The organism is Rhodococcus sp. FG69, from assembly GCF_057808915.1.
Genome location: NZ_JBMDIX010000037.1, coordinates 1 through 57,030 on the forward strand (window position 1 = coordinate 1; position 57,030 = coordinate 57,030).

56 protein-coding genes, 1 tRNA gene and 2 pseudogenes (1 of these 59 only partly in view) are annotated in these 57,030 nt (G+C 63.2%); 37 read left to right on the forward strand and 22 right to left on the reverse strand.

All coding sequences use genetic code 11. The features are described 5' to 3' along the window. Positions 1-190 precede the first annotated feature (190 nt). The 18 genes from ACODSO_RS23225 (at position 191) to ACODSO_RS23310 (ending at position 17,941) form a co-directional block, all read left to right on the forward strand. Positions 191-1,093 carry a hypothetical protein gene (locus tag ACODSO_RS23225; RefSeq protein ID WP_489039026.1) on the forward strand — a complete coding sequence of 301 codons (903 nt, stop codon included), beginning with the start codon at positions 191-193 and terminating at the stop codon, positions 1,091-1,093. Next, entirely contained in the window at positions 1,090-2,097 is a 1,008-nt protein-coding gene (locus ACODSO_RS23230) for an HAD-IIA family hydrolase (RefSeq protein WP_489039027.1), read from the forward strand. The genes ACODSO_RS23225 and ACODSO_RS23230 overlap by 4 nt, the downstream gene beginning before the upstream one ends. Positions 2,098-2,169: 72 nt before the next feature. Continuing rightward, positions 2,170-2,385 (forward strand): hypothetical protein, encoded by a 216-nt coding sequence (locus ACODSO_RS23235; protein ID WP_489039028.1) that lies wholly within the window; start codon positions 2,170-2,172, stop codon positions 2,383-2,385. Between the two features lie 17 nt (positions 2,386-2,402). Further along, on the forward strand, positions 2,403-3,260 hold the full coding sequence (locus ACODSO_RS23240) for a TlyA family RNA methyltransferase (protein ID WP_489039029.1): 858 nt from the start codon (positions 2,403-2,405) through the stop codon (positions 3,258-3,260). Between the two features lie 5 nt (positions 3,261-3,265). Continuing rightward, entirely contained in the window at positions 3,266-4,231 is a 966-nt protein-coding gene (locus ACODSO_RS23245; RefSeq protein WP_489039030.1) for an NAD kinase, read from the forward strand. A 2-nt stretch (positions 4,232-4,233) separates the two neighbouring features. Continuing rightward, a complete protein-coding gene (gene recN, locus ACODSO_RS23250) occupies positions 4,234-6,000 on the forward strand; it encodes a DNA repair protein RecN (protein ID WP_489039031.1) in 1,767 nt (588 codons plus the stop codon). A gap of 101 nt (positions 6,001-6,101) precedes the next feature. After that, positions 6,102-7,286 carry a putative cytokinetic ring protein SteA gene (gene steA / locus ACODSO_RS23255; RefSeq protein ID WP_489039032.1) on the forward strand — a complete coding sequence of 395 codons (1,185 nt, stop codon included), beginning with the start codon at positions 6,102-6,104 and terminating at the stop codon, positions 7,284-7,286. Next, a complete protein-coding gene (locus ACODSO_RS23260) occupies positions 7,283-8,227 on the forward strand; it encodes a copper transporter (protein WP_489039033.1) in 945 nt (314 codons plus the stop codon). The genes steA and ACODSO_RS23260 overlap by 4 nt, the downstream gene beginning before the upstream one ends. A gap of 152 nt (positions 8,228-8,379) precedes the next feature. After that, on the forward strand, positions 8,380-10,125 hold the full coding sequence (gene pyrG, locus ACODSO_RS23265) for a CTP synthase (protein ID WP_338891892.1): 1,746 nt from the start codon (positions 8,380-8,382) through the stop codon (positions 10,123-10,125). Next, entirely contained in the window at positions 10,122-10,760 is a 639-nt protein-coding gene (locus ACODSO_RS23270; RefSeq protein ID WP_489039034.1) for an NUDIX domain-containing protein, read from the forward strand. Before pyrG ends, ACODSO_RS23270 begins: the two co-directional genes overlap by 4 nt. A 6-nt stretch (positions 10,761-10,766) precedes the next feature. Next, on the forward strand, positions 10,767-11,681 hold the full coding sequence (gene xerD, locus ACODSO_RS23275; protein ID WP_489039035.1) for a site-specific tyrosine recombinase XerD: 915 nt from the start codon (positions 10,767-10,769) through the stop codon (positions 11,679-11,681). A gap of 265 nt (positions 11,682-11,946) precedes the next feature. Continuing rightward, positions 11,947-12,939, forward strand: a complete 993-nt coding sequence (locus ACODSO_RS23280; RefSeq protein ID WP_489039036.1) for a ParA family protein — start codon at positions 11,947-11,949, stop codon at positions 12,937-12,939. A 3-nt stretch (positions 12,940-12,942) separates the two neighbouring features. After that, entirely contained in the window at positions 12,943-13,782 is an 840-nt protein-coding gene (locus tag ACODSO_RS23285) for a segregation and condensation protein A (protein ID WP_489039037.1), read from the forward strand. A gap of 13 nt (positions 13,783-13,795) precedes the next feature. Continuing rightward, on the forward strand, positions 13,796-14,473 hold the full coding sequence (gene scpB / locus ACODSO_RS23290) for an SMC-Scp complex subunit ScpB (RefSeq protein WP_489039038.1): 678 nt from the start codon (positions 13,796-13,798) through the stop codon (positions 14,471-14,473). Positions 14,474-14,484: 11 nt separating this feature from the next. Next, positions 14,485-15,657, forward strand: a complete 1,173-nt coding sequence (locus ACODSO_RS23295) for a pseudouridine synthase (RefSeq protein ID WP_489039039.1) — start codon at positions 14,485-14,487, stop codon at positions 15,655-15,657. Then, positions 15,657-16,340: a (d)CMP kinase gene (cmk, locus tag ACODSO_RS23300; protein ID WP_489039040.1), complete on the forward strand. Its 684-nt coding sequence runs from the start codon at positions 15,657-15,659 to the stop codon at positions 16,338-16,340. The genes ACODSO_RS23295 and cmk overlap by 1 nt, the downstream gene beginning before the upstream one ends. Next, positions 16,337-17,782 (forward strand): ribosome biogenesis GTPase Der, encoded by a 1,446-nt coding sequence (gene der, locus ACODSO_RS23305; protein ID WP_068369695.1) that lies wholly within the window; start codon positions 16,337-16,339, stop codon positions 17,780-17,782. Before cmk ends, der begins: the two co-directional genes overlap by 4 nt. Positions 17,783-17,867: 85 nt before the next feature. Then, positions 17,868-17,941 (forward strand) — tRNA-Pro (locus ACODSO_RS23310). A 213-nt stretch (positions 17,942-18,154) separates the two neighbouring features. On the opposite strand, the gene ACODSO_RS23315 is transcribed toward ACODSO_RS23310, so the two are convergent. Next, positions 18,155-18,565 (reverse strand): RidA family protein, encoded by a 411-nt coding sequence (locus ACODSO_RS23315; protein ID WP_489039041.1) that lies wholly within the window; start codon positions 18,563-18,565, stop codon positions 18,155-18,157. 79 nt (positions 18,566-18,644) lie between these two features. Here ACODSO_RS23315 and ACODSO_RS23320 point away from each other — a divergent pair, with 79 nt between their 5' ends. Continuing rightward, positions 18,645-19,013 (forward strand): winged helix-turn-helix transcriptional regulator, encoded by a 369-nt coding sequence (locus ACODSO_RS23320; protein WP_489039042.1) that lies wholly within the window; start codon positions 18,645-18,647, stop codon positions 19,011-19,013. 338 nt (positions 19,014-19,351) lie between these two features. Here the strand turns inward: ACODSO_RS23320 and ACODSO_RS23325 are convergent, their stop codons facing one another. Beyond that, positions 19,352-20,431, reverse strand: coding sequence for a VOC family protein (locus ACODSO_RS23325; RefSeq protein ID WP_489039043.1), 1,080 nt, complete (start codon positions 20,429-20,431; stop codon positions 19,352-19,354). A gap of 232 nt (positions 20,432-20,663) precedes the next feature. On the opposite strand from ACODSO_RS23325, the gene ACODSO_RS23330 reads away from it, so the two are divergent. From ACODSO_RS23330 to ACODSO_RS23350, 5 genes and pseudogenes are all read left to right on the forward strand, one after another. Then, positions 20,664-21,569 carry an acetaldehyde dehydrogenase (acetylating) gene (locus ACODSO_RS23330; protein ID WP_489039044.1) on the forward strand — a complete coding sequence of 302 codons (906 nt, stop codon included), beginning with the start codon at positions 20,664-20,666 and terminating at the stop codon, positions 21,567-21,569. Next, entirely contained in the window at positions 21,566-22,591 is a 1,026-nt protein-coding gene (gene dmpG / locus ACODSO_RS23335; protein ID WP_489039046.1) for a 4-hydroxy-2-oxovalerate aldolase, read from the forward strand. The genes ACODSO_RS23330 and dmpG overlap by 4 nt, the downstream gene beginning before the upstream one ends. A gap of 3 nt (positions 22,592-22,594) precedes the next feature. Continuing rightward, positions 22,595-24,049 (forward strand): aldehyde dehydrogenase, encoded by a 1,455-nt coding sequence (locus ACODSO_RS23340; protein ID WP_489039047.1) that lies wholly within the window; start codon positions 22,595-22,597, stop codon positions 24,047-24,049. Continuing rightward, positions 24,050-24,796, forward strand: coding sequence for an SDR family NAD(P)-dependent oxidoreductase (locus ACODSO_RS23345; RefSeq protein ID WP_489039048.1), 747 nt, complete (start codon positions 24,050-24,052; stop codon positions 24,794-24,796). Between the two features lie 17 nt (positions 24,797-24,813). Beyond that, positions 24,814-25,209: pseudogene (locus tag ACODSO_RS23350) on the forward strand (tautomerase family protein); the annotation flags it as partial. Here the strand turns inward: ACODSO_RS23350 and ACODSO_RS23355 are convergent. From ACODSO_RS23355 to ACODSO_RS23370, 4 genes are read right to left on the reverse strand one after another with little or no spacing between them, the layout of a single operon-like run. Beyond that, a complete protein-coding gene (locus ACODSO_RS23355; protein ID WP_489039049.1) occupies positions 25,207-25,392 on the reverse strand; it encodes a tautomerase family protein in 186 nt (61 codons plus the stop codon). The pseudogene ACODSO_RS23350 and the gene ACODSO_RS23355 overlap by 3 nt on opposite strands. Before the next feature lie 2 nt (positions 25,393-25,394). After that, positions 25,395-26,177, reverse strand: coding sequence for a 2-keto-4-pentenoate hydratase (locus ACODSO_RS23360; RefSeq protein WP_489039050.1), 783 nt, complete (start codon positions 26,175-26,177; stop codon positions 25,395-25,397). Next, complete coding sequence (locus ACODSO_RS23365; protein WP_489039051.1) at positions 26,174-26,986, reverse strand: 2-keto-4-pentenoate hydratase; 813 nt, start codon at positions 26,984-26,986, stop codon at positions 26,174-26,176. Before ACODSO_RS23365 ends, ACODSO_RS23360 begins: the two co-directional genes overlap by 4 nt. Further along, entirely contained in the window at positions 26,983-27,801 is an 819-nt protein-coding gene (locus ACODSO_RS23370) for an IclR family transcriptional regulator (RefSeq protein ID WP_489039093.1), read from the reverse strand. The genes ACODSO_RS23365 and ACODSO_RS23370 overlap by 4 nt, the downstream gene beginning before the upstream one ends. A 62-nt stretch (positions 27,802-27,863) precedes the next feature. On the opposite strand from ACODSO_RS23370, the gene ACODSO_RS23375 reads away from it, so the two are divergent. From ACODSO_RS23375 to ACODSO_RS23390, 4 genes are all read left to right on the forward strand, one after another. Then, positions 27,864-28,865, forward strand: a complete 1,002-nt coding sequence (locus ACODSO_RS23375; RefSeq protein ID WP_489039052.1) for an AraC family transcriptional regulator — start codon at positions 27,864-27,866, stop codon at positions 28,863-28,865. Between the two features lie 154 nt (positions 28,866-29,019). Further along, complete coding sequence (locus ACODSO_RS23380; RefSeq protein ID WP_489039053.1) at positions 29,020-30,234, forward strand: cytochrome P450; 1,215 nt, start codon at positions 29,020-29,022, stop codon at positions 30,232-30,234. A gap of 2 nt (positions 30,235-30,236) precedes the next feature. Then, positions 30,237-31,262, forward strand: coding sequence for a 2Fe-2S iron-sulfur cluster-binding protein (locus ACODSO_RS23385; RefSeq protein WP_489039054.1), 1,026 nt, complete (start codon positions 30,237-30,239; stop codon positions 31,260-31,262). A gap of 27 nt (positions 31,263-31,289) precedes the next feature. Continuing rightward, positions 31,290-31,601 (forward strand): EthD family reductase, encoded by a 312-nt coding sequence (locus ACODSO_RS23390; RefSeq protein WP_489039055.1) that lies wholly within the window; start codon positions 31,290-31,292, stop codon positions 31,599-31,601. 102 nt (positions 31,602-31,703) lie between these two features. Here the strand turns inward: ACODSO_RS23390 and ACODSO_RS23395 are convergent, their stop codons facing one another. From ACODSO_RS23395 to ACODSO_RS23410, 4 genes are all read right to left on the reverse strand, one after another. Further along, positions 31,704-32,087, reverse strand: a complete 384-nt coding sequence (locus ACODSO_RS23395; RefSeq protein WP_489039056.1) for a hypothetical protein — start codon at positions 32,085-32,087, stop codon at positions 31,704-31,706. After that, positions 32,084-32,269, reverse strand: coding sequence for a PadR family transcriptional regulator (locus ACODSO_RS23400; protein ID WP_489039057.1), 186 nt, complete (start codon positions 32,267-32,269; stop codon positions 32,084-32,086). Before ACODSO_RS23400 ends, ACODSO_RS23395 begins: the two co-directional genes overlap by 4 nt. Before the next feature lie 77 nt (positions 32,270-32,346). Continuing rightward, positions 32,347-34,218, reverse strand: coding sequence for a pyruvate kinase (locus ACODSO_RS23405; RefSeq protein WP_489039058.1), 1,872 nt, complete (start codon positions 34,216-34,218; stop codon positions 32,347-32,349). 639 nt (positions 34,219-34,857) lie between these two features. After that, entirely contained in the window at positions 34,858-35,091 is a 234-nt protein-coding gene (locus ACODSO_RS23410; RefSeq protein ID WP_489039059.1) for a hypothetical protein, read from the reverse strand. A 453-nt stretch (positions 35,092-35,544) separates the two neighbouring features. Between ACODSO_RS23410 and ACODSO_RS23415 the strand changes: the two genes are divergently transcribed. After that, positions 35,545-37,542, forward strand: a complete 1,998-nt coding sequence (locus tag ACODSO_RS23415) for a TerD family protein (protein ID WP_489039060.1) — start codon at positions 35,545-35,547, stop codon at positions 37,540-37,542. 32 nt (positions 37,543-37,574) lie between these two features. Here ACODSO_RS23415 and ACODSO_RS23420 read toward each other — a convergent pair whose 3' ends face one another. Further along, complete coding sequence (locus ACODSO_RS23420) at positions 37,575-38,141, reverse strand: dihydrofolate reductase family protein (RefSeq protein ID WP_489039061.1); 567 nt, start codon at positions 38,139-38,141, stop codon at positions 37,575-37,577. 107 nt (positions 38,142-38,248) lie between these two features. Here ACODSO_RS23420 and ACODSO_RS23425 point away from each other — a divergent pair, with 107 nt between their 5' ends. From ACODSO_RS23425 to purU, 5 genes and pseudogenes are all read left to right on the forward strand, one after another. Then, the gene (locus tag ACODSO_RS23425) at positions 38,249-38,935 is read left to right on the forward strand and encodes a HEAT repeat domain-containing protein (protein WP_489039062.1); all 687 of its coding nucleotides are present in this window, start codon (positions 38,249-38,251) and stop codon (positions 38,933-38,935) included. 96 nt (positions 38,936-39,031) lie between these two features. Further along, the gene (locus ACODSO_RS23430; protein ID WP_489039063.1) at positions 39,032-39,532 is read left to right on the forward strand and encodes a hypothetical protein; all 501 of its coding nucleotides are present in this window, start codon (positions 39,032-39,034) and stop codon (positions 39,530-39,532) included. A gap of 265 nt (positions 39,533-39,797) precedes the next feature. Continuing rightward, the gene (locus ACODSO_RS23435; protein WP_489039064.1) at positions 39,798-40,754 is read left to right on the forward strand and encodes a dioxygenase family protein; all 957 of its coding nucleotides are present in this window, start codon (positions 39,798-39,800) and stop codon (positions 40,752-40,754) included. A gap of 159 nt (positions 40,755-40,913) precedes the next feature. Then, positions 40,914-41,216 (forward strand): annotated as a pseudogene (locus tag ACODSO_RS23440) (IS3 family transposase); the annotation flags it as partial. A gap of 193 nt (positions 41,217-41,409) precedes the next feature. After that, a complete protein-coding gene (gene purU / locus ACODSO_RS23445) occupies positions 41,410-42,255 on the forward strand; it encodes a formyltetrahydrofolate deformylase (protein WP_489039065.1) in 846 nt (281 codons plus the stop codon). Between the two features lie 22 nt (positions 42,256-42,277). Here the strand turns inward: purU and ACODSO_RS23450 are convergent, their stop codons facing one another. The 4 genes from ACODSO_RS23450 to ACODSO_RS23465 are packed head-to-tail and all read right to left on the reverse strand — an operon-like array spanning position 42,278 to position 47,244. Next, complete coding sequence (locus ACODSO_RS23450) at positions 42,278-42,856, reverse strand: sarcosine oxidase subunit gamma (RefSeq protein ID WP_489039066.1); 579 nt, start codon at positions 42,854-42,856, stop codon at positions 42,278-42,280. Continuing rightward, positions 42,849-45,713 (reverse strand): 2Fe-2S iron-sulfur cluster-binding protein, encoded by a 2,865-nt coding sequence (locus ACODSO_RS23455; protein WP_489039067.1) that lies wholly within the window; start codon positions 45,711-45,713, stop codon positions 42,849-42,851. Before ACODSO_RS23455 ends, ACODSO_RS23450 begins: the two co-directional genes overlap by 8 nt. Further along, positions 45,710-45,988, reverse strand: coding sequence for a sarcosine oxidase subunit delta (locus tag ACODSO_RS23460; protein WP_489039068.1), 279 nt, complete (start codon positions 45,986-45,988; stop codon positions 45,710-45,712). The genes ACODSO_RS23455 and ACODSO_RS23460 overlap by 4 nt, the downstream gene beginning before the upstream one ends. Positions 45,989-46,002: 14 nt before the next feature. Next, complete coding sequence (locus ACODSO_RS23465) at positions 46,003-47,244, reverse strand: sarcosine oxidase subunit beta family protein (RefSeq protein WP_489039069.1); 1,242 nt, start codon at positions 47,242-47,244, stop codon at positions 46,003-46,005. A 115-nt stretch (positions 47,245-47,359) separates the two neighbouring features. Here ACODSO_RS23465 and ACODSO_RS23470 point away from each other — a divergent pair, with 115 nt between their 5' ends. Further along, positions 47,360-48,025 carry a GntR family transcriptional regulator gene (locus ACODSO_RS23470; RefSeq protein ID WP_489039070.1) on the forward strand — a complete coding sequence of 222 codons (666 nt, stop codon included), beginning with the start codon at positions 47,360-47,362 and terminating at the stop codon, positions 48,023-48,025. 29 nt (positions 48,026-48,054) lie between these two features. On the opposite strand, the gene ACODSO_RS23475 is transcribed toward ACODSO_RS23470, so the two are convergent. The 3 genes from ACODSO_RS23475 to ACODSO_RS23485 are packed head-to-tail and all read right to left on the reverse strand — an operon-like array spanning position 48,055 to position 51,439. Beyond that, a complete protein-coding gene (locus ACODSO_RS23475) occupies positions 48,055-49,839 on the reverse strand; it encodes an FAD-dependent monooxygenase (protein ID WP_489039071.1) in 1,785 nt (594 codons plus the stop codon). Next, positions 49,836-50,762 carry a fumarylacetoacetate hydrolase family protein gene (locus ACODSO_RS23480; protein ID WP_489039072.1) on the reverse strand — a complete coding sequence of 309 codons (927 nt, stop codon included), beginning with the start codon at positions 50,760-50,762 and terminating at the stop codon, positions 49,836-49,838. Before ACODSO_RS23480 ends, ACODSO_RS23475 begins: the two co-directional genes overlap by 4 nt. Before the next feature lie 41 nt (positions 50,763-50,803). Beyond that, the gene (locus ACODSO_RS23485) at positions 50,804-51,439 is read right to left on the reverse strand and encodes a VOC family protein (RefSeq protein WP_489039074.1); all 636 of its coding nucleotides are present in this window, start codon (positions 51,437-51,439) and stop codon (positions 50,804-50,806) included. 118 nt (positions 51,440-51,557) lie between these two features. On the opposite strand from ACODSO_RS23485, the gene ACODSO_RS23490 reads away from it, so the two are divergent. Both ACODSO_RS23490 and dacB read left to right on the forward strand, forming a co-directional pair. After that, positions 51,558-52,181 carry a TetR/AcrR family transcriptional regulator gene (locus ACODSO_RS23490; protein WP_489039075.1) on the forward strand — a complete coding sequence of 208 codons (624 nt, stop codon included), beginning with the start codon at positions 51,558-51,560 and terminating at the stop codon, positions 52,179-52,181. A 137-nt stretch (positions 52,182-52,318) separates the two neighbouring features. After that, positions 52,319-53,800 carry a D-alanyl-D-alanine carboxypeptidase/D-alanyl-D-alanine endopeptidase gene (gene dacB, locus ACODSO_RS23495; RefSeq protein WP_489039076.1) on the forward strand — a complete coding sequence of 494 codons (1,482 nt, stop codon included), beginning with the start codon at positions 52,319-52,321 and terminating at the stop codon, positions 53,798-53,800. Here the strand turns inward: dacB and ACODSO_RS23500 are convergent. The 4 genes in view from ACODSO_RS23500 to ACODSO_RS23515 are tightly spaced (at most 54 nt apart) and all read right to left on the reverse strand, a layout consistent with a single transcriptional unit that may run on beyond the window. After that, positions 53,775-54,557 carry an enoyl-CoA hydratase/isomerase family protein gene (locus ACODSO_RS23500; protein WP_489039077.1) on the reverse strand — a complete coding sequence of 261 codons (783 nt, stop codon included), beginning with the start codon at positions 54,555-54,557 and terminating at the stop codon, positions 53,775-53,777. The genes dacB and ACODSO_RS23500 overlap by 26 nt on opposite strands. Continuing rightward, positions 54,554-55,315, reverse strand: a complete 762-nt coding sequence (locus ACODSO_RS23505; RefSeq protein WP_489039079.1) for an SDR family NAD(P)-dependent oxidoreductase — start codon at positions 55,313-55,315, stop codon at positions 54,554-54,556. The genes ACODSO_RS23500 and ACODSO_RS23505 overlap by 4 nt, the downstream gene beginning before the upstream one ends. A 54-nt stretch (positions 55,316-55,369) precedes the next feature. Further along, positions 55,370-56,200, reverse strand: a complete 831-nt coding sequence (locus ACODSO_RS23510; protein WP_489039080.1) for an SDR family oxidoreductase — start codon at positions 56,198-56,200, stop codon at positions 55,370-55,372. Positions 56,201-56,213: 13 nt separating this feature from the next. Continuing rightward, positions 56,214-57,030: the 3' portion of a thiolase family protein gene (locus ACODSO_RS23515; protein WP_489039081.1), read on the reverse strand. Its footprint extends 359 nt past the window's final position; only the last 817 of its 1,176 coding nucleotides appear in the window; the start codon falls outside the window, past its right edge — the gene reads right to left on this strand; it ends in the stop codon at positions 56,214-56,216.

Genomic DNA, 57,030 nt, shown 5'->3' on the forward strand with positions numbered 1-57,030 from the left:
GCCGATGGTACTGCACTCGACAGGGTGTGGGAGAGTAGGACACCGCCGAACACAATTTTCAGAAAGAAGGGGACCCACACTGTGGGTCCCCTTCTTTCGTTTCACCACTTCCACACCGGATGCAACGTCAGCTCGTACGACATGTCTGCTTGGATGAAGACGCTTCAACTTACGATCGAAAGGAACCGTTGTGCCGGAAGACAGCAACGACCGCCGCTCTTTCCGTGGTGACGGGACCCCTCGCTCCAACGATCCGCGGGGCCGAACCGGTGGCCGTCCCGACGGCGCAGGCCGCTCCGGCAACGCGCGTCGCCCCGAAGGTGGCGCTGGTCGCGCAGGAGGCCCTCCGCGACGGCGCGGAGGCGAAGGCGGATTCTCCGGCGACCGCGGTCCGAGCGGGTCCGCGGACCGCCGTCCACCGCGTCCGGACGAGCCCGATCTCCCTGACGAGTTGGAGGCAAGCGAACTCGATCCGGCCGTTCGTCGCGACCTGCTCAGCTTGGACAAGAACAACGCAACCGCCGTTGCTCGCCATCTGGTGATGGCGGGCCGACTCGTCGATGACGATCCGCAACTGGCGTTGCAGCACGCGCGGGCCGCTCGGCAGCGTGCAGGACGCATCGCCGTCGTACGTGAAACTGCGGGTATCACCGCGTACCACGCCGGCGAATGGGCTGAAGCTCTGTCTGAGCTCCGCGCCGCACGCCGGATGGCGGGTGGCCCCGGGCACCTCGCGGTGATGGCGGACTGCGAACGCGGACTCGGTCGTCCCGAACGCGCCATCGAACTCGGTCGAAGCGACGAAGCCAGAGCCCTGACCGGTGAGGAGGCGTCGGAACTTCGCATCGTCGTTGCGGGCGCCCGGATGGACCTGAGTGAATTCGATCAAGCCGTCGTAACCTTGCAGACACCCGACCTCGATTCCTCACGCTCTGGCACCGCCGCAGCTCGCCTGTTCTACGTGTACGCGGACGCGCTGGTCGCTGCCGGTCGCGTCGAAGAGGGCGTCAAGTGGTTCCTCAACGCGGCAGCTGCTGACGTCGACAACGAAACCGACGCCGAGGAACGCGTCGAGGAGCTGTCCGGGCAGTGAGCACACAGGCCTCGGCGACACTTCGTGGACATCACGACGTACTTCTTCTCGACCTCGACGGGACTGTCTACCAGGGCAAAGATCCGATAATCGGAGCCGTCGACGCCCTGAGCCGGGGCGTCGAAAAGCAGTATTTCGTCACCAACAATGCGAGCCGATCGCCATCCGATGTAGCTGAACACCTTCAAGAACTCGGCTTCGAGACATCCGAGGAGTTCGTGGTCACGAGTGCCCAGGTCGCGGCCCGAATGCTTGCCGAACGGGTACCAGCGGGGTCTGCCGTCGTCGTGGTGGGCACCGACGCTCTGGCGAACGAGATTTCCCTCGTTGGACTGCAGCCGGTACGAAGCGCGGACGGCGAGCCTGCGGCGGTCGTTCAGGGACACAACCCCGCCACCGACTGGGGCATCCTTGCCGAAGCTACGTTCGCGATCAGAAGTGGCGCCGTCTGGGTCGCGACCAACACCGACGCCACACTGCCTACCGAACGCGGCTTGGCCCCAGGCAACGGATCCATGGTTGCATCGGTTCGAACCGCGACCGGTGTCGTACCTCTGGTGGCGGGCAAGCCGGCGGCGCCGATCATGCAGGACGCGATCCGACTCAGCGCAGCCGAACGCCCCTTGGTCGTCGGGGACCGCCTCGACACCGACATTGCCGGCGCAACGGCGACCGAAGTCCCGTCGTTACTGGTCCTCACCGGAGTCAGCAGTGCACTCGATGCCGTGCGGGCGATCAGTTCCGAGCGGCCCACACATATCGGGTTCGACCTCGAAGTACTGAACCTCCCTGCAGCCAGATCTGTCGTCGGTCAGAAGGACGGTTGGACCGGGTCCGTGAAGGACGGTGTACTCACGCTGCACTACGCCGGCGACGACACCGCAGACACACTCGACGGACTACTCGTGGCAGCGGCGACGGCGTGGCAGGACTCCGCTGAATGGACGACCGTTCAGGTACTGGGCGCCGGCACCGACGCCCTGAGAGAACTGCTTACTCGCTGAGCCCTGCGCTTCGTCACTGGCCGGGTCGGGCACTGGGGCGCGCGCCGGACCGATCCGATAGCGTTAGCGGCGATGAGCACGTCGATTCCACTTCCCGGGCAGCATCGTCCGCCTGATTCAACGACCCCCGCGGTCGAGCCGAACTCCGTCGAGGCCGAGGTCGATTCTCTGTTGAATCGTCTCCCCGGCGACCGTGATGCGCCGATGGACCTCGACCTTCAGGCGCAGATTCTCGAACGTGCACATGACGTTCTGGTCAATGCGCTGTCCTCGGTGGACAAAACCTGACATGGATATCAGCTGACATGGCCCGGCGAGCACGCGTCGACGCCGAACTCGTACGTCGAGGATTGGCCCGTTCACGCGAACATGCTGTCGAGTTGATCGAAGCCGGCCGCGTCAAGATCGCAGGCACGGTCGCATCGAAGCCTGCCACGGCGGTCGAAGCCGGAACTCCACTGGTGGTGTCCGAGGAGGACAACGAGGTCCACTGGGCTTCGCGTGGGGCGCACAAGCTGCTGGGTGCACTCGACGTCTTCGAGCGCGGCGGTTTCACGGTGGAAGGCAAGCGGTGTCTCGACGCAGGTGCGTCCACCGGCGGCTTCACGGACGTTCTGCTCAGCAAGGGTGCACGGGAAGTCGTGGCCGTCGACGTCGGCTACGGACAGTTGGTCTGGCGGTTGCAGTCAGACGAGCGAGTTCACGTCATCGATCGCACCAACGTCCGTTCGATCGATGCGGAGACGATCGGCGGAAGTGTGGAGGTCGTCGTTGCGGACCTGTCGTTCATTTCGCTCAAGTTGGTACTGCCGGCGTTCGTGGCGTGCTCTGCACCCGGAACCGATCTGGCACTGATGGTGAAGCCTCAGTTCGAAGTCGGCAAGGACCGCGTGGGTTCGGGCGGAGTCGTCCGGGATCCGGCGCTCCGCGTGCAATCGGTGGTCGAGGTGGCCGAATCCGCTGCTGAGCTGGGGTTGTCGCTGCAGAATGTGACCGCAAGTCCGCTACCAGGTCCCTCGGGCAACGTCGAGTACTTTTTGTGGCTACGATCTCTCCGGGAGTCGGGCCTACGGACCGACCCCGATAGCGCTGTGCCGAACGACTCCGCCGAGCGCGATGTGGTGGCGTTGGTGCAGCACGCAGTCGAGGAAGGTCCACAGTGACGGAGATGCCGGTGACGACAGGGGCGCCGGTGACATCTCCGGTACGTGAGGTCCTGCTGGTCTCTCATCCCGGACGGCGCGACATCGCCGAGACCGCACGACGAGTGGCGAAGGTATTCGGCGAAGCCGGAATCCGGCTCCGGGTGCTGCTGGACGAGGTCGACTCCACTCGGATCGAAGCTCTCGGCGCCGACAGGACCGATACGGAGCTTGCTTCCGACCTGACTTTGAACGTCATCGAATTCGGTCCGGAAGCCGGTGTCGGGTGTGAACTCGTGCTGGTCCTCGGGGGTGACGGGACGTTCTTGCGTGCGGCCGAGCTCGCCCAGGCTGCCGGAATTCCTGTGCTGGGCATCAACCTTGGCCGCATCGGCTTTCTCGCCGAGGCCGAAGTCGACAACTTGGAGGACGCGCTGGCGCGCGTCATCAGTCGCGACTACCGAATCGAAGAGCGGATGACGCTCGACATTGCGATCCGCGTCGGCGATCAGGTGGTCGAGCGGGGCTGGGCGCTCAACGAAGCGAGCATCGAGAACGGTTCGCGTCTCGGGGTTCTCGAGGTCGTCCTCGAGGTGGACGGCCGGCCGGTGTCCGCGTTCGGGTGCGACGGTGTACTCGTCGCAACGCCTACCGGGTCCACCGCGTATGCATTCTCCGCCGGCGGCCCTGTCGTCTGGCCCGAGCTCGAAGCAATCCTGGTCATACCCAGCAACGCCCATGCTCTGTTCGCGCGCCCGCTGGTGACCAGCCCGGAATCTTTCATCGCCGTGGAGACCGACGCGGGTGGTCACGATGCCCTCGTGTTCTGTGATGGCAGAAGAACCATGAAGCTGCCGGCCGGGGGACGCGTCGAAGTCATCCGTGGCGCAGCGCCGATCAAATGGGTCCGTCTGGATTCGGCACCGTTCGCCGATCGAATGGTGACCAAATTTGCGTTGCCGACTTCCGGTTGGCGGGGGAGAGCGAGGTAATCATGCTCGAAGAAATTCGGATCGACAGCCTCGGTGTCATTTCATCTGCAAGTGCCCAGTTCCATGAAGGGCTTACGGTTCTGACCGGCGAGACCGGCGCGGGCAAGACGATGGTCGTCACGAGCCTGCATCTGCTGTCGGGTGCGCGAGCCGACGCAGGTCGCGTCCGACTAGGGGCGGATCGCGCAGTCGTCGAAGGCAGATTCAGTACCGACACAGCGTCGGCCCAGGTCGTAGACGAGGTCGAAAGGGTGCTCGAGTCGGCCGGTGCGCAGCGCGACGAGGACGATTCGATCATCGCCTTGCGCACTGTGAATGCGGACGGTCGGTCGCGCGCACATCTGGGCGGTCGAAGCGTTCCCGCGGCGATCCTGTCAGGCTTCACCGATTCGTTGCTGACTGTCCACGGCCAGAACGACCAGCTTCGATTGCTCCGAGCCGACCGCCAACTCGACGCGCTCGATCGGTTCGCCGGCGACTCGGTGTCGACACCGCTGAAGAAGTACCGCGCCGCGCGGGCGGAATGGCTTTCGGCGAGAACCGAACTCATCGATCGGACCGAACGCAGCCGTGAGCTTGCGCAGGAGGCCGACCGCCTACAGTTCGGGCTGCAGGAAATCGACGCAGTCGCACCGCAACCCGGCGAGGACGTCGCGATCGTGTCGGATGTGCGACGCCTGGGCGACCTCGATTCTCTTCGTGAATCCGCCGAGGGCGCCGGGGCGGCATTGGTCGGCGGGGTGGACGACACAGGGGAGGGTTTGTCTGCCCTCTATTTCCTCGGCGAAGCGCGAACCAGGCTCGAGGGTGCGGACGACGCGATTCTGCGAGATCTACTGCCGCGATTGAACGAGGCACTGGCCGTCGTCACCGACGTCGGCGCCGACATCACGTCCTACCTCGCCGATCTGCCCTCGGATCCGTCCGCGCTCGAGACGATCTTGAACCGACAGGCGGAGCTCAAGAGCCTCACCCGCAAGTACGCAGCCGACGTCGACGGTGTCATTGCATGGGCGGACGACGCCCGAGAGCGTTTGTCGAAGATCGACGTGTCGGCCGATGCGTTGGCCGACTTGTCCGCCCGAGTGGAGGAGACGGCCACCGAGGTCGCTGCCGCGGCCGTGAAACTGACGAGCGCGCGCAGCAAGGCTGCGGCGAAGCTCGCGAAGGCAGTCAGCACCGAGTTGGCGGGGCTCGCCATGGGCAAGGCGAAACTTCAACTCGACCTGCGCACTGTCCCGGCGGGCCCGCAGGACTCTGCACCGCTGTCCATCGACGGGGTCGAGCTTCACGCCGGACAGAGTGGCGTCGACGAGGTCGAATTCAAGCTGTCGGCACATGATGGAGCCCAGGCACTCCCGATCAGCAAGAGTGCGTCCGGCGGTGAGCTGTCACGGGTGATGCTGGCACTCGAAGTGGTGCTGGCAGGTTCGGACAAGGGCGCAACGATGGTCTTCGACGAGGTCGACGCCGGTGTCGGTGGCCGGGCCGCCGTCGAGGTCGGGCGACGGCTGGCGCGATTGGCCAGAACGCACCAGGTCATCGTCGTCACTCACCTTCCGCAGGTTGCCGCATTTGCGGACACTCACCTGGTCGTCGACAAGGCGGACACCAAGAAGGGCGCGGCCAACAGTGGCGTGAAGTCGCTGTCGTCGTCGGAGAGAGTCGTCGAACTGGCCCGGATGCTCGCCGGACTGGACGACACCGAAACAGGCCGTGCACACGCCGAAGAGCTGCTGGCGACGGCCCGAGCCGATCGCGAGAACTGAGTCGGAACTGCTCGAGACTGTTGGGACTTGTGTGAACAGTGTGGTAGTTGTTTCGGCGCGCCTCCACCGTCGGGCGTGTCGTCGGCGTCATCATAGTTTCCATGAAGATGCCGGCTCTGTTATCACGTAGTCAAGATTCGCTACCCGGAATCAGTGGTATCGCCCGGGTCGATCGCAACACCGCCAAGCTCCTCAAACGCGTCGGTCCGGGTGACATCGTCGTACTCGACGAATTGGACCTCGACCGTCTGACCGCAGATGCCCTCGTCGAGGCGGGCGTACTGGCGGTCGTCAACGCGTCCCCGTCGATATCGGGTAGATATCCCAACCTCGGGCCGGAGGCGATCGTCGCAAACGGCATCATCCTGATCGACTCTGCTGGCACCGAAATCTTCAAGAAGATCAAGGACGGCACCAAGATTCGCCTCAACGAGGGCGGCGTCTACACCGGCGATCGGCGCCTCGCGAAGGGCGAGGAGCAGAGCGAAGCCGAGATCTCCGATCGCATGATCGAGGCCAAGACCGGTCTCGTCGATCATCTCGAGGCGTTCTCCGGCAACACCATCGAGTTCATTCGGACCGAGAGCCCTCTGCTCATCGATGGCGTCGGCGTCCCGGACATCGACATCGTCCTGAAGGACCGGCATGTCGTCATCGTTGCCGACGGGCCCGGTCACGCCGAGGACCTGAAGAATCTCAAGCCGTTCATCAAGGAGTACCAACCGATCATCATCGGTGTCGGAGCGGGCGCGGACACGGCTATGAAGGCTGGTCACCGTCCGGATCTGATCGTCGGTGACCCCGAGGACATCACCGCGCAGACCCTCAAGTGCGGTGCCGAGGTCGTCCTCCCCGCAGATTCCGACGGGCACGCCAATGGCCTCGAGCGCATCCAGGATCTGGGCATCGGAGCCATGACATTCCCGGCGACAGGTGCCCCGGCCGACCTCGCGTTGCTGCTTGCCGACCACCACGGCGCTTCGCTCATCGTCGCTGTCGGTAGCCCGGCCAGCCTCGACGAGTTCTTCGATCGTGGCCGACGCAACACCAACCCGGCGGCGTTCATGACTCGGTTGAAGGTCGGCGCCAAGCTTGTCGACGCGAAAGCCGTTGCCACGCTGTACCGTAGCCGCGTATCCGGTGGCGCGATCGCGCTGTTGATTCTTGCCGCGCTGGTTGCTGTCATCGTGGCATTGGTCGTCTCGAACATGGGAGGCGAGGTCATGGACTGGGCCGTCACCATGTGGAACTCCTTCGTCACGTGGGTCCAGGGGTTGCTCGCGTGATTTCGATGCGCCAACATGCCATTTCGATCGCGGCGATTTTCGTCGCTCTGGCGATCGGAGTGGTGCTCGGTTCCGGACTGCTGTCCAGTGGGCTGGTGTCCGGGCTGCGTGATGACAAGACCGATCTCGAGAATCAAGTCGGAGCGCTGCAGAACACCAACAATCAGCTTGGCGAACAGCTCAATGCGGCCGATGGTTTCGATGCTGCGGTGTCCGGTCGCGTAGTGCGCGATGCGCTGCTCGACCGCAGCGTGGTCGTGATCACCACCCCCGACGCCGATCCAGGTGACGTCGACGGCATCACCAGGTCGATCGAGGCGTCGGGCGCTGCGGTGACCGGTCGGGTGTCACTCACCGACTCGTTCGTCTCGGCAGCAAGCGGCGACGATCTACGAACGCGCCTGACCAATGTGGTGCCTGCAGGCATCCAATTGCGCACCGGTGCCATCGACCAGGGCAGTATGGCCGGCGACCTGCTCGGCTCTGTGCTGCTGCTCAATGCGCAGACTGCGGAGCCGCAGTCCTCGCCCGAGGAACTGGCGCTTGCCCTCGAGACACTTCGGAGCGGTGGGTTCATCGCATACGACAACGGCGCTGTCGCACCGGCTCAGCTGGCCGTCGTCGTCACCGGGGGGAACTCTGTCGACGGTGACGGCAATCGTGGTGCCATCGTCGCTCGATTCGCGGGCGGACTCGACGCCAGGGGAGCGGGAACGGTTCTTGCCGGCCGGACCGGTTCCGCGGACGGCAACGGTCCTGTCGCAGTCGTTCGTGCAGACGCGGCGCTCTCGTCGGGCGTGAGCACTGTCGACAACATCGATCGAGAAGCAGGGCGCATCACGACGCCGCTGGCGCTGCAGGAGCAACTGGACGGCGGCGCGGGGCGGTACGGAACGGGTCCGAACTCGACCGCGGTCACCGTCGGCGCGCCCGCGCGGTGATTCGTCCGGCCGAGCGGGCGCGTCGTTCGCGGTAGAGGGACCATTGGTGTTACCGTGAAGACCCGTGGGCAGCAGGCCCATTTTCGATGGAGTACCTCTCTTGCCAGCTTTCTGGTAGGAGCAAGCCCTGCAGATTGGTCACGGGAGCATCATTGTCACGCCTTCAGTCGCGATCTGACACCAAGCACATCTTCGTCAGCGGAGGCGTCGCGTCTTCGCTCGGCAAGGGCCTTACGGCGTCCAGCCTCGGCCAGCTACTGACAGCACGTGGCCTTCGCGTCACCATGCAGAAGCTCGATCCCTACCTGAATGTGGATCCGGGCACCATGAATCCGTTCCAGCACGGCGAGGTCTTCGTGACCGAGGACGGCGCCGAGACGGATCTGGACGTCGGTCACTACGAGCGCTTCCTGGATCGTGATCTGTCCGGCTTCGCGAACGTCACGACCGGCCAGGTGTACTCGGCGGTCATCGCCAAGGAGCGCCGCGGCGAATACCTCGGTGACACCGTGCAGGTCATCCCGCACATCACCGACGAGATCAAGAGCCGGATCCTGGCGATGAACGGTCCCGACCTTCAGGGCCACCAGCCCGACGTCGTGATCACCGAGATCGGTGGAACTGTCGGGGATATCGAATCGCAGCCCTTCCTCGAAGCGGCCCGCCAGGTGCGCCACGACGTCGGCCGCGAGAACGTCTTCTTCCTGCACGTCTCGCTCGTCCCGTTCCTCGCACCGTCCGGTGAGCTCAAGACCAAGCCGACCCAGCACTCCGTCGCGGCGCTGCGCAGCATCGGTATCCAGCCCGATGCGCTCATCCTCCGCTGTGACCGCGACGTCCCCCCGGGCCTGAAGAACAAGATCGCGCTGATGTGCGACGTCGACGTCGACGGCTGCATCTCCACTCCCGACGCGCCGTCGATCTACGACATCCCCAAGGTCCTCCACCGCGAGGGCCTCGACGCCTATGTGGTCCGCAAGCTCGGCTTGCCGTTCCGCGACGTCGACTGGACGGTGTGGGGCGGTCTGCTCGAGCGCGTCCACGAGCCACGGGAGACCGTGCGCGTCGGCCTCGTCGGCAAGTACGTCGACCTTCCCGACGCCTACCTGTCGGTCACCGAGGCTCTTCGCGCCGGCGGGTTCGCGCATCGCTCCAAGGTCGAGATCAAGTGGGTGCCCTCCGACGAGTGTGCGACGCCGGCTGGTGCACAGGCTGCTCTCGGTGACGTCGACGCAGTCCTGATTCCCGGAGGATTCGGAATTCGCGGAATCGAAGGCAAGCTCGGCGCCATCGAATTCGCACGCACTCGCAAGGTTCCGTTGCTCGGACTGTGCCTCGGTCTGCAGTGCATGGTCATCGAAGCGGCACGTTCGGTCGGTCTGACCGACGCGAACTCGGCCGAATTCGAACCCGACACCAAGTACGCAGTCATCTCGACGATGGCCGATCAAGAGGACGCCGTCGCCGGTGACGCCGATCTCGGCGGCACGATGCGTCTTGGGGCCTACCCCGCAAAGCTGGACAAAGGATCGGTCGTCGCCGGTGCCTATGGGACGACCGAGGTGTCCGAGCGCCACCGTCACCGCTACGAGGTCAACAACACCTACCGCGACCGAATCTCCAAGAGCGGCCTCGTCTTCAGTGGAACCTCGCCGGACGGGCACCTCGTCGAGTTCGTCGAGTTGCCGGCGTCGGTCCACCCGTTCTTCGTCGGCACTCAGGCGCATCCGGAGCTGAAGAGTCGCCCGACTCGTCCGCATCCGCTGTTCGCCGCGCTGATCAATGCAGCACTCGTGTACAAGGCAGCGGAACGGCTTCCGGTCGACATCCACGGCGAGGATGCTGCCAAGGATTCGGAGTTCCCGGTGTCCGGTGCCACCGCCGAAAGCGTCGGATGACCGTTCCCCCGTCGCGCCACGAGTTCGCCACCGTCGGGTCGAAGACCGTCTACGAGGGTGCCATTCTCGCGCTTCGATTGGATCAGGTCGCGATGCCCGGCGGTCGGGTGGCCGAGCGTGAGGTCGTCGAGCATCACGGCGCTGTTGCGGTCGTGGCGCTCGACGATCAGGACCGGGTGGCGATGATCGAGCAGTATCGGCACCCGATCGGCCGTCGCCTCTGGGAACTGCCCGCAGGTTTGCTCGACGAGATCGACGAACCGCCGGTGGATGCAGCCAAGCGCGAACTGGCCGAGGAGACCGGGCTCGCAGCCGAACATTGGTCGATTCTCGTCGATGTGATGGCGTCGCCTGGATTCACCGACGAATGCGTTCGAGTCTTTCTCGCCGAGAACCTGTCCGCAGTCGATCGACCCGAAGCACGGGACGAGGAAGCCGACATCGTACTCGAGTTCGTACCGCTCGACGACGCGGTTGCGCATGCATTGTCCGGCGAGTTCGTCAATGCCTCTGCAGTGTCCGGAATTCTTGCTCTGGCAGCTGCCAGAGCGGGTTCGACGCCCCTGCGCCCCGCCGATGCTCCGTGGCCGGACTTGCCGACTACCTTCGAGCGTCGGAAGAAGTCGCACGGATAGTCCGCCGTGCTTGCCGAGCAGATCTCGACGTACCTCGACCACCTCGAGGTCGAGCGGGGTGCTGCGAAGAACACCTTGTCCTCGTACCGTCGTGATCTTCGGCGGTACGAGGCGTTTCTTGCCGGACACCGCATCGGTGATCTCGGTGCTGTGTCCGAGGGCGACGTCAGCGAATTCGTCCTGGACCTGCGTCGCGGCAGCGAAGAATTTCCGCCGCTTGCGGCAAGTTCGGCCGCTCGGACCCTCATCGCGGTGCGCGGACTCCACAAGTTCGCTGCGCTGGAAGGAATGACACAGGTCGACGTCGCTAGTGCTGTCAAACCTCCGACTCCGGGTCGCCGGCTCCCGAAGTCTCTGCCGCTCGATCAGGTCATCGCGATCCTCGACTCGGCAACCACCGAGGGAGACGGTGCACCCCGAGGTCTGCGGGACAAAGCTCTACTCGAACTGCTCTACTCGACCGGCGCCCGGATCTCCGAGGCCGTCGGACTCGACGTGGACGACATCGACACAGAATCTCGATCGGTGCTGCTGCGCGGTAAGGGTGACAAGCAGCGGCTCGTGCCGGTCGGTCGACCCGCAATCGAGGCTGTCGATGCCTATCTGATTCGGGGCAGGCCTGCTTTGGCGACGAAGGCGACCCCCGCTCTGTTCCTCAACGCACGTAGCGGCCGACTGTCCAGGCAGACTGCATGGCAAGTGCTTCGAACGGCGGCGGAACGGGCGGGCGTCGCGACCGCGGTGTCACCGCACACCCTCCGGCACTCCTTCGCCACACACCTGCTCGACGGAGGCGCGGACGTTCGCGTCGTGCAGGAGTTGCTCGGGCATGCGTCGGTGACGACGACGCAGATCTATACCCTCGTCACCGTCAATACGCTGCGCGAAGTGTGGGCGGAGGCGCATCCGCGCGCACGGTGACCGCTCGGCTGCGGTTTTGCGCGTGTCCGGCGAAGCTGCCGTCACGGCACGCGGTAGCGTTGATCAACGATCGTCGGCAGCTATTGCAGCCTTCGATTCGAACGGGTCGAGAACGAATGGGCCGAGAACGAACGGACAGGGGAGCGTAGGAGAAGTGTCGACACCGCAGCCGCCAGCGGCGGAGTCAGGCCCCGGGCAGACCTGGGGTGAACCGTCTCCGATGACCTCTACTCCAGTGACCTCTACTCCAGTGACCTCTACTCCAGTGACCTCAGCTCCGAAGCACGACGCGTCGTATCGGACCTACGAGGCCACGCCCGACGGTCTGTCGCCGCAGCATCCGCACAGCGAAGGCGCGTTGTTCCACACCCGCCAACCCGAGAGCAGCCGTGAAACGAAAGACGTCATTCCTCCAGCCGATCAGCTAGGTCCAACCGGTCGCAAGACCAGGGAAGTGCCCGAGCCGAAGCCTCTTCCGAGCCACGGCCCGGCCAAGATCATCGCGATGTGCAACCAGAAGGGTGGCGTCGGCAAGACGACGTCGACCATCAACCTGGGCGCCTCGTTGGCTGCGTACGGACGTCGTGTGCTGCTGGTCGACCTCGATCCTCAGGGCGCACTGTCCGCGGGACTGGGCGTCGCGCATCACGAGCTGGACTTGACGGTCTACAACCTTCTCGTCGAGTCCAAGGTCTCCGCCGACGACGTCTTGATGCGCACACGCGTCGAGAATCTCGATCTGCTTCCGAGCAACATCGACCTGTCGGCCGCGGAGATTCAGTTGGTCACCGAGGTCGGCCGTGAACAGACACTCGGGCGCGTACTGCATCCGGTGCTCGACCGGTACGACTACGTGTTGATCGACTGCCAGCCCTCTCTCGGGTTGTTGACCGTCAATGCACTCACCTGTGCCGACGAAGTCCTCATCCCGATGGAGTGTGAGTACTTCAGCCTGCGTGGTCTGGCGTTGCTCAACGACACCGTCGAAAAGGTGCGCGACCGACTCAATCCTCGGCTCAAGTTGGCAGGCATCGTCGTGACGATGTTCGACGCACGAACGCTGCATTCGCGTGAGGTCATGACTCGCGTCGTCGAGGTGTTCGGCGACGTCGTCTACGACACCGTGATCACGAGGACGGTCCGGTTCCCCGAGACATCCGTCGCGGGGGAGCCGATCACCACCTGGGCTCCCAAATCCTCCGGTGCACAGGCCTATCGGGCTTTGGCCCGAGAGGTGATCTACCGGTCCGGCCCGTAAACCATGACGGAGACCGGTACCGATTCGGCCACCATCGAAGTTCCCGAAGATGTCGATCCGTCACGGTTTCGGGTGCGATTGCTCAACTTCGAGGGCCCGTTCGATTTGCTGTTGACGCTGATCAGTCAGCATCGCCTCGACGTCACCGAAGTTGCGTTGCACACCGTCACCGACGACTTCATCTCGTTCACCAAGACCCTCGGCAAAGAGATGGGTCTGGATCAGACGACCGAATTCCTCGTCGTCGCAGCGACATTGCTCGATCTCAAAGCTGCGCGGTTGCTCCCGTCCGGTGATGTCGAGGATGCGGAGGACCTGGCGCTGCTGGAAGTACGCGACCTACTGTTCGCGCGATTGCTGCAGTACCGCGCGTACAAGCAGGTCGCCCAGTTGTTCGGCGAGCTGGAAGCTGCTGCGCTGCGGCGTTATCCGCGGTCGGTGTCGGTCGAGGACCGGTACGCCGATCTGATACCCGAGGTGCTGCTCGGCGTCGATCCGGCGCGGTTCGCCGATATCGCTGCGGCAGCATTTGCACCCAAACCCATCCCGAAGGTCGGCCTCGATCACATCCATCAGCATTCGGTGTCCATTCCCGAGCAGGCAAAATGGGTCATGGACCGGCTCGAGAGCAAGGGCGAGGGTGCGTGGACTCCGTTCTCCGAGCTGACCGAAGGGTGCGAACACACCGTCGAGATCATCGCCAGGTTCCTCGCATTGCTCGAACTGTTCCGTGAGCAGGTGCTTGCGTTCGACCAGCCCGAGGCGCTGGGGGAGCTGCTGGTGAGTTGGACGGGCAAGGCCAAGGCAGACGAGATCATCGTCGCGGCGGTGGACTATGGATGATCAGGAACAACAGATGACAGATTCGCCCGAACTCGACGAAGTCGCCGAGGAGTCGGAGCTCGACGACGCCACCCTCGAATCCGCTCTGGAAGCGGTGTTGCTCGTCGTCGACTCGCCGGCATCGGACGAGCAGTTGGCGTCGGCTGTCGGTTGTGACGTCGCGCGGGTGAAGCCGATGCTGGCTCGGATGTCCGCTGCGTTCACCGAACGCGGTAGCGGAATCGACCTTCGATACGCGGGTGACGGGTGGCGTTTTTACACACGCACGGCCTTCGCGCCCTACGTCGAAAGGCTGCTTCTCGACGGGGCTCGGTCGAAACTCACACGCGCGGCATTGGAGACTCTGGCCGTTATCGCATATCGTCAACCGTTGACCCGCGCGCGAGTCAGCGCCGTGCGAGGAGTGAACGTAGACGGAGTGATGCGCACCTTGCTCGCTCGCGGTCTGATTTCGGAAGCTGGAGTCGACCCGGAATCGAACGGCACCATGTACTCCACGACAGAGCTGTTCCTCGAACGGCTCGGCCTGGCTTCACTGACGGACTTGCCTGCATTGGCGCCGTTGCTGCCCGGTGTGGACCTGATCGACGAGATCAGTGACAGCATGGATACCGACCCGAGAGTTACCCGCTCCACCAAGAACCGCGGATCGAAACCCGATCCGGTAGCCGAGCTCGACTCGGACGACTGATAGGTAAAGAAGTGAACAAGCCCGCTCGCCGTGATGGCACACCGGACAGGAACAAACGACAGGCTCCGCACAGGAAGCCGACCACAGCTAGGTCGGAGGATCCGCGCGACGGTCGCCGCAGTGGCGACGCGCCTCGGACAGGCGGACGCCCCGCCGCTCCTCGATCGGGAGCACCACGATCGGGAGCATCCCGATCAGCTGCGCCGCGATCAGGAGCGCCACGCTCGGCCCCTCGTAAGGGTGCCGACCAGCAGAAATCGTTCGACGACAAGCCGGTGGACACTGGCATCAACGATCGCAGCAACGATGCCGTGCCGCGCAAGAAGCCGTCACGGCCCAAGCCGCCGAAGCCGCAGAAGAAGCAGACTCCGACGACCACGATCAGCAACGCCAAGCCGGCGAAGCATCAGTACATCGAGCCCGACACCAAGCGTCGCCATGTGCCGCGCGGTGAAGGTGTTCGGTTGCAGAAGGTGCTCGCGCAGGCCGGCGTCGCATCGCGTCGTGCAGCCGAGGAACTGATCGCCGACGGCCGTGTCGAGGTCGACGGACGCATCGTCACCGAGCAAGGAATTCGGATCGATCCGGATGTCGCCGTCGTGCGCGTCGATGGCACCCGCGTGGTCGTCAAGGAAGAACTCGTCCACCTCGCGATGAACAAGCCGCGCGGATGGCAGTGCACGATGTCCGACGATCTGGGCCGCCCGTGCGTCGGCGACATCGTCTCCGAGCGCGTGCAGTCCGGGCAGCGTCTGTTCCACGTCGGACGTCTCGATGCCGACACCGAAGGGCTGTTGCTCTTCACCAACGACGGTGATCTTGCTCACCGTCTGATGCATCCGTCGTACGAGGTGTCGAAGACGTACCTTGCCACTCTGTTCGGTGCGATTCCGCGCGATCTCGGCAAGAAGCTCAAGAGCGGCGTCACCCTCGACGACGGTCCGGTCAAGGTCGACGGCTTCGCGCTGCTCGACATCAGCAACGGGCTCTCGTTGGTCAAGGTCACTTTGCACGAAGGTCGCAAGCACATCGTGCGACGGTTGTTCGAGCAGGTCGGTTACCCGGTCGGTCGCCTCGTGCGCACCGATGTGGGCAACGTGGCGCTCGGCGATCAGCGTCCCGGAACGCTCCGCGTGCTCGGACGCGGCGAGATCGGCAAGCTGTACGAGTCGGTCGGTCTGTGATGAGTGGCCTCGTTATCGCCATGGATGGGCCGTCGGGAACCGGGAAGTCGACGGTCTCTCGCAAGCTGGCCACCGCACTCGACGCCTCGTACCTCGATACCGGTGCTATGTACCGGGTGGCGACGGTGTGGGTGCTTCGTGCGGGGATCGACCCGAACGATGCGGACAAGGTCGCCGACGTCGTCGCGACGCTTCCGCTCGACATCGGCACCGATCCACGGGCCGAAGCGGTCACCATGGGCGGTGAGGACGTCTCCGCGGAGATCCGCGGCGACGCCGTCACAAAAGCCGTCTCGGCGGTGTCCGCTGTGCCGCGCGTGCGTGAGTTGCTCGTGCAGATGCAGCGTGACCTCGTGGCTCTGTCGCCGCGAATCGTGGTGGAGGGCCGTGACATCGGAACGGTCGTACTGACCGACGCCGACGTCAAGATCTTCCTGACCGCATCTCCCGAGGCCCGTGCCGGGCGACGAAACAAGCAGAACATCGACGAAGGACGCGGCGACGATTACGACGCAGTTCTCGCCGACGTCCAACGCCGCGATCACGCGGACTCCACTCGCGCCGTGTCTCCACTGCGGCCTGCCGAGGATTCCGTGATCGTGGACACGAGCGATCTGGGCATGGACGGCGTCATCGCCGCGTTGCTCCAGGTTGTTCACGATAGAACTGGAGTGAAGCAGTGACCGAGGAATTTTACAGCGGCGTATCCGAAACCGCAGGTGACGGCACATGGAGCGAAGAGGGGGAGTGGGACCTTCTCGACTATGTCGACGGCGAAGACGCCGAGGCTGCTGTTGCCGTCCCGACCCTCGCTGTCGTCGGTCGTCCGAACGTGGGCAAGTCGACTCTCGTGAACCGCATCATCGGCCGTCGTGAAGCGGTCGTCGAGGATGTGCCCGGCGTTACCCGTGACCGTGTCTCGTACGAGGCGAACTGGGCCGGACGCCGATTCCTGGTGCAGGACACCGGTGGTTGGGAGCCCGACGCGAAGGGCCTGCAGCAATCCGTTGCACGTCAGGCAGAGCTGGCGATGAATACCGCCGACGCGATTCTTCTCGTCGTCGACGCACGAGTCGGGTCCACCACCACCGATGAGGCTGTGGCCCGGGTGCTTCGGCGATCCAAGACTCCGGTCTTGTTGGTGGCCAACAAGGTAGACGACGGCCGTACCGAGTCCGAGGTTGCGACGCTGTGGTCGCTGGGTCTCGGTGAGCCGCATGCGGTGTCCGCGACACACGGTCGTGGCACCGGCGATCTGCTCGACCGTGTTCTCGAAGCTCTGCCGGAAACACCCCGCGAAGGCATCCCCGGCGGTGGACCACGACGAGTTGCGTTGGTGGGCAAACCGAATGTCGGCAAGTCTTCGCTGCTCAACAAGCTGTCCGGCGACGAGCGCTCCGTCGTGCACGACGTCGCGGGAACCACCGTCGACCCGGTCGACTCGCTCGTCGAATTGGGCGGCAAGACATGGCGATTCGTCGACACGGCTGGTTTGCGCAAGCGCGTCAGTCATGCCAGTGGCGCCGAGTTCTACGCGTCGCTGCGCACCAAGTCGGCGATCGAGGCAGCTGAGGTCGCTATTCTGCTGCTCGACTCGTCCGAGGTCATCTCGGAGCAGGACCTGCGTGTACTCAGCATGGTCGCCGACGCAGGTCGCGCACTCGTGCTGGCGTTCAACAAATGGGACCTGGTCGACGAGGACCGTCGTCTGCAGCTCGAGAAGGAGATCGACCGCGATCTGGCTCGGGTTCCGTGGGCGCAGCGTGTCAACATCTCGGCGCACACCGGTCGGGCTGTACAAAGGCTCGTTCCGGCGCTCGAGACTGCGCTGGAGTCATGGGACAAGCGCGTTCCGACGGGCAGGCTGAACACCTGGTTGAAGGAGGTCGTTGCTGCGACGCCACCTCCGATGCGTGGTGGCCGGCTGCCGCGGATCATGTTCGCGACTCAGGCGTCGACGCGTCCGCCGACGTTCGTCCTCTTCACCACGGGCTTCCTCGAGGCCGGCTACCGCCGCTTCATCGAGCGGCGCCTGCGTGAGGAGTTCAATTTCGACGGCAGCCCGATCCGCGTGTCCGTCCGCATCCGCGAGAAGCGGGAACGGGCAGGCAAGGGTCACCGCTGACGATTGCTCGCCCTGCCCCTGACCAGGCGATTTCGCCCCAGGGGTAGGGCTGGGGTAATCTCATCGAGCGCCTTCACGGGCGCGGCGGGCTGTGGCGCAGCTTGGTAGCGCACTTGACTGGGGGTCAAGTGGTCGCAGGTTCAAATCCTGTCAGCCCGACAATAGAGAAACCCGCTCCAACATTTGTTGGAGCGGGTTTCTCAGTTGGCGGGGCCATTGGTTGCATGAACTCGCCGGGACGAAAACCGTTGCACACCCCAACTTATCGGTACCTACATGGACTCCCCGCCATCGGAGGTACGCCGCCCGGCCCTGCCCTGGCGATCACCTGAGCGGTGCCGAGACTGGGCGACGTCTGCGTCACCGCAAGATTCAGTCGAGGATTGCAGTTGCTTCGACCTCCACGAGTACGTCTGGTTCGAAGAGATAGTCGACTCCTATGAGCGAGGCGGGCGGCATCGGAACCGGCAGCCCGATCTCGACGGCGACCTGTTCGACACCTGCCATGAACTCGGCGATCTTCTCGGGTGCCCACTGGGTGACGTAGAACGTCAATCTCAGTACGTCGTCGAACGTTGCGCCCGCTCCCGCCAATCCGATCGCTGTGTTACGCAGTGCTTGTGCAACCTGACCCACAAGGTCGCCCGGGGCCACGGGGGTTCCGTCGGTCCGGCGTGCGATCTGGCCGCTGACATGTACGTGGCGCGTTCCGGTGCCAACAGCGACGTGGTGGTACGGCACGTGCTGGGTCATGCCTTCTGGACTGGAATAGATGACGGACATGGAGTTCCCTTCGGTGTGTGCGGCTAGGTATAACATTGATACCTGGTACACGAAAGGCACTTCAAGGAGACGTGGTTTCATGACGGATACCTCGGCCGCGCGGGACGAACTCACTGTCAGCGCACCCCACCGCGAGCTGCTCGATCAGATTCTCGACAAATGGTCGCTCGCGGTCCTCAATGAACTCTGCGAACAACCCTGCCGTTTCAACGAACTGCGTCGCGCGATCCCGACCGTGACACAGAAGTCGCTCACCGCGACACTGCGCAAACTCGAACGAAACGGGATTATCGAAAGGGTTCTACTCAGTTCGCGCCCCGTCGCCGTCGAGTACCGAATCACGCCTCTGGGTAAGACGCTCCGGCCGCCGATCGACGTCATCCTGCAATGGGCAACCGACCATATGCCGGAGATCGAACGAGCTCGCGAGGGCTTCGACCTCGCTTGACCATGGACTGGCTCAGCGGGTCCTTACACAGTGGGACCATTCCCGGTGTCGAACGTTCGCCCCTGAACATCGGTCGCTCGCAGGTTCCGGAAGTGCGCCCACGCCGAGAACGCGAGACTGCGACTCCAACGAAAGGCTCGATAGCGCCTGGAAGAACGACTGAGTGGCATCGAAGGTGCTTGGAAAGGGTCGGGTTTCAGTTGGCGCGGTCAGTCGGCACGGCGCGACTACGAGGGTCTTGAACGTGTGGCATGTTCCATCGACGGGGAAGCAGAAACCGCACTTGTGCAGGCACGGCAAGGAGCGGTGCCTGCACAAGTGCGCACAGGGGTCGTCGATCAGGAAGGGACTCCAACGGCTGCGCGGGAACCGATCTTGTCGGGAACCGCCGCAACTGCGGCGTCCACCTCCGGTTCCGGCGGGCCGAAGTGCGCGTACTTCTCGACGTGTTGGTCGAGCGACAGCGGGCTCGGGGTGCCGTAGGTGAAGTAGGTTTCCCACGGCAGTGCCGCGCCGCCGACGGCGAGGCCGGTGTCGATGTCGGACATCTGCCAAGTTTTCGTTTCGGCGTCCGGTTCGAGGTGCAGGTAGCCGGCTTCACCGAACAGCTCGATGCGGTTGCCGCCCGGTTCGAACACGTATAGGAACTGGCCCTGGGTGATGCCGTGCTTGTCGGGGCCGGCTTCGATTCGAATATCGTAGTCGCGAAACATCTCCACGGCGTCGGCGTTGTGTTGGCCGGTTCCGTAGTAGAACGCGACATGGTGCATCTTGCCGCGCCCGCCGCTCATGTCGCGCATGCAGGCGACCTCGTGGCCGAGGATGTTGGAACTCATCCAAGCGCCGATCTCGACGTCGCCGTCGACGACGCGCTCCGTCGTACGGAATCCGAGGTGGCGTTCGAACGAGTTCTTCACGGCCGTCACGTCGGAGGCCATCAGGTTGAGATGGTCGATTCGCTTGACGGGAACGCCCTGCAGCGGCTTCTTCGATTTGCGGGTGAGGATCTTGCTTTGTAGCTCCGGGGGAGCGACGTACTTCTCTGCTTCCCAAAGCAATTGGAGATTGTGTCCGTCGGGTGACTTGTACTCGAATGTCTTTCCGTAGCCGAATTCGTCTTCGCTCCAGACGCCTTCGATGTTCCCCTGCTTCAGCGACTCCGCTCGGCGATCCAACGACTCGGGTGAGCTTGTCCGCAGCGCCGCGTGGCCCATCCCTGCCTGCGGCGATTCGGTGATTTTCAGGCTCCACTGATACGGATCCTCGTAGCCACGGAGATACGCCGACTGGCCTTCTTTGCGGGTGATGTACATGCCGAGGAACTTCGTGAAGAAGTCCACAGTCTCCTGTGGTTTCGGGGTGAACAGTTCCACCCGAGCGAGGTGGGCGATTTCGTGGCGTGGACTGGTGTCGCTCATCGTTTCTCCTGCGTTTGCGTCGGTGGCCGGATCCCGGATGGGATCGACCCGCGTGGTGATGAAGCGAGCATGGCTACGAAGTATGACGCAGGTCACGTTCGTTCGGGATGTCCGAACACACGGCACGACCCCGCGTCCGTTGTCCGAGCCTGCCGATTTCTTTGGTCTATCGGCCCAGCTGGTTCCTAACGTCGGGGATGTTCACCGCGCCCTGCAGACGGGAAAAGCTCTTATGACACGAAAGACCGCCGCGATCGTCGGATCCGGCAATATCGGAACCGACCTGATGTACAAGCTTCTTCGCTCCCCACACATCGAGCCTCGCTTCATGGTCGGTATCGATCCAGCCAGTGAAGGACTGGCACGTGCTCGGGAAGAGGGTCTCGAGGCGTCGGCCGGTGGCATCGACTGGCTTCTCGCGCAGTCCGAGCTCCCCGACATCGTCTTCGAGGCGACTTCGGCGTCGATTCACACGGCAGCGGCACCGCGTTATGCCGAAGCTGGAGTTCGCGCAATCGACCTGACGCCGGCATCCGTCGGACCCTACGTCGTTCCAGCCGTGAATCTCGAACAGCACCTCGACGCTCCCAACCTGAACATGATCAGTTGTGCAGGTCAGGCGACCATTCCGATTCTGTACGCCATCAACGAGGTCGCCGACGTCTCTTACGGGGAGATCGTGGCGGCAATCGCGTCGAAGTCCGCCGGACCCGGCACCCGGCAGAACCTGAGCGAGTTCTCAGAGAAGACCGGACGTGCGCTGGCCGCGGTTGCTGGAGCCGACACGGCAAAAGCCATCTCCGTCATCAATCCGGCCGAGCCGCCGATGAACATGCGAGACACCGTGTATGCCACGGTGCGAAATCCCGACGCGACGGCGATCGAACGTGCCGTCGAGGACATGGTCGCGCGGGTACAGCAGTACGTGCCGGGATACTCGCTCCGCCTGGTCGACATCGACGGGGACCTCGTAACGGTCATGCTCGAAGTCGGGGGAGCGGGCGACTATCTGCCCAAGTACGCAGGCAATCTCGACATCATCACCGCTGCCGCGGTTCAGGTCGCCGACGTCCTCGCCCAAAGGGCAGCGATGTCCGCCCAGCAATCCTCGGCATTCGTCCAGGGGGTTTCACAGTGAGCAAGAAAGTCACTCTCGTCGACACCACACTCCGCGACGGAATGTCCAGTGTGTCGCACAGGTTCACCACCCAGAACGTCGCAGATATCGCGCGTGGACTGGACCGGGCAGGTGTGCCGACAATCGAGGTGGCGCACGGTATTGGTATCGGCGCGTCGTCGATCCAGTACGGGTTCGCCGCGGCAACCGACCCCGAATACGTCCGTGCTGCAGTCGATGCCGTGGAGAATGCGCACATCGCGGTGCTCTATGTACCGGGCATCGCCACGCTCGCCGGGCTGCAGGGTGCCGTCGACGCTGGCATCGACACCGTTCGTGTTGCCTTGCACTGCACCGAAGCCGACTGTGGGCAGCAGCCGATCGAGTGGGCCAAGAACAAGGGTCTGACCGTCATGACGTTCCTGATGATGAGCCACAAGCTCGGGCCCGATTCGCTTGCCGAGCAGGCGGTCAAGCTGGAGTCGTACGGCGCCGACGTCGTCTACGTCGTCGATTCTGCGGGCGCCATGGTTCCGCAGCACGCGGCCGAGCGCGTGGCCGCACTGAGGTCGGCCATTGCCGTCGATATCGGATTCCATGCGCACAATAATCTGGGCGTCGGAATTGCAAATGCCCTCAGCGCCGCCGAGAACGGCGCGACCTTCATCGACGGGTCGCTGCGTGGCCTTGGCGCGAGTGCAGGAAACGCACAGACGGAGGTCCTCGCCGCCGCGTTCGAGCGCGCCGGGTGGGACACGGGCGTCGATCTGTTCCCGCTGATCGACACCGCGGAGAACGTCGTCGCGCCGCTGATGACCGAACCCCAGATCGTAGACGAGACCGCACTGCTCCTTGGTTACGCGGGTGTCTACTCGACGTTCTTCCACCCAACCAAGCGTGCAGCCCGGAAGTTCGGCGTACCGGCACGGGACATCCTGCTCGAGCTCGGTCGTCGCGGAGTCATCGGTGGCCAGGAAGACATGATCGTCGACGTCGCGTCCGAACTTGCAGGGCGAACCGCCAAAGCTACGGCAGGAGTCTGAATCATGACAATAGAGATCCAGCACCTCATCGGAAGCGACTGGCGGGCATCGGCCGACGGCGCAACCTTCGAGAGCCACGATCCCCACGACGGTGCCCACCTGGCGACGGTTGCGCAGGGTACGGCCGCGGACGGAACTGCCGCGATCGACGCTGCCCGTGCTGCGTTCGACGATGGACCGTGGCCGCACATGGTGCCGAAGGAGCGAGCGAAAATCCTGCACGCTGTCGCCGACTCAGTCGATGCGCACCGAGAAGAGTTGGCCGAACTCGAAACTCGCGACGGTGGCAAGACCGTCACACAGTCGTTGCACGCCGAGATTCCCCGTGTGGCGCACAACCTGCGATTCTTCGCGGACTATGCAGCGATGACAGAAAACGAAGCCTATCCCGACGGTGATCTGCTGTCGTACACGCTGTATCCGCCCGCAGGTGTGGTGTCGGCCATCAGCCCGTGGAACGCGCCGCTGATGCTGGCGACGTGGAAGATCGCGCCGGCTCTGGCGTTCGGTAACACCGTCGTACTCAAGCCTGCACCGCAGACGCCCTTGACTGCCAACCGGTTTGCGCAGATCGCGCTCGACGCAGGTCTGCCGCCTGGTGTACTCAACGTCGTGCACGGATTCGGCGGTGAGGGTGTGGCAGGACCACTGACGTCCGATCCCCGCGTCGACCGCATCACTTTCACGGGATCGAGCGCGACGGGCGTGAAGATCCTGCATGCGGCGGCACCGAACCACACGCCCGTCTCAGCAGAAATGGGCGGCAAATCGGCGAACATAGTGTTCGACGACGCCGATCTCGACATTGCCGTCCCCATGTCGATCAGGGCGATCTTCGGAGGCAACGGTCAGGTCTGCCTGTCGGGGTCGAGGTTGCTGGTGCAGAACGGCATCATGGACGAGTTTCTCGACCGTTTCGTCGCCGCAGCAGAGAAGCTGACCGTCGGGGACCCGAAGGAAGGAGGCACCTTCGTCGGTCCTCTCATCGAGGAGAAGCACCTGCAGAAGGTGCACAGTTACGTCGAACTCGCTCAGGAAGAGGGCGGCAAGGTTGTGACCGGCGGTGCCAGGATTACCGATGGTGCTCGTGCACAGGGGTTCTACTACCCGCCGACCGTGATCACCGGGCTGACGAATTCCTCGCGTACGGTGCGCGAGGAGATCTTCGGACCGGTCGTGACGGTCCTCGGTTTCGAGACCGAGACCGAAGCGTTGTCGATTGCCAACGACTCACCGTACGGTCTCGCGGGAATCCTGTTCACCGAGAACCTCTCGCGCGCACATCGCATGGCAGCGCGCTGGCGAGCGGGCACGGTGTGGATCAACACCTTCTTCGAGCGCGATCTCCGATTGCCGTTCGGCGGTGAAGGGATCAGTGGCCTCGGTCGCGAAGGCGGCCGGTACTCGCGTGAGTTCTTCACAGAGCCGAGGGCCGTGACGATTCGATTGGGTAGTTGAATGGCGCTCTGCGTCGTGGTCGGGGCCACCGGGGCACTCGGCGCCGCCGTCACGAGAAGGTTCGTGACGGCGGGGCACCGAGTGCTGGCGGTGGCACGGAGCGAGTCGGCACTGAATGCGCTCGCATCCGAGCACGACGGGGTCGTCGTTCCGTGCGTCGCCGACATTGGTTCCGACGACGCGATAGAGACCATCTCGTCGGCGATCGACGCCCCCGTGCGGCTTGCTCTCTTCGCGGCGGGGCTACCTGTGAAAGGGTCAGCCGACACGATCGACCCGTCCGGATTCGCAGTCGCGGCGAACATCAAGTCGGGCGGTGTGGTCCGGCTGCTGCACAGCGTGCGGGAACATCTGCGCCCGGGATCGAGGTTTGTGGCAGTGGCAGGATCGCTAGGCGTCGAACCGGGGTCTTTCGACGCCGGCCCGGGAACCGCGAATGCCGCTCTGTTCAATCTGATGCGGCAGATCGGCGTGCTGTACGGGCCGAAGGGTGTCACGACGCACACCATTGCGCCGGGACCGATCGATACGCCTCGTCTTGATGCGTTCATAGGTCGTGAGGCCGCCGACACGGGTTTCGATGCTGCTGCGATCCGTGAGCGTTATCGGGCCAAGACGTCGTTGGGCAGGCTTCCGACGCTGGATGAGGTGGCGTGGTCGATCGACATTTTGCTCGCCCCTGAGGCTTCGGTACTGCACGGCAGTGTTCTGACCGTCGACGGCGGAACCCGTCACGGCATCTTCTGAATGCGAAAGGTCCCGCAATGCCTGTTGCACATTTTCACCTCGTCGGCGGCACGTTCACCGCGGACCAGGGGCGCCTGCTGCTGAGCGAGGCAAGCCGTTGTTACGCGGAAATTCTGGACTCGCCGGTCGAGCGAGTCCGCGCCTTCATTGTTCGCTACGACGCGCAGGACGTCGCAGTGAGTGGCGCTTTCTATGCGTCCAGCGCCCCGTACTTCACCGCTGTCGTCCTCGCAGGGAGACCGGTTGTGCAGCGCCAGGAGCTGATGGCCAGGCTCACCGACGTAGTTGTCGACGTCCTGGAGGTCGACAGACGCGCGGTGCGCGGGCAGGTCGTCGAGGTGCTGCCCGAGAACTGGTCGATCGCCGGTGTCCCTGCTGCACGTGCGCGTTCCGAAGAAATCGCAGCCCGGTCACCGCTCGGCGATGGTGACGTTCCCCGCGGCGAAGTGGGTTCTAGGGACCTCGCGGAGCACGACTCGGATGGTGCTGACCGGGGCACCGAGGGCGCGCCGCGCACCCTCGGTCAATTCGTGAATGAGGGCGCGTAGCTGCTCCGGGCTGCGCCCCTCGGCGATGGTGACGTCGATGAAGGGCACGGCTATCCTCCTGCCAGGGTAACGGTTCCGAGTGAGGTGAAGTGCGCGGCGATTCGTGAGCCGGGTTGCACTGCAACGGCATCGGTCATGCCGCCGGTGAGGACTACCCATCCCGGCTCGATGGCAAGGCCTCGCTCCGCAAGCGTGTTCGCCGCGAATGCGAGGGCTTCGGCCGGGTGACCGTACACTGCAGCACCGGTTGCGGAATCGACTATCTCGCCGTCGACTTCGAGTAGACACGCTTCGAGCGCGAGATCCAGTCCCGCTGGAGTGCGGGCGATGGGACCAGTCACATAGCGTCCGGAAGAGTTGTTGTCCGCGATCGCGTCCATCATCGTGAACTTGTATCCGGAGAACCGACTGTCGATGATCTCGATGGCACCAAGGACCTGATCGACCGCGGCAAGAGCTGTCGCAGCCGACACTCCGGGTCCGCTCAGACGTCGACCCATCACGAACGCAATTTCCGGTTCGGCCCGCGCATGAATGTGGCGGTCCAACGGAACCGGAGCGCCGATCGGCAGGATCATCGCGTCGGTGAGCCACGCCGTCGACGGAGAATTCACCCCTACCTGAAGCTGTTTTGCGCGCGAGGTGACGCCGAGTTTCACGCCGGTCAGTGTTTCCCCGCGTGAGACACGCATCCGCAGCGCAACATCCTGCGCGTCGTACGCCGCATGTAGGTCGAGGCCGTTCCATTCAGCGCTGATCGGAGTCTGCGACTCCACGCGGTCCGCCGCTCCGAGTAGACGATCGGCAACCTGCGCAACACTCCATTCGGTCATTGTTCCTCCTGAGATCCGAAGACGGCTGTGACTGAACCCAATCCGTTGATGTTCGCTACCACCGACTGGCCAGGGGCGACGGGGAAGGCTCGGGTCATCGATCCGGGCAGTACGACGTGCCCAGGTTCGAGCGTGACACCCAGTGGGCCGACCGTGTTGGCAAGCCAGACCAGCGCGTTGATCGGAGAACCGAGTACCGCCCCACCCGCGCCCGTGGCTACGAGAGAGCCGTCGATATGCAAGGTGCACCCGGCGAGTCGAAGGTCCACCGAATCCAGAGGCACAGGTCGGCTTCCGAGTATCACGCCGCCAGAGGACGCATTGTCGGCGATGGTGTCGACGATACCGATGCGCCAGTCGAGAATCCGCGAGTCGACCACTTCCAGAGCGGGTAGTACGAAATCGACTGCGCGCACGGCCTCGGCCACGGTAACGCCTGGCCCGGTCAGCGGTTTGCCGAGCACGAAGGCGATTTCGGGCTCGATTCGTGGCTGGAGAAAGCTCCCCGGCGGAACAGGCTGATGCTCGAGGTGGAACATACTGGCAGTCAGGTGGCCGAAATCGGGTTGCTCGACTCCCATCTGACGCTGAATGGCGCGCGATGCGAGGCCGACCTTGTGGCCCTTGATCGCATCACCGTCGAGAATCCACCGCTCGACCTGTAGCTGTTGCACGCGGTATGCGAATTCGATGGTTGCGCCAGGAAAATCGAGTGCCAGCGGTGATATCGGTTCACCCGAAGAATAGACACCGAGCAATCGGTCCGCGGCCTCACGAATGACCGAATCCTGTTCTGTCACTGCGGTCACGATGCGAACCTCCCGCGCTCGGAGGTGGCTGGTTCGCGGCAAGTGAGCGGTACGACTGCCTGAGACACCTCGGCAAGCGCGCGGGTCACCTCGTTGGCGGCTCCGACGACGGCCCGGTGAATTTCTGCACGATTGGCGACGAAGCGGCTGGCGGGGACGCTCATACTGATGGCGGCGACCACCGTTCCCATGTCGTCACGTACTGGGGCTGCGACGCAATCCACATCGGCGACTGCTTCACCGAGGTCGAAGGCACAACCAGTCGAACGGACCGATGCGAGGGTCTCGACGAGGGCTGCCGGGTCGGTAATGGTCGTCGGGGTCCGGCGTCGAAGCGTGGCGCTGTCGAAGAATCGTCGGAGCTCTGCGTCATGCAGTTGTGCCAGCAACACCTTGCCCACGGCCGTACAGTGCGCGTCCAGGCGAGTACCGACGCGAGCGCCCTGCACGGTGATGTTGTGGGTTCCGACCACCTTGTCCACATACAGCACACGCCAGCGTTCCATGACTGCGAGGTGGGTCGTCTCTCCGTACTTGTCGACGAGCCGATCGATCACCGGTGCAGCGCACGAGCGCACGTCGACGGTTCCCCGAAGTGCTTGACCGAGTTCGACTACGCGCCAACCGATCCGGTAGCGCCCGCGGGCTCGGCACTGCAGAATGCCGATGTCGACGAGGCTTGACAGCAACGCGTGCGCACTCGATCGTGGAAGGTCGATCGTCGTCGCGACTTCGGACACGCCCCATTCGGGCCGTTCAACTGTGAACAAGTCCAGAACTGGACCGATTTTCTGCACTGTCTGCAGCGTTGCCACCGTGACTCCCGTCGTCTTCATGCTGTGATCTGCAACACTATGTACCGAAGGAGGGCTCGACCATGACCGCCGACGAACGAAAAGATGGCTCCGAGCGCACACGCGCCCGGTCCGCGTCGGTGCACGTCGACACGAGTGGGCTCGATTCGCGCGAAGGCCGGGACGCCTGGGCCAGCGCTTTGGAGTCGACCTACTGCGAGATGGATCTCGACCTGAGGGGGTCGCACACGAAGTTCACCGCCGAATTGGTCGGTCGCCCGTTCGGAGACTTGTATGTCAGTACCGTTCGGGCGGACCCGCACACCGTCATCAGAACGCCTGCGATGATCGCGGACTCCGAGAGCGACTTTCTCCTGTGTCTGGTCATGCGCGGCCACGGTCATCTCGAACAGGACGGTAGGACCACCGATCTGCGGCACGGATCGTTCGCGCTGCTCGACCCGTCGCGGCCGTTCACATACGCCTCGCCTGACCAGTTCGAGCAACTCGTCGTGCGCACCCCACGGCGCCTGCTCGCCTCACGGCTGCCGGCGCACATTGTCGACGCCGTCACCGCGCACGGCGTCTCGGCAGGTGAGGGCGCGGGCCGTGTCGTCAGTCACCTACTGCAGGAGATCGCAACTCTCGACGATGCAGTCGCGCCTGGAACCGCGGCGTCGTTGTCAGCGTCGACGATGGACATGTTGATCACTGCTCTCGCTGATGGTTCTGCTCTGCGCGGCCCGACCGAGTTGGCGCACTTGCAGGATCTGCGTCGGGCCCAACAGCTCTTGATATCGCGCTTGCACGATCCGGACTGTTCGGTGTCCGACGCGGCGCGCGATCTGGGTATGTCGGTTCGACATCTGCAGAAGCTGTTTCGCCAGACCGGAGCGACGCCGGTCAACTGGCTGTATTCGGCCCGGTTGGACCGGGCCCGTAGATTGCTTCTCGAATCCGAAGTCACAGTGGGCGACCTGGCCGGGACAGTCGGATTTCGCGACGTCTCCCACTTCAGTCGGACATTCCGACAACGCTTCGGCGCCAGCCCCGGCGTGTACCGCAAGACTCATTCGGGCCGCTGATTTCCTGTCCGTCGGAATTCTCGTGACGCTGCGTCGCGTGCCTGTTCGGCGATGCCGAACGGCGGTCTCAGCTGCTGGGCCGTCGACGAATGCTTGTGATGCCGGACACAGGGCGGGCTACTGACCAGGCCCGTCACGGAGCAGAAGGAGAATCATGACCGCCACTCTCGGCTTTATCGAGCAGATCACGATCGAGGAACTCGAAAAGGATCCTTACCCGTTCTACGAGCGGCTTCGCAGAGAGGCGCCCGTCGCGTTCGTCCCGGCGCTGGGAATGTACATCGTGTCCTCGAAGGACCTGTGCGCCGAGATCGCGAACGACTCCGAGAAGTGGCCGGCAGTGATCTCGGCTGCCGGCGGAAGGACATTCGGTCCAGGAGCATTGCTCAACACCAACGGCGAAGAGCATCGAAAGCTGCGCGACATGATCGAGCCGCATTTGCAGCCAAGTGCCGTCGATAAGTACATCGACGGTTTGGTTCGCCCTTTCGCCAAGGAGCGACTCGAAGCCTTCGACAGCGATGGTCGAGTTGATATCGTGTCCGCGTATTGCGAACCCGTCAGCGTGCGCGCACTCGGTGACTTGCTCGGATTGAACGATGTGAGTACCGACAAGCTCCGCGAGTGGTTCCACAAGCTCAGTATGTCCTTCACCAACGCCGCCGTAGACGACGACGGCGAGTTCGCCAACCCCGACGGCTTTCGGCCGGGTGACGAGGCCAAAGCCGAGATCATTGCGCACGTGGACCCGAAGATCGATCACTGGATCGAACACCCGGACCACTCGGCGATATCGCATTGGCTGCACGACGGCATGCCCGAAGGTCAGACCCGTCCGCGCGAGATCATCTATCCGAACCTGTACGTGTTCCTGCTGGGAGCCATGCAGGAACCGGGTCACGCGATGGCGACGACCATCGCAGGACTGTTGACCCGGCCCGACCAACTCGAACGAGTCGTCGAGGATCACGCCCTGATTCCGCGCGCGCAGACGGAGGGAATGCGCTGGGTCGCGCCGATCTGGTCCGCAGTGGTGAAGGCCGCGACTAAGGATGTCACCATCGGCGGTGTCGACGTACCAGCCGGTTCGGCCGTGATGTTGTCCTACGGGTCGGCCAACCAGGACGAGCATGCGTACGACGCACCCTCGGCCTACGACCTGGACCGACCGGTCACTCCGAACATGACGTTCGGCGCAGGTGCACATGCATGTGGCGGAACGTATTTCGCCAATGCAGTCATCCGGATCGGCCTGGAAGAACTCTTCGAAGCCATCCCGAACATCGAGCGCGACGAGTCTCGCGACGTGGATTTCTGGGGCTGGGGATTCCGCGGCCCCAAGGAGCTCTTCGTCACGTGGGAGGTCTGACGATGAGAGGTCACCGTATCCATCTCCCGGACGGCGATATCGACTGTAAGGACGATCAATCCATTCTCGACGCCACACTGCGCAGTGGCACCTGGTTGTCGCATTCATGTACTCAGGGCACGTGCGGTACGTGCAAAGTGAAGGTGTTGCGCGGCACTGTCGATCACGGGGCTTCACCCGAATACACGCTGACAGACGAGGAACGCACTCAGGGACTGGCGTTGGCCTGCATGGCACGTCCGCGCAGTGAGGTGGTGATCGAACCATTGGGAAATGCTGTGGACGACGTCACTCCGCGTCACGCTCTTCGTGATCACCACGGTACCGTCACAGCGCTCGGCGATATCGCAGTCAACACCCGGCGCTTGAGGATTCGACTGGATGATCAAATGGAGTTCAACGCAGGGCAGTACGCGGAGATCATCGTCCCCGGCCACGGGGTGGGGCGTCAATACTCGATGGCCAACGCGCCGAGCAATTCCAAAGAGCTCGAATTCCATGTCAAACGAACCGACGGTGGCCTTGCCACTGCAGGATGGATCTTCGACGGTTTGGCAATCGGGGATCGTGTTTCGCTGCGCGGCCCGCTCGGGCAGTTCGGGATCACGCGGCGTCACGACGAACCTGCGATCCTCATCGGCGGTGGCACCGGGCTTGCCCCGCTGACCTCCATCGTCCGACACGCACTCGAGCACGACCTGCTGCCCGAGCTGTACCTGTACCACGGTGGACGTCGACAGAACGATCTGTACGACGTGGATTACTTCCGTGAGCTCGAACGCACCCACCCGCAGTTTCACTATCGTCCAGCACTCAGCGAGGACACGTGGGACGGCGCGTGCGGAATGGTCACCGACGTCGTACTGAACGACTTCGCAACGTGCAAAGGGCTGCGTGCATATGTATGTGGACCACCTCCGATGGTGGAGGCCGCTGTGAAAGCACTGAAGCGTCGTCGCATGGCACCTCGATTGGTGCTGCGCGAGGAGTTCACTCCATCGCAGTCGGCCCTCTCCGCTACATCCTGAACAGCACCTTCCGAGTAAGGACACTCCATGTACCGCGTGACCATCGTCTACGACCATCCGTCCGATCCGGCGGCATTCGACGGCTACTACGAGTCGACCCACATGCCTCTCGTCCGCGAGTTGCCCGCCGTCTCGAAGTTCGTTGCTGGACACTGCGACAACGTCGGAGGCCAACCTGCGTCGGCATATCTGCTGGCGCAGTTGTACTTCGAATCGGCCGATGCTGCCGGAGCCGCCCTCGCGTCCCCACAAGGGCAAGCGGCCGCCGCCGATCTGGCGAACTTCGCCGATGGCGGAGTCACGATGCTCTTCAGTGACGAGAACACCGTCATCCCCTGATTTCGGTGATCAACATTTCAGCAACCCAGACTCCAACAGTCCCAGGGCAGTTCAGTGGGATCGGATGGTCGACCGCAGCCGATCCCGTGTACGCACCGCGGGTCAATCATCGGGGTGAGAGGTGACGGCTACCATCGAAGTCGAATGTGCTCCTCGACGGACAGTCCTAACTCCTGTGAGGCTCGACCGCCGCGACTGCGTATTCATGACGGTGCGCGATCGAACCTCTGCGCTCACCGGCCCCCGAGTCTCGACAGGGAGGCCTAGTGCTCGCCACTGTGTCTGCCCGTCAGGTGTTCCGTCGATGAGTGCATCGCGCAGGTGCTCGGCGTACCTCGCGGGGTCGCCGAGGGCAGTGACGGGTTCGATGCCGGCATCGGCAAGCTCTTCGAGTTGTGCCGCAAGTGCTTCGAGTGCGTGCTTGCGGTCCGACGCGGAGAGGTCGCTGAGGTACTGGCCAACGGTGCGGAGGTACTGCTTCGTCATGCGTCGTGTTCCTTCCTGAGGACCTCGGTCATTGCGTTGCTCAACGCCGTCCAGGCCTTGGCGCCGTCGTCGAGTGAGGCGCGGCCGTCTTTCGTGAGCCGGTAGTACTTTCGGGGAGGGCCTCCCGCAGCCTCTGCCCATCGGGTGGTGACCTTGCCGGCCTTGTCCAAACGGGCCAGCATCTACGTGTGGCCTATGGCGTCGGCCGCGATACTCGCAATGCTGACACCTCCGTGTCAGCACTCGGCAAGTACCTCGTTCACGACGCGCGGTCCTCGGCGGATTCGGATCCGACGTCGTGGGGGTCACCCCATGAATGCAGCTGCCGCAGTATCGGATTCTTCTTTCGTTGGTGCTCCGCCATCCGACCGAGGATGTCGTCGAGGAAGACGACGGCGTGATCGACGAATGGGCCCTTGTTGAGCATCACGCACTCCGCTCGACCGGCCATCGCCGCATCGGTAACCTCGGCGCGCGAGGGGCGACCGGTGCGGGCCAACGTGTCGAGGACCTGCGTCGCCCAGATGACCGGCACGTGTGCCGCCTCACAGATCCAGAGGATCTCTTCCTGTAGCTCTGCCAGTCGCCCGTAACCCGCCTCCACTGCCAGATCGCCGCGGGCGATCATCACCCCGACCTGCGGCCATCGCATCGCCGTCAGCAAGATCTCCGGCAGGTTTTCGAATCCGGCGACGGTCTCTACTTTCAGTATCACGCCGAGATGGGTGCCGCCGAGATCTGCTAGCCGGCGCTGCAGCATGGCGACGTCGTCGGCGCTTCTGACGAACGAGAGACTCACGGCGTCGGCGTGCTCGACCACGAACGGCAAGTGTGCAGTGTCGTGGTCAGTCAGCGCGGACAGTCGCAACTGGCTGTCGGGCAGGTTGATGCCCTTGCCTGCGCCGAGCCAGGCGCCTAGCGGTGCCGCGTCCGTGATCTTCACCGTCAACCCACCCGGACCGGTGGCTTCGATGACGCCGCCGATCTTTCCGTCGTCGAAGAACACGCGCTGCCCTACTCGGGCGTCCTCGAACACCTGAGACAATGTGCATCCGATCCGAACCGGGGTGGCGTGGGGGTCGACGGGATCAAGATCTGGCACCACCAGCAGGTAGTCGCCGACATGGAGTCGGAGCTTCTGTGTGCGCGGCGCCAACGCGCCTACCTGCGCGACATCGTCACCGTGATGATGGTGGTGTTCGTGGTCATGGTGGTGGAAGTGGTGCATGGTGGTGCCCGGCACCACGTACGCAGTATCCGCCAAGTCCGCCACACACCCATCGGATGTCGCCGAGGTGATCAGGAGACTGCGTTCGGATCCCCGGGCGTCGCGGAAAGTGATCCGCTCGCCCTTCCTGCGTCGGGCGAGCCACTTCTCGTCCGTCACCGGAAGGCGTTCCGTGTCAGGGCAGTCGGGCCCGTTCGGCAGTGTCAGCCATACCCGGGCTGGAACCACACATCGGCCCAGATCGTCGCGCGTGGGTTTGATGTGCGCCACTGCGGCTCCGGGGAGGATCGGCCCGGTCCGCAGCTTCGGGCCGGCGATATCCATGGACACCTTCACGTGGCGGCCGTGGGCCCGGGCCGCGGTGCGCACGTGGGCGATCATCGCGGCCCACTGCGCCGGACCGTCATGCGCGCAGTTCACCCGTACCACTTCGGTTCCGGCTGCGACGAGCCGGTCGACGAGGGATGTGTCGGTGGCCGCTTCGCTGGGCAAAGTCACCATGATGCGCGTCAGTCGGCCGTTGCGACCCGCACCGAGCAGCGTGGTCGCGTTGCGTTCGAGTAGCCGTGCACCGGAAGCGAAGTCCACCATGCCCTTGTCATCCTCGGGGGGCTGCAACCCGGCCAGGCTCGCCACTGCCGCCCGCACCGCATCGACGGATGCGAGGACGTGCGCCTCCGACCGTCCCAGTGAGGACAACCCCAATGCCGCGAGATCTGCCTGCAGGACGCGTACGTCATGTCTACGCAATGCCATGTAGTGCGTGAGATTCTCGGCGCTCGCCCGATTGTGTGGGTGCACCGCAGCTAGTCGATCGTCGGTACCCGCGGTGTCGATGAGCTCATTGCGGAGGCTGTCGAGCTTCGAGGCGAGCTTCACGAGTGCTTCTTGCTGGGAGCTCATCGGCTGCCCAACGTCCGGTCGCCCAGCGTTCCGCAATCGGAACAGACCCGCGCAACGACACCTCGCACGAACGTGTCGTCGATTCCATTATCCGCGCGTCCTCGATGGGCGTACCGTTCGATTCTCTGGTTTGTCGCCATAGCCCCGAGTGTGTCCACGCCGCAGTGTCAGCCCTAGGGTCTTTGGTCGTCTGATCGGGCGAGTGTGCTGAATTTATCGCAAGTCACCCAGGCGGACAGGCGATTTCGGACCGCATGGACGAGTCTTTAGCACTATCGAATGAAGGGAGTATGAACTCTCGTGGGAATGGTTCTGAACAAGACACGGCTGTATTCTGACGTAGGTAGATGTAGAGACAGTGGCACGGTTCCAACAAGGTCTCGTCGTGGTCGAACGACCCTGATGCTGAAGTAGTGGGCGAGTGGGAATTGGGTGTCGGGTGTCATGCGTCGGGTGATGCCGAGGGCCGCACTGTAGGACGTGGGCTCACTTACAAGTCGGACGCAAGAGAATTTGCGCCAGAACAATGTGCAGTAGCGGCTTGACTTACTCCGTGTATCGCACATTTCAGACACGTTGTGCGACTGAGGGTTTCCTATGGGTTTCGCATGTGGGGGACGGAGTGGCTCCCCGTGCGGACTATTCGCCGAAGGGCGCTGGCGTCGGGGCGACGCCAGCGCACACCTGCCCGGACAGGATCACTGGTGTGCACCCGGCAATCAAATAGTTGATGGTTGTGATCAGGCTGAGCGCATTCCTGTGGATCGATTCTGCGCTTCCGGTGGCGCTGCTTCCAGTATCTGCTGCAGCGACGGACGGCGTACCGAGAGCGATGACTGCGGCACCGAGGACTATTGCGACTGTTCGTTTCATGACACTCCCTGCTCACATAGATCGAAGGTTCGCAGGACCGTATCCCTTGTGCCCCGATTGTCGCATTCCTTCGTTCGCCTGGGACTGCTCTACTCAGGCGCGGGTCACGCCGTCCTCAGAGGGGCAATCGACTCGAGTGTGTCGGTGAGTTGGGTGTGTTGGGTTTCGATGGCGTAGCGGTTTTGGACGCTGATGCAGTCGCCGTTCGCGCAGTCGGCGCGAATGGGCGGCGGACGTGGATGGTCCAGCGAGATCGGTAGGCTCGAGGTGAGCGAGGGAATCCGCGGGCGCTGGCGGGGTTCCGGTTGTCATCAAGGGTCTTCTGAGGCTGGGCCTCACCGAGAGTGTTTAGTCGGTCAAACGAATGAATGTTGGGCGGGAGCCCGCGGCGTTCGCGCGCTGTGCATAGTCTGGCCAGTCGGAGTCCGTTTTGTCCGACAGGAGCGTGCACAGGTGAGTTCACCAATTCTGACCAAGGGCCAAAACATCACGCTACCGGCCGAGGTTACCGAGCTGGACGTGATCGTGTCGTGGGTCGACCCCGAGCGTGATCTCGATGCGTCCGCACTGCTAGTGGACGAGGGCGGCCGTGTTCGGTCGGACGCGGACTTCGTGTTCTACAACCAACCCGAGTCATCCGATGCAGCCGTACGGTACATCGGCAGCAGCAGCACAGATGAAGGCAAGCAAGAGCGGGTGTCGATCCACCTGAACTCGCTGCCATTGGACGTCGTGAAAGTCGTCATCGCTGGCAGTTCCGACGAGCACGCTCTGGGTGAATTCGGCAAGTTGGCACTGCAGGTGAGAGATCAGTCCGGATCGGTACTGGGTGAATTCTTCACCGCAGACGCAACATCGGAACGCGCGCTCGTATTCGGTGAGGTGTACCGACGGGACGGCGCGTGGAAGCTGCGTGCGGTCGGACAAGGGTGGGAGTCCGGTCTAGCCGGTTTGGCACAGGATTTCGGTGTCGACGTCGACGACAGCGAGCAGGACGAATCGATCGATGAGGTAGTCGTGGTCGAGGTCGCGGACTCGCATGCGCAGGCCACGACCGCGACCGGAGAGGTTGTCGACGTCTCGATCGTCGATGTCGATCGACCGAAACGAGGTGTGCGAACAAAGAAACCGGTCGCGAAGAAGGTGACTCCACCTCAGTTCACTCTCGCAGGCGGGGAGGGGTGGCACACCGCTCGCTTGTTCTCGGTGTCCGGTGTCGGTTCAGGGGAGGAACAAGAGAAGCGGGCGACCTCGGCGTTGATTGCCACGATGCAGGCCGTGCGTCCGTTCGCGCGGGCGATTTGTTCTCGCGCGGGGGCACCCTCGGGCCCGTTCGAGGGATATCTGGAGGTGCCGTTCGTCAAGGGGGAGGGCAAAGTCATCCCCGATGGGGTGTTTCGCGTGTCTCGCGCCGGTCACGTGTGGACTGCCTTGCTGGAGGTCAAGACCGGAACGGGGAAACTGACGAAGGAACAGCTCGAAAACTACCTCGACGTAGCCAGACGGCACAAGTACGAGGTCGTGCTGAGCCTGTCCAACGACATTCCGGCGTCGGTGGGTGAGCTTCCGGTCCAGGTGAACAAGACCAAGCTCAACAAGGTTTCACTGAGGCACATTTCGTGGTCAGAAGTGATTCATGAAGCTCGAATGCTGTTGTCGCACGGTGATCTCACGGACTCTCTGCAGGTGTGGATTTTGAGTGAATTCGTTCGGTATCTGACACATCCGAAGTCCGGTGCGACCGAGTTCGTGGACATGGGTCGTCATTGGGTGTCGGTGCGTGATTCGGTGACCGCCGGAACCCTGCGGTTCAGCGATGTCAAGGCGTTGTCGGTTGCGAATACTTGGGCGTCGTTGTCGCGGCATCTGGCTTTGCGTATGACGGCTGATCTCGGGGTCACGGTGAAGCATCATCTGCCGAGGAAGCTGAGCAGTGATCCTCAGGCGCGGAACGAGTACATCGTCGAGCAACTCGCTACGAGCGGCTGCCTGGCCGCGACGCTGCGGATCCCAGATGCGGCGGGGGATGTCAGCGTCGAAGCGGACTTGCGTACCAACAAGATTCAGTGCAGCACGACCATCGATGCTCCCAATGATGGTACGGCGCTTCGGCGAGCATCGTGGTTGCTCAAACAGCTCCAGCACGCGCCGGCGGACATCCTCGTCGAGGCTGTATTCGCCGACGTCAGTGAGGTTTCGTGTGAGAACCTGGCGACTGTTCGAGCTGACACGAAGTCTTTGACGTCCGGGCGGGTCAGCGAGCTGCGACGGTTCACACTGACGTCGCCGACGAAAATGGGAAGCAAGCGATCGGGGTCGGCTGCCGGCTTCATCGTCAGTGTCACCGATGGGGTCGATGCGTTCTACCGCGATGTCGTACAACCGCTGAAGCCTTGGGTGCCGTCGGCGCCGGAGTCGACGGCTAGCGCGATCGAATCCTCCGCCTGGTAGCGGATCCGAACGTTACCTAGCTGTGCATCCGATCAGTCGTGTTTCGCCCCGTAGCGCAACAGGACCGTGCCGCCCGGGAAAGTACGGTTTTCCAGCAGTCGCAGCGAGATCCATGACGGCAGTGTCGGGAAGAACGGTGTACCGCCGCCCACAGCGGTGGGGGAGACTACGATCCGGTACTCGTCCACCAGTCCGGCCTGCACGATCGGTGCTGCCAGCGTCGCGCCGGCGACCTCCAGGCTTCCGTCGGTTTCGGCTTTCAGCTTCGTGACCACCTCGACCGGGTCGCCGCGTTCCAGACGGGAGTTCCAGTTGACGGACTCCAGGGTGCGCGAGAACACGACCTTGGGCATGCTTCGCCAGATATGCGCGAAGTCGACGATCATAGGTGTGGCGTCCGGGGCCTTGTCGGCGGTCGGCCAGTAATCGGCCATCAACTCGTAGAGCCGCCTCCCGTAGAACGAGAGGGCGGTCTCCCGCTCGAAGTCGTTCCAATATTGGTGCAATTCTTCGCTCGGATCGGAGAAGTCGATGCTGCCTTGTGCGTCGTTGATGTATCCGTCCACCGATACGTTGAAGCCATAGATGAGTCTGCCCATGCAGATCAGACTGCACCGGAGAGAAAAACTCATCGCGACGCCCCGTATATCGTCCAAGAACGATGTCGGTGTATTCGATCGGGACGTAAGGGAGGACGATGCGCATCATGGCGAAGGTCGATCTCGCGGCGCTCGAAGATGATGAACTCTGTGATTACTTGCGGCGTGAGTCGGGGATACCTGGGCCGCGCGCGAATCTCACATTGGTCGATGAGGCAGCGGCGTCATTGCCGCGTCGGACCCTTCTTCGGCTCGCTGACTCTCAGGATGAGTATCTTGCGATGTGCGGTGTGGCGGGGATTGCTCGAGCGTGCATGTCCCAGGTAACGCAGGCCGACCCGGAACTCGATCAGCTGGCTGGTTATGTCCGTGATTCGCGGTGGCGTCTGCGCGAGGGGGCCGTGCGCGGTCTGCAGCTTGCCGCAGTCGACAACCCGATTGCTGTTGCTGAGTTGGTACACAGATGGGTCCGCAGCCCCGATCCCGCAGTAGTGCGTGCGGCGGTCGAGGCCATCTGCGAACCTCGATTGCTGAAGTCCCGCGAAATGTGTGCCGCGGCTCTGGATGCATGTGCTGTCTCGACGACAACGCTGTCCGAGACAGAAGGACAGCCCCGTACCGATCAGTGGCGCGGCCTCGAGCAAACGTTGAGCTATGCGTGGAGTGTTGCGGTGGCCGCGGAACCTGCGCGTGGGTTGCCGATGTTCGAAGCACTCGAGGCTGCCCCGTCGCCGATGGTTCGCAGGATCGCGGCCCGCAATCGCACGAAGAAGAGGCTCGCGCGGCTGTTGTGAAGCCTGGTTGGTCCCACCAACTCGGCCGCTCCGAAACCGGTTCCTATGGAACCCATGCGGGTTACGCTCGAAGGCCGACGAAGGATTGGATTCGGCATGAAGAAGCTATTGAATTCCTTGTCCGAGGACGAATACGTCTTGATTCGGGAAACCACCAAGTCGGAGATGGCAGATCTATCCGAGGACGACTTGATAGATCTGCACACTCGAATTCGACGAGGCCGAAACAAGTACGTCAAGCTGTATCGTCGTGCCGGTGCAGCCAAGGTCGACGCCAAAGGTGCCCGCGGTGCGGGCAAGGCAGCGAACTCGCGAAACGCAGGCAAGGCGGAAGTCTTCGAAGACGCACTCAGCAGGGTAAGTCGTCGGTTGGCTGCGGTATCTCGAGATACCGCTCGCGACCTCAAGGAAGAACGTCTTGCTCGCGCACGTAGATCGTCGCCGGCTCCCGATGAGGAACGCACCACAAAAGGTAAAGTCACGTCGGCGGGCAAGCCCCGTGTCGACAGGACCAGGACGTCGCCCGGCCGCAAGAAATACGAAGCCTCGTCGATCGCGGCGGGCAAACGAAGGCAAGCCAAGAGGGATCGCCCGTAGCGGTTCGACGGCGAGGACCGAAAATTGCTTATCGCAGCGGGATTCGAATCGGTAGGTGTTCCGGCTACGCGCCGGTTGATCGGCCCGACCATCCAAGCGTGCCTTCCCTGCATCGGTACTCTCTATCGACGTCTTGGTGCGATTGACGCAGATCCCAGCTGCCTGGCGGCTGACACACAGGAATATCCCAGCGACCATGCAGTTCGCTCGCAGGTTCGGTTGATGAGATTGCCTCTCACGTCGAGAACAGCTGGAGGCACGAAAGATGACACGAAATACCGACCACGAGGTCCACGAACACGACCGGGGGCTCGGATACGACCTCAGAACGATGGTCTCGCGTCGCAAGGCGTTGTTCTTCCTCGGTGCGGCAGCCGGAACGACTGCATTGGCTGCATGCTCGTCGGATCCGTCGTCGAGTGCGGCTACGTCCTCGTCGAATTCGACGTCCGCTACTGCAGCATCCGACGGAACCACCTGCGTTGCGGCGACTCCTCAGGAGACCGCAGGTCCCTATCCCGGTGACGGTAGCAACGGACCCAACGTGTTGATCGAATCGGGAATAGTTCGCCAGGACATCACCAGCAGTTTCAACTCCTACAGCGGAACCGCCGACGGTGTCCCCACCACCATTCAGTTGACTTTGCAGGATCTAGCATCGGATTGCGGGCCAGGCGCGGGCATGGCTGTCTACCTCTGGCATTGCAACAGAGACGGCAAGTACTCGATGTACGATGTCGCAGACCAGAACTATCTACGCGGAGTCCAGGTGGCCGACGCGTCTGGAATTGTGACGTTCTCATCGATATTCCCGGCCTGCTATTCGGGTCGGTGGCCACATATCCATTTCGAGGTGTTCGATTCGCTCGAGTCAGCCGTCGCCGGCGACAATGCTCGCTTGACGTCTCAAATAGCCGTTCCGCAGGATGCGTGCACCACGGTCTTCGACTACGACGACGGTTATGCGAAAAGCATCAGCAACCTTTCGCAGTCGTCCTTGGCGTCCGACAACGTCTTCGGTGACGGGTGGGATGCTGAGTTGGCCACTGCGACAGGAACTCCGCAGTCTGGCATGAAGTTGGCTATCACAATCGGTGTAGCCGAGAAGTCGCAGAACACCGCCGCCGCCCCCTCTGCAGGTGGATCAGGCGGGGGAACACCCCCCGCGAACGGGTCAGGCGGGGGAACACCTCCGGCAGGTGGCCCGGGTGGGGGTCGTTGATCGGGCGACGCGGATGACTGTCGGGGTCGATGAACACTCGAGGTTCATGCACCTCACCGTGAGTGCCGGTCGGGTGCAGGCCCAATCGATAGCGCAGCTTTGATCGTTGTGCGAATGAACTGTCCTGGGGCTGATGGAGACTGATCTCATCAGGAGAACTACGCCGCCAAGAAACGCGGCACCATCTCAGCTACGGCCCTCTATGAGGCGTACGCGGCGAACGCCGTGCACCGGCTCTATCTGGCCGACAGGCGCCTTTATGGGTCCGCACATTGTGGTATGCGATGAAACGCGCTGGTCACGATGTCGGGCGTGATCAGGTCGGCCGATTGATTGCGATGTGCGGCGTGGTCCGCGGACGCCGGCGCACTGTGAACACCGAACGCGATGAACGTGCTCCTCGGCAGCCGGACCTGATCGAGCGTCAGTGGGGCGTCCCCCATCCGCCCGGATCAGTGGTGGGACCGTGGGGCAGGGCGATCAGTGCGCGCGTCGAGACGCAAACGCATCGATCTGCATCTGGGGTTACGTGCTGCCCTCTCCGGTATCGGCGGCACCGTCATGAGAAATGGTTCAACACTCAAGTACCTCCATCTTGCGCAATGCTGATAGATCTGTAATCTCACACTGGTATATCAAGCCGAAGGAGACTGTCATGAGTCAGACCTACACGCTCACGCTCAGCTGTCGACAGCGCTCCGGCATCGTTCATGCGGTCAGCTCGTTCCTCTTCGAGAACTCGTGCGACATCATCGAGCATCAACAATTCGACGACGCACTCGGAGCGGAGTTCTTCCTCCGTACCTCGTTCGCCTCCGACGACGTCGACAGTGCTCAACTCACCGACCGGTTCGCCGAAGTCGCCTCCCGCTTCGGGATGACGTTCACCATCATCGGCGACGGTTTGCCGCGTGCGGTGGTGATGGTCTCGCGGATGGGGCACTGCCTCAATGATCTGATTTTTCGATGGCGCGGTCGGATACTGGGCGCCGAACTTGTTGCCGTCGTCTCCAACCACGAAAACCTGCGACCGATGGCAGAGGCAGCCGGCCTGCCGTTCCTGCACGTTCCAGTCGACCCCACCAACAAGGGTCAGGCAGAGCAGAGATTGTTCGAGATCATCGACGAATTCGACGCCGACCTGGTCGTCCTCGCCCGCTACATGCAGATCCTGTCCGACGACGCTTGCCGAAAGCTGCACGGTCGCGCCATCAATATCCACCATTCCTTTCTGCCCGGATTCAAGGGTGCGAAACCCTACCACCAGGCGTTTGACCGCGGCGTGAAACAGGTTGGGGCAACGGCACATTACGTGACGCCGGACCTCGACGAAGGCCCGATCATCGAGCAGGAAGTGATTCGCATCGACCACAGTTACGATCCGCAACGGTTGGCGACCGTTGGCCAAGATGCCGAGGCCCTGGCGCTCTCTCGTGCAGTGCGCTGGCACTGCGAAAACCGCGTGCTGCTGCACGGACACCGAACCGTCGTGTTCAAGTAGGTGACTGTATCGGCGAAGATGTTCAGAACTCGGCGGATGCGTCGAGCAGCCACTCGGCCAGATACCGTGCGAAGGACGACCGAACCAGAAGTCGATAATCGGTGCCGACGTCGTCGAGCGCGACGATCACCACTGCGGCAAGCGCAAGCATGGTCTGCTGGGCGGTACCTTCGGGGTACACGGAAGGGTGCAGATCCAGCGAGCATCCCTTCGACAACACCAGTCGCGCATACTTACCCGAGAGCCGGATGACCGTGCGCTGCGCCGACACATCGGTAGCAGCGCCGCCATGTCGGCGGACCGCTTCCTGAAGTTCTGCCTCCAACTCCACGCTGGACCGCGTCTGGGTGGTGACCAGCCACTCTTGTGGGCCCAGCCAAATGACTGTCACCGACGGAGTATTCACGGACGTGCCGGGAGTCGACGGCAGGTCTGCACCGATGACCGCAGCAACTGTCGCTCCGCCTGGTCCTGCCGGGTCGACCCACAGATCGGCCATCGCAGTGAAGGCCTCCTCTGCGAGCTTCGCCGATTCTGGTTGCGCAACAAAGCGTTCGGTCAGGTTGTGCAGCGGACTTATGGGGACGAGGGTGTCAGCCATCTCGGCGCGCTCCTTCGGGGTCGACGAGTACGGAACCGGTGATTTCGGCCGCGACCAATCGGTCGCCGACAGGAATGTGCACTGTGTCTCCGATACGGGAATGCCCGCCCTTGACCAGGGCGAGTGCGAACGGCCTACCGAGTGCCGCGCTCGCGTAGCTCGACGTCACGTGGCCGAGCATGGGTACGGGCGGCGGTGGGAGAACACCGTCGTCGACGGTCTCGACGATCTGAGAGCCTTCAGGGAGAACCGTCGCCTTGTCGACGGGGAGCAAACCTACGAACTGCTTGCGCAACGGATCGCGGTTCGCCGTTCGCGCGAACGACCGCTTGCCTACGAAGTCCTTCTTCTTTTTCGACACGGCCCAGCTCATCCCGAGATCCTGCGGGGTGACCGTTCCGTCCGTGTCTTGTCCGATGATGGGGTACCCCTTCTCGGCGCGCAGCACATGCATCGTCTCGGTGCCGTACGGCGTGATCCCGTGCTCTTCGCCGGCGTCGAGCAGTCGCGTCCACACTGCCGGTGCGTGCCAACCGTCGACGTTCACCTCGAAAGCCAGCTCGCCGGAAAAGCTGATGCGAGCGACGCGCACGTGCACTCCACCGACGTAGGCATCGCGCCAGGCCATGAACGGAAACGACTCCTGGGTGACATCGAGATCGGGAAACACTGCGCCGACGACAGCTCGAGACTTGGGTCCGACGACGGGGAACGTCGCCCACTGTTCGGTGACCGACGTGAGACGAACGACGAGATGGGGCCACTCGGTCTGCAGCCACTCCTCCATCCAGTCGAGTATCATCGCCGCACCGCCGGTGGTGGTGAACACCTGGAAGCGCTCCTCGTCGAGCCGCATCACGGTCCCGTCGTCGATGACGATGCCGTCGACGCCGCACATGAGACCGTAGCGAACCATCCCGACCTTGAGTGTGCTCATCATGTTCGTGTAGAGCAGATCGAGCAGAACGCCCGCGTCGGGGCCCGAGACGTCGATCTTGCCCAAGGTTGAACCGTCGAGGATCCCGACACCGCTTCGGGCAGCGGCACACTCACGTAACACAGCCGCACCCATGTCTTCACCGGCGAGGGGATAGTAACGCGGACGCTTCCACTGGCCCACGTCCTCGAACACCGCCCCCCGGGCCACATGCCAATCATGCAGTGCTGTAACGCGTTCCGGATCGAACAGACTGCCGCGTGACCGTCCCGCCAGTGCAGCGAACGCGACGGGAGTGTACGGCGGCCTGAACGTGGTGGTGCCGAGTGTCTCTATCGGGCGGCCGAGCAGTTCTGCAGTGATGCCCGACGCGATGACGCCCGAGGTCTTTCCCTGGTCGTGTGCCGTACCGATCGTGGTGTAGCGCTTGATGTGCTCCATCGCCGTCATGCCCGCGCCTACCGCTCGGGCGATGTCGGCGACGGTGGCGTCGCGTTGCAGATCCACGAACTGGGTGTGCTCGCTCTGAACATCGGTAACACGCCACAGCACGAGCGGGTCTTGGTATGCGCCGTCGGTGCTCATCGTCTGCACTGTCGACATCGACTCTCCCGGCGAATGACCCAGTTCTACGATTGCCTTCGCAGCCGACTCCTGGCCCGCATCGATACAGGCTCGAAGGGAGAACAGGCCGGCGGCCGAACCGAGGACGCGAATACCCTCCAGATCTTCACCAGGGACGAAGGCGCCGAGTCGATCGTCGTAGCGGAGCTTCCCACGTGCCTGGCTGAACAGGTGCACTGCTGGGTTCCAGCCTCCGCTGACCAGCAGCACGTCGCATTCGAGTGATACCGAGGAGTCGAGATCATCGTTCGAGGTCGATGCCACGAGGGCGTGGGTGACGCGCTCGCGGCCCTGCGTACCGGTGACGACGGACTGTGACCGCACGTCGATGCCGAGTTCGCGGCACTGTGACACCCACGCCTGCGGCGCCGTGGGCCGGGCGTCGACGACGGTGACATGGACGCCGATGCGCCCGAGATCGACCGCGGCAGCGTACGCACTGTCGTTGGTGGTGAATAAGACTGCCTTGTCGCCGACCGTGACGCCGTAGCGGTGCAGGAACGTTCGTGCTGCGCCGGCAAGCATGATTCCGGGGCGGTCGTTGTCGTTGAACACGATCGGACGTTCGTGTGCACCCGTGGCGATGAGGATTTGCTTCGCCCGCACGCGCCACACACGCTGACGGGACACATGCGTGGGAGCGTCGGCGCCGAGATGATCGGTCCGGCGTTCCAATGCAAGAACGAAACCGTCGTCGTAGTTCCCGAACGCAGTCGTCCGCTGCAGGTGCAGAACATCGGGGTACGTGGCGAGCTCGGACACGACTGCGGAAACCCAATCCATCGCGGGGGAGTCGTCGATGCGGTCGGTGGTGCCGAGAAGTGTTCCGCCCGCTTCGAACTGCTCGTCGATCAACACGACGCGCAATCCTGCGCGCGCGGATACCAATGCCGCCGAAAGACCGGCAGGCCCAGCTCCGATGATCAGAACATCGGTGTGTCGATGCACGGAGTCGTACTGCGCCGAGTCGGCGATGTCAGCGAGACGGCCCTGGCCCGGGATGCCGCGTGCAACAAGGCCCTCGTACAGTTCGACGGTCGATGCCAGCAACATCGGCTCGGGAAACGGTTCCTCGATCTGGACCAGTCCGCCGGTGTCCTCAGCCCACGCGGCAGTGATGCCACGGGGGCGTCCGATCTTGATGCTGGTGGTGACCTGGTGAATGCCGTTGGCCAGCAACGCCGATGCGAGGGTGTCGCCGTGGTGTCCGGTGAGTTCGCGCCCTGCGAAGGTGAAGGTCAGAGACGCGGTTCGGTCGATCCGCCCACCCTTTTCGACCCTGTGCGAAGTGCTCACGATATCGCCGGTTTCTGCTCGCCCACGCGGTAGAAGCTGTGGAATCTGTAGGTGGCAGTGTCCCTCACAGCGTTGAACCATCGTCGGCATCCTGCACTGTGGCTCCACCGCTCGGCGAACAGCCCTTTGGTGTTGCTGCGGAAGAACACGTAGTGGGCCCAGTCCTCGTCGGAGAGTGTGTCCGGGTCGGCCGGATACGCGACGTGTGCTTGGCCGCCGTAGTGAAATTCGGTTTCCTCGCGCGGTCCGCACCACGGACATTCGATGAGTTGCATGTCTTCGCTCCTTCTCAGTGCGCGACGGCGGCGGCGCCGTGCTCGTCGACGAGAGCACCGGTAACGAATCTGTCGAGGCCGAACGGTGCAATGTACGGGTGCGGCTCATCGTTCGCCATGGTGTCCGCCAGGCACCAACCCACCCCCGGCGTCGCCTTGAAACCGCCTGTGCCCCAACCGCAATTGAGGAAGACGTTGTCGTACGGGGTCCGGCCGACGATGGGGGAGGCGTCCGGACATACATCGACGATGCCACCCCAGGTGCGCAGCAGGTGCGCTCGGGCGAACACCGGGAACAGTTCGACCGCCGCAGCCATCTGACGCTCGATGATGTGGAAGGCACCGCGCTGTCCGTACCCGTTGTACGAGTCCACCCCGGCGCCCATCACGAGTTCACCCTTGTGTGCCTGGGAGACATACACGTGGATTGCATTGGACATGACCACCGTCGGGTGGACAGGTTCGAGGAGTTCCGAGACGAGCGCCTGCAGTGGATGCGACTGAACAGGGGTCTTGAAACCGAGCATGTCGGTCAGCGTCGTGGTGTGCCCCGCGGCGCACAGCGCGACCTGGCCGGCGCCTATGTCGCCCCGCGTCGTGCGCACACCGGTCACTGTGTTGCCATCGGTGACGAAACCGGTCACTTCGCAGTTCTGAATGATGTCGATGCCTGCGGCGTCGGCTCGGCGCGCGAACCCCCACGCGACGTAGTCGTGCTTGGCGATTCCGGCCCGAGGTTGGTATGTGGCGCCGAGGACCGGATACCTGATGTCCTCGGAAATGTTCACCAGCGGACAGAGTTTCTTGACTTCGTCCGGTTCGACCCACTGGGCATCGATGCCGTTGAGCTTGTTGGCTTCGACGCGACGGACACTGTCGCGGACATCCTGGAGGCTGTGTGCGAGATTGAGAACGCCGCGCTGACTGAACAGAATGGGGTAGTCGAGGTCCTCTTCGAGTCCCTCCCACAGCTTGAGCGAGTGCTCGTAGATGTTCGCGCTTTCGTCCCACAGATAGTTCGATCGGATCAACGTGGTGTTGCGAGCCATGTTGCCGCCCGCGAGCCACCCCTTCTCGAGCACCGCCACATTGGTAATGCCGTGGTTCTTGGCGAGGTAGTGCGCGGTAGCGAGACCATGGCCGCCACCGCCGACGATGACGACGTCGTAGTTCTTTTTCGGTTGCGGATTTCGCCAGAGGAAGTCCGGGTGCTCGGGCAATTGCGAACCGGGAGGCTGGGGCGCTTCGGCAGTCATGAAACCCCTCCTGGGCGAACGGTGAAAGTAGACTGATATATCAACTTCCCCGTAGAGTATGGTCAGATCGGATCGGGGTCAAGACGAGGCGAAGAAGTAGACCGGGGAGATGACGATGACGAGGGCGACGACCGTTGCGGCGACCGACACCGACAAGACGAGCGCCGATCACGCCTACGACATCATTCAGGAACGGCTCGTGTTGCTCGATATCAAGCCCGGCGACCCCATCAACGACGAAAAACTAGGTGCAGACCTCGGCTACGGCAGGACCCCTGTACGTGAGGCGCTCAAGCGCCTCGAGCGGGATCGCCTCGTCGTGGCGTACCCGCGTCGAGGCACGTTTGCCACTGCGGTCGACATGACCGATCTTTCGTCGATCTCCGAGATACGACGGCACTTGGAACCGCTGGCATCTGGACGTGCCGCTCGCACAGCCACTCCCGATGTTCGTCGCGCCCTGCTGCAGTTGGCCGACGACGTCGCCGGTATCCGTGATGACGAACAGCCAAAGGACGTTCTGCGGAAAGACGTCCAGGTCCACCGCGCGATCTACCGGGCTGCAGGAAACGCACATCTCGAAGATATTCTCATCGGCCTCGACGCCCATGCCACGCGTATCTGGTCCTTGTTCATCGACCGCCTTCCGCAGATCGCACTACACGTTCGCGAGCACGAAGCGCTGCTGCGAGCAATCGTCGACGGCGACGAGGAAACAGCGTCGGAACTCACCCTCGCGCACGTCGATGGTTTCGAACGCGCAGTACGGAGTCTGCTGTGACAGTGCTCCGACGTGCAGTCGCCGTCACGTCACTGGGCAGCAGATGCAGTGAAGTAGCCGCCCCAATGCGAGCGTAAGAACTCGGCGAGCGACTCCCGAGCCTCGGACGCCGATCTGTTTGTACGCCAAGCGACATGCCCATCGGGCCGGACGAGGACAGCACCGACGTCTCCGACCTCGTACAGCCCGACCAGCTGTTCGCGGTCCGCCCCCGTCGGTGCGTCAGCCACGACAGGAACCACCCCAGGACCGGCAGCGACGAGCTCGGAGACCACCGGTACCCATTCGTCACCGGCAAATGTCAACAGTGTCAACTTGTTCGGATCGAGTGCGTTGTGCGCGTCCAGGAGCGTCCCGTCCACCGACAGCACCGCATGCGGAAGGCGGGCACCTGGATAGGACGTGGGCAGATAGTCGACCACATCCTCGGCCGGTTTGGCCGACGGGTCCTGTGCAATCAGTGGACTGGCGTAGAGGTAGCCGAACTGCAAGCCGGTGGACACGAAGTGTTCCACCTGCAGCGGAATGGCGTCGGCGATCTGCTGCCGCAACCGGGCGGATCCGGTGATCTGCGGATTCAGCCTGCGTGAGCGGCCCATCTGCTTCCGCGTTGCCGCGGCCGCGAGAGGGGCGATGAATCGACCGGGGATCTTGTTCAGTGGTGCGCGGCCCATCGCCTGAGTGGCCTTTGCCAGCATGACGTTGGTGATTCCCACCTTCTTGCCGATAGCATCCATCCGAAAGTGGTTCGCCACACTCTGTTCCGCGAACTTCTCCACAACCGGACGACGTTCGGTGTCGTAGGTATCCAGCAGTGAATCCGAGGCGGTCCCCGATAGGACGGCGTCGAGCTTCCATGCGACATTGTGAGCGTCCTGCACTCCCGAGTTGAGACCGAAGCCGCCGGTGTGCGGAAAGCGATGTGCAGCATCACCGAGTAGTAATAGTCGCCCCCGCCGGAAACTCTCGGCGGTCTGTGACGTCATCACCCACGTTCCCGTCGATTCCAGCTCGAAATCGTTGCCGTTCAGCACTTTCGGCAGTGTCTTCAGCCAGTACTGCCGGCTCTCCCTGGCGATTTCCTGGTCAGGATGCAGGTACGCCGTCATCAGGATGTAACGGTGGTCGGCGTGCGCAATCAGCACCCCGCAGAGGTCGGGAGTGTAGATCCAACTCAGCAACGGGCGAGCATTGTCGGGGAACAGCGTCTTCGACGTGAAGAACGCGCTACCCATGTTCGCCAGCACCGGCCCGGACAAAGAGATTCCGGCTGCATCACGGGTCGCACTGTTCGCGCCGTCGCACGCGAGCACGTACTGGCCCCGTACGTCGGAGGATCCTCCTGGCACCGTGACACGAACACCGTCTGCGGTCGAGTCGACCGACTGGACGCTCACCCCCCTGCGGAACTCGACCAGCGGCTCGGCCTCGAGTGCATCCCACAGCACAGGCATCAGGATGTGCTGGCCGATGTGGGAAACCATGAAGGGGCTCTGGCTCTCGACGATGGCTTTGCGTTCGGGGTCCGAGAGCAGGTCGATCGACCCGATCACGTCCTCGGCCAGAGCGCCGTACCAGCTGATCAAGTTGACGGTCTCGTGCGGCGGCGACATCGCAGCGATCGACTTCGCCAACTCCGGGCTGTACTCGTTCCAGATCTCGAGTGTTCGGGCATTGATGACATGCGCGGCCGGATGGAACAGGGGCTTCTCCCGACGCTCGAGGACCACGCTCCGAATCCCTCTGCGAGCCAGCAGAAGTGCAGCAGTGGCTCCCGCCGGCCCCGCTCCGACGATGACGACGGGTGCGGTCATCGGACGACGGTCCTCTGCATGCCTAGATCTATGGCACCGTCGGCGGTCCGGATGCCGGCGGTCACGACGTCGTCCACCGACAGGTACTTGGGATTCTTCGCCTGACGGGCGAAGAAGAGCTTCCACTTCAGCGCGGGCGGAATCAACTCGCCGACCTTCTGCACGATCCTCGGTGGTGCGGAAATGGCGGTGCCGATGGGGGTGCCGGTCAGGAGCACATCACCTGTGGTCATGTTCTGGAACCGGGCCAACCTGGTGAGCGCTTCTGCGGGCGGCGTGATCAGGTCGTTGCCGATCGTCTGATCCTGACGCGATTCTCCGTTGACGGCCAGGCTCATGTGCAACTCGGGAATTCGGCGCAGTTCGTCGTTGTCGAGGAGCACCAACCGCGGACCGAGTGGCGTGAACGTGGGATACGACTTGCTCTCGTAGACCTGCACTTTGGTCAGCTGGATCTCACGTGCAGAAACGTCGTTGGCCACCACCAACCCAGCGACGTACTTCGACAGCGTGTCGTCGGTGACCGTGGTTCCGATCGGAATCTCTGCTCCGACCACGATCCCCAACTCGATCTCGTAATCGAGCAAAGCGACCTCAGGTGGCTGTCTGATGGGATCGTTGGGTCCACTGATCGAGGCCGACGACTTACGGAAGAATGTGGGCTGCAGAGTCTTCGGGTCGGACCCGGCGTCGATGGCATGCGACCGATAGTTGAGCAGCTGCGCCACCACCCGGCACGGGGCGGTGATGGGAGAGACGAGCTCGAGGTCGGCGACACTCGTGCCGGGACCCGACGCGGCGGTGATGGCGCTGCGCTCGGCGAGCAGCTGTCCGGTGGTCTGGGCCGCGGTGTCGATGCGTATTGCGCGGTCGCCATCCAGACGCCACCAACCGTTGGCTGTGCGGACTACGTTGACTGGCATGTGAGTATTTCTCCCCCTTGTTCGTTCACGGACTACTTCGATCACAGAGTTTTCGGCGTGATGGTGTTCTTGTTCGCGATCACCGGATGCCCTGGCCGAGTGCCTGCTTCCCGCCGGCGAAGTTGTTCGTGGGGCACGCCGTTGCGTAGCTGGCTGAGCAGGTAGTCGGGGTCGATGTTGACGCCGATCGGGTTCTTCGCGAACTCTTCGGTGAAGAAGAACGCTGCGGTGTTGTCGGGGTCGAAGTTCTCGACCTGGAACTCGAGGCGAATCCCGTCAGGATCCTCGTAGTAGAGCGAGATAGTGGGCCCGTGGTTGATGGACCACACCGGGACAATGCCCAGACGCTTGAGTCGTACGTAGTTCTCGAGGAGCCGTTCGAGCGAGACGAAAGTCAACGCGATGTGGTCGATCCCGTATGCCTTGCGCCTGAACTTGGCCAAAGGGAAGAGGAACCGCACCGCCTTGGGCACGGCAATGATTGCCAGACGATGCGACTCGTCGTCCCAGGTCAAGAAGGTTATCCCGTCATCCTGGTAAGCGATCTCGGCACCGAAGACCGTGCCGTACCAACTCACCATCTCCTTGGTACGGGCGGACTTCACCACCCAGTGGGCGATGTAGTCGGGTGCCACCCGCGGCGTCGTCGTACTGTGCGCTTCCTGCGTCGTTTTCATCGAACGACCTTCCATCCGGTCACCTGTGTGTGGCCGACGCTACGTCTGCTTTGACTGCCAGTCAATAATTTGATCGAAGGTCAATAGATGACTTCTCTCGTGCACTACAGTCGGATCGGTGTCGACGAACGCATCCCACGGTGCAGAGCGGTCACGCCGCGCCCGTCCCAGGCGAGATCGGCGCCAGGCGTTGATCGACGCAGCGATCGAACTGCTGTCCGAAGGCAACAGCGTCGACATCAGCGCAGGTGCGATCACGCGCCGAGCAGGCGTAGCGCACGGGTTGCTGTTCTATTACTTCACCGACAAACAAGGCCTGGTGGCAGCAGCGCTGGCCGACGTCCTGACCAAGTTGGCCGAATCTCAGGAGCCCGAAGACGGTGAGCACTCCGTCAGAGATCGCATCGAGGGTTTCGTGCGCCGCCACATCGAGTTCCTCGAGCGCCATCGCGCCCTGTACATCCGCGTCGTCCGCGAAGGTGAACTCGGCGATTCGCTCGTCGAAGATGCCGTCCGAGAAGCCCGGGCCGATGGCGCACGACAGGTAGCGGCCTTGGCAGGTCTCCCGGATCCCTTGACCCCGCTGCAAGGTGCGGCAATCTCGGGATGGACCGGCTTTCTCGATCGGACGGCAGATGCATACTTCGATACGCCCGGCCTCGAACTCGACGAAGTGATCGAGCTCGCGGTGGACACCTTCGAAGCTGTCGTCGATGCCTCGACACCTCGGAACCGCCTCTGACGTGGTCAAACAGGCGTATCGTCAGATTTCCTGCCGAAAGGAAGTCGACCATGTTGCCTGTACGTTCAGTGAACCGTTGCAGAGCAGGACATTCGGCAAAATTCCGCGTCCGTTCGCGGTTGTTCGGTTCAGCCTTCATGTCCGGCGTGCTGGTACTCGCTGCGTGTGGCTCGGGCGACTCGACGACATCAGGGGAATTGCCCGACGACGCACTCGCAGTGGTGAATTCTGCACCGTTCACTCACGGAGCGTGGCACTGGAACGCCGTCGAGCTCGGCAGCGGCGACACTCTCTATGCGAGCAACGAGAACACTCTCAACTTTCTCGGCTCTACGACCAAACTATTCAGCACAGGTACGTATCTCGACGAGTTCGGCGCGGATTCGACGCTCGAAACACCGGTCTATTCCGTCGGCGCGCGCGACGGCTCCACTCTCACGGGCGACCTGGTGCTCGTCGGCGCCGGCGACTTCATCTTGGGCAGTCGGGGAGTGCTCGACGGGGACTTGCAGTACATCGATCCCGACGACCACATCTATGCCTACGCGATCCCGACCTCACAACCCGTTGAAGCCGATCCACTCGCCGGACTCGACACGCTGGCCAAGGACGTCGTCGCCAAGGGGATTACAACCATCGAAGGCGATGTGCTCGTCGATGACAGGCTGTGGGATCCGTTCGAGACCAAAGAAGGCGTCGTGACCTCGATCATGGTCAACGACAACTTGCTCGACATTCTGGTCGATCCTGGCGCGAATGCGGGCGATCCGGTCGCCATGACCACGCGCCCGCAGACCGGTTTCTACGAGGTGGTCAACGAGGCTGTGACCAGCGCGGCCGGGAGCGCATCCACGGCGACGGCCACACTCGGAGCCGGAAACCGCGTCGTGGTGAGCGGCAACGTACCCGTCGACTCCAAGCAGCTCGATTTGACCGTCTTCGCTCCCGACCCCGCGGCCTACGCCCGAGCGCTGTTTATCGAGGCGCTCCGACGCGCGGGCGTCACGATCGACACCCCACTGGACAACGCCACCGGCACGCTTCCTGCCGACACGGCGTACACCGACGCAAGCAAGGTCGCCTCGCTCGTATCTCCGCCCACCAGCATTCTCACCAAACTCGTCCTGAAGATCAGCCACAACCGGGGAGCGGAAACACTGCTCTGCCTCCTTGCGGTCAAAGCAGGATCCCGCGAATGCGAAGACGGTCTGACGACGGTGATCGACAAATTCGGACCGGCCGGCATCGACCCGGGCACGGTGGAGATCTACGACGGTGAAGGGTCCGACCCGGCTTCGGCCACCCCGTCGGCGATGGTTCGCTGGCTCACCTGGATCCACGACCAGCCGTGGGGCGACAAGCTGAAAGAAGGGCTTCCCGACATCAACCACGACGGGAAGATATTGGTCAAGAGTGGACTGAGCGCGCGTCCCGATGTCGGAGCGATGCAGTCCATGTTCGTCGCCGCCGGGCAGGCCGGGTACATGACGACGGCAAGTGGAAAGGACGTGGTTGTCGCGTTCTACGCTCTCAACGGCGTCTACCCGACCTTCGCCGATGGGTTGGCTTCCTTCCCTCCGACAGCACAGGTCCTTACCCAGATTCAGCTCGACAACTGATCGCCTGTAACCGCGACCGGGCACTGTCGGAGGAACCGACGGCTGCGATCGTTCGGGCCTCGTCCTCGAGGTGCTCTGCGTAGCTCCGTGCGAAGGACGCACGCACTAGGCGTCGGGTCTGTCCGCCTGCCGGGAACGTTGACTGTGCAAGTACTTCCGCCAGTTCGTTCGCCCGTGACTCGACATCGTCGTCGTCGACGAGATCGGAGATCAAACCCCAGTCGAGTGCTTCGGCCCCCGAGACCACGTGTGCGGCGAGAAGCATCTGGATCGCGCGACGTAATCCGACCACGCGGGGGAGCAGCGCCGAGACCCCGCAATCGGGGGACAATCCGACCGCCGAATAGGCGGCGGCGAATTTGCTCGACGGCCCAGCCACCACGAAGTCCGCAGCCAACACCAGTCCGAGCCCGGCTCCGGCAGCCGCGCCGCGTACGGCTGCAACGACAGTGATCGGTAGCGAGTCGAGCTTCACAAGAGCGCGATGCACTGTGCCGGCGAGGTCAGCCAAGAAAGCGGGAGTGTCCGGTGCCGCAGCCATTCGTTCGACGTCCCCGCCTGCACAGAAGTTCTTCCCGTCCCCAGACAGGACGAGCACGCGGGCGTCGGGTTCTGCTGCAAGAGCGTCGACGGCAGCTTCCAACGCCGAGGCAAGTTCAGGGTCGAGAGCGTTCGACGCATCGGGCCTGTTCAGATGGATTCTCGCGATTCCGTCCGCGCCGAAGTTGTACCGGATCGAGTCCACTGCTGCAGTCATCGTGGTGCCATCCTGATAGCGCCGTCGAGACGAATGACCTCCCCGTTGAGCATGGGATTCTCGACGATGTGGCGTACCAGGGCGCCGAATTCGGCGGGATCTCCGAGGCGTGACGGGTGCGGAACCTGCGCACCGAGCGACGCTTTCGCGTCCTCGGGCAGTGTTGCGAGCAACGGCGTGGCGAAGATTCCTGGAGCGATCGTGGCTACCCGAATCTGATGTCGGGCGAGTTCGCGAGCGATGGGCAGCGCCATCGAGACGATGCCACCCTTCGATGCCGCGTAGGCCGGCTGTCCGATCTGCCCGTCGAACGCCGCGACGGATGCGGTGTTCACGACGACGCCGCGCTCACCGTCCACGCTGTCGGTCGTTGCGATCCGCTCGGACGCAAGTCTGATCACGTTGAACGTTCCGAACAGGTTGATGCGGACGATTCGCTCGAAGTCCTCCATCGGCAGCGGGCCGTTCTTGCCGAGCACCTTTCCGGGAGGGCCGACACCCGCACAGTTCACGACGACGCGCAGCGGCCCGCGCTCGGCCAGGGCGTCGAGTGCACCGGTGACGTCTTCGGTGGATGTGACGTCTCCGGGTAGGAACGTCACCGACCCCGAGTGTTCATCTTGGACGGATGGTCCGGGGGAACTCGGCAGATCCAGGATTCCGACGTGTGCTCCTGCATCGATCAAAGCCTGCGTCGTTGCGAGGCCCAGGCCGGATGCTCCGCCGGTGACCAGTGCGACGATAGTGTCGATCTTCATGTTCCTGCTTCCTGTCGTTGATGCCGGTTGCCGAGAACGGCAGTAATACGTGAATCAGCGTGGGTCGACGAAAATGTCGTAGTCGAGTGGTTCGGTTCCGCCGTAGGGAGTGAGGTCGGTGATTCCGGCTTCGGTGAGGACGTCGACGTCGATCAGGGCGCGGCCGGTGCGATAGCCCGGTGTGTGCGAGAGCACGGCAGCTGCCGCGTCGGCCATGACCTGGGGGCTGCGCGCATGTGCGGTCGCTTCTTCGCCGCCGAGGAGGTTCTTGACTGCGGCGGTGGCGATGGTGGTTTCGGGCCACAGGCAGTTGCTGGCGATGCCTGCGTCTTTGAATTCTGCGGCGAATCCCAACGCGAGCAGTGTCATTCCGTATTTTCCGAGTGTGTATCCGGGGTGTTTTCCGAGCCAGTTCTCGGACATGTTCAGTGGTGGCGACAGCGTCAGGATGTGACCTGACGCGGATTTCTTCAGGTGCGGCAGGCACGCTTGGGTGAGTGCGAAGGTGCCACGGACGTTGACCTGCTGGATGAGGTCGAACCGCTTGAGCGGTAGGTCTTCGGTGCCGGAGAGGTTGAGGACGCTTGCATTGTTGATGCAAATGTCGATGCCGCCGAAGGTCTCGGCTGCTGTGCGTGCGGCACGTGCAACATCCTCGTCGTTGCGGACGTCGCCGACGACACCGACGGCCTGACCGCCTGCAGCTTCGATCTCGGCGACCGCAGTGTGAATAGTGCCGGGTAGTCGAGGGTCGGGGTTGTCGGTCTTCGCCAACAGCACCAGGTTCGCGCCTCCACGTGCCAGTTCGGTTGCGATCGCGAGACCGATGCCGCGGCTGCCGCCTGACATGACTGCGGTGATTCCGTCGAATCGGGTGTTGCTCATGGTGGTTCCTTCGTCAGAGTCGTTCGATGATAGTGGCGTTGGCCATGCCGCCGCCCTCGCACATGGTTTGCAGTCCGTAGCGGCCTCCGGTGGCTTCGAGGTAGGTGAGCATCGATGCCAGCAGTCGCCCGCCCGAGGCGCCCAGGGGGTGGCCGAGCGCGATCGCGCCGCCCGCTGGGTTCAGCTTGTCGGGGTCGGTGTCGAAGTGGCTCTGCCACATCAGCGGTACCGGTGCGAAGGCTTCGTTGACCTCGTAGGTATCGATGTCCTCGAGTCGCAGTCCGGAGCGTGCGAGGATCTTCTCGGTCGCCGGGATCGGGCCGGTCAGCATAAGGAGCGGATCGCTGCCGGCGACGGCGAAGCTGTGGAAGCGGGCGCGGGGGGTCAGTCCGAGTGCCGCTGCGGTGTGTTCGCTCATGATCAGTGCTGCTGAGGCGCCATCGGTCAGCGGCGAGGAGTTGCCGGCGGTGATGGACCAGTCGATCTCCGGGAACCGGGCAGAGATGGCGTGGGACTGGAATACGGGTATGAGGGCGGCGAGGGAGTCGTGGGTGGTTGCTGGGCGTACGGTCTCGTCCACGCTGACCAGGCCGGTGGCTGTGTGGACCGCCGCGATTTGATCGAACTGCAGGCGTTCGGCGGCAGCTGCGGCGAGCCGGTGCGAACGCGCTGCGTAGGCGTCGAGTTGTTCACGATCGAACTTCCAGCGAGCTGCGATGAGTTCTGCGCCGATTCCCTGGGATACGAGGCCGTCGGGGTAGCGGGCAGCGAGGGGTCCGATGGAGGGGTCCTTGTCACCGACGTTGGAGAACATCGGGGCGCGGGACATC

Bases quoted from the DNA above. Each gene is read 5' to 3' on its own strand.
- ACODSO_RS23235 (WP_489039028.1), top strand. From the start codon at position 2,170: ATGAGCACGTCGATTCCACTTCCCGGGCAGCATCGTCCGCCTGATTCA.
- ACODSO_RS23240 (WP_489039029.1), top strand. From the start codon at position 2,403: ATGGCCCGGCGAGCACGCGTCGACGCCGAACTCGTACGTCGAGGATTG.
- ACODSO_RS23245 (WP_489039030.1), top strand. From the start codon at position 3,266: ATGCCGGTGACGACAGGGGCGCCGGTGACATCTCCGGTACGTGAGGTC.
- recN (WP_489039031.1), top strand. From the start codon at position 4,234: ATGCTCGAAGAAATTCGGATCGACAGCCTCGGTGTCATTTCATCTGCA.
- steA (WP_489039032.1), top strand. From the start codon at position 6,102: ATGAAGATGCCGGCTCTGTTATCACGTAGTCAAGATTCGCTACCCGGA.
- ACODSO_RS23270 (WP_489039034.1), top strand. From the start codon at position 10,122: ATGACCGTTCCCCCGTCGCGCCACGAGTTCGCCACCGTCGGGTCGAAG.
- ACODSO_RS23285 (WP_489039037.1), top strand. From the start codon at position 12,943: ATGACGGAGACCGGTACCGATTCGGCCACCATCGAAGTTCCCGAAGAT.
- scpB (WP_489039038.1), top strand. From the start codon at position 13,796: ATGACAGATTCGCCCGAACTCGACGAAGTCGCCGAGGAGTCGGAGCTC.
- cmk (WP_489039040.1), top strand. From the start codon at position 15,657: ATGAGTGGCCTCGTTATCGCCATGGATGGGCCGTCGGGAACCGGGAAG.
- ACODSO_RS23315 (WP_489039041.1), bottom strand. From the start codon at position 18,565: ATGTCCGTCATCTATTCCAGTCCAGAAGGCATGACCCAGCACGTGCCG.
- ACODSO_RS23320 (WP_489039042.1), top strand. From the start codon at position 18,645: ATGACGGATACCTCGGCCGCGCGGGACGAACTCACTGTCAGCGCACCC.
- ACODSO_RS23325 (WP_489039043.1), bottom strand. From the start codon at position 20,431: ATGAGCGACACCAGTCCACGCCACGAAATCGCCCACCTCGCTCGGGTG.
- ACODSO_RS23330 (WP_489039044.1), top strand. From the start codon at position 20,664: ATGACACGAAAGACCGCCGCGATCGTCGGATCCGGCAATATCGGAACC.
- ACODSO_RS23340 (WP_489039047.1), top strand. From the start codon at position 22,595: ATGACAATAGAGATCCAGCACCTCATCGGAAGCGACTGGCGGGCATCG.
- ACODSO_RS23345 (WP_489039048.1), top strand. From the start codon at position 24,050: ATGGCGCTCTGCGTCGTGGTCGGGGCCACCGGGGCACTCGGCGCCGCC.
- ACODSO_RS23360 (WP_489039050.1), bottom strand. From the start codon at position 26,177: ATGACCGAATGGAGTGTTGCGCAGGTTGCCGATCGTCTACTCGGAGCG.
- ACODSO_RS23375 (WP_489039052.1), top strand. From the start codon at position 27,864: ATGACCGCCGACGAACGAAAAGATGGCTCCGAGCGCACACGCGCCCGG.
- ACODSO_RS23380 (WP_489039053.1), top strand. From the start codon at position 29,020: ATGACCGCCACTCTCGGCTTTATCGAGCAGATCACGATCGAGGAACTC.
- ACODSO_RS23385 (WP_489039054.1), top strand. From the start codon at position 30,237: ATGAGAGGTCACCGTATCCATCTCCCGGACGGCGATATCGACTGTAAG.
- ACODSO_RS23390 (WP_489039055.1), top strand. From the start codon at position 31,290: ATGTACCGCGTGACCATCGTCTACGACCATCCGTCCGATCCGGCGGCA.
- ACODSO_RS23395 (WP_489039056.1), bottom strand. From the start codon at position 32,087: ATGACGAAGCAGTACCTCCGCACCGTTGGCCAGTACCTCAGCGACCTC.
- ACODSO_RS23400 (WP_489039057.1), bottom strand. From the start codon at position 32,269: ATGCTGGCCCGTTTGGACAAGGCCGGCAAGGTCACCACCCGATGGGCA.
- ACODSO_RS23405 (WP_489039058.1), bottom strand. From the start codon at position 34,218: ATGAGCTCCCAGCAAGAAGCACTCGTGAAGCTCGCCTCGAAGCTCGAC.
- ACODSO_RS23410 (WP_489039059.1), bottom strand. From the start codon at position 35,091: ATGAAACGAACAGTCGCAATAGTCCTCGGTGCCGCAGTCATCGCTCTC.
- ACODSO_RS23420 (WP_489039061.1), bottom strand. From the start codon at position 38,141: ATGGGCAGACTCATCTATGGCTTCAACGTATCGGTGGACGGATACATC.
- ACODSO_RS23425 (WP_489039062.1), top strand. From the start codon at position 38,249: ATGGCGAAGGTCGATCTCGCGGCGCTCGAAGATGATGAACTCTGTGAT.
- ACODSO_RS23430 (WP_489039063.1), top strand. From the start codon at position 39,032: ATGAAGAAGCTATTGAATTCCTTGTCCGAGGACGAATACGTCTTGATT.
- ACODSO_RS23435 (WP_489039064.1), top strand. From the start codon at position 39,798: ATGACACGAAATACCGACCACGAGGTCCACGAACACGACCGGGGGCTC.
- purU (WP_489039065.1), top strand. From the start codon at position 41,410: ATGAGTCAGACCTACACGCTCACGCTCAGCTGTCGACAGCGCTCCGGC.
- ACODSO_RS23450 (WP_489039066.1), bottom strand. From the start codon at position 42,856: ATGGCTGACACCCTCGTCCCCATAAGTCCGCTGCACAACCTGACCGAA.
- ACODSO_RS23460 (WP_489039068.1), bottom strand. From the start codon at position 45,988: ATGCAACTCATCGAATGTCCGTGGTGCGGACCGCGCGAGGAAACCGAA.
- ACODSO_RS23465 (WP_489039069.1), bottom strand. From the start codon at position 47,244: ATGACTGCCGAAGCGCCCCAGCCTCCCGGTTCGCAATTGCCCGAGCAC.
- ACODSO_RS23470 (WP_489039070.1), top strand. From the start codon at position 47,360: ATGACGAGGGCGACGACCGTTGCGGCGACCGACACCGACAAGACGAGC.
- ACODSO_RS23475 (WP_489039071.1), bottom strand. From the start codon at position 49,839: ATGACCGCACCCGTCGTCATCGTCGGAGCGGGGCCGGCGGGAGCCACT.
- ACODSO_RS23480 (WP_489039072.1), bottom strand. From the start codon at position 50,762: ATGCCAGTCAACGTAGTCCGCACAGCCAACGGTTGGTGGCGTCTGGAT.
- ACODSO_RS23485 (WP_489039074.1), bottom strand. From the start codon at position 51,439: ATGAAAACGACGCAGGAAGCGCACAGTACGACGACGCCGCGGGTGGCA.
- dacB (WP_489039076.1), top strand. From the start codon at position 52,319: ATGTCCGGCGTGCTGGTACTCGCTGCGTGTGGCTCGGGCGACTCGACG.
- ACODSO_RS23500 (WP_489039077.1), bottom strand. From the start codon at position 54,557: ATGACTGCAGCAGTGGACTCGATCCGGTACAACTTCGGCGCGGACGGA.
- ACODSO_RS23505 (WP_489039079.1), bottom strand. From the start codon at position 55,315: ATGAAGATCGACACTATCGTCGCACTGGTCACCGGCGGAGCATCCGGC.
- ACODSO_RS23510 (WP_489039080.1), bottom strand. From the start codon at position 56,200: ATGAGCAACACCCGATTCGACGGAATCACCGCAGTCATGTCAGGCGGC.